This is a genomic window from Microbacterium sp. SD291, assembly GCF_017355365.1.
GTDB lineage: Bacteria > Actinomycetota > Actinomycetes > Actinomycetales > Microbacteriaceae > Microbacterium.
The window spans coordinates 1-54238 of sequence record NZ_JADIJR010000010.1; the positions used below are offsets into that span (position 1 = coordinate 1).

A 54238-nucleotide genomic window follows, 5' to 3' on the forward strand; every position below is an offset into this window, starting at 1 on the left:
CTTCGTATTGTCGGTGTAGTCAGGCGAGACGGTCACGACCTTCTGACCGCGGTAGCGGGCCTCCGCCATGAAGTGCGCGTCAGGTGTGCGGGTCACGGGCACGTTCGAGCCCCACATGATGAGATAGCCCGCGTTCCACCAGTCCGCCGACTCGGGAACGTCGGTCTGGTCGCCGAACACCTGGGGGCTTGCCACCGGAAGGTCGGCGTACCAGTCGTAGAAGGACAGGATTGTGCCGCCGAGGAGATTGAGGAAGCGCGCGCCGGCACCGTGTGAGACCATCGACATCGCCGGGATCGGCGAGAAGCCGGCAACGCGGTCGGGACCGTACTTCTTGACGGTGTGCACGTGCGCGGCGGCGGCGATCTCGACCGCCTCGTCCCAGGTGGTGCGCACCAAGCCGCCCTTGCCGCGCACGCTCTTATAGGCACGCGACTTCTCGGGATCCTCCACGATCGACGCCCAGGCCTCGACGGGGTCGGGGTGCGCGCGCTTGGCCTCGCGGTAGAGCTCGGCGAGCGTGTCGCGGATGTACGGATACCGCACCCGCGTGGGCGAGTAGGTGTACCAGCTGAACGCTGCGCCGCGGGGGCACCCGCGCGGTTCGTACTCGGGTGAGTCTGGGCCGACGGACGGATAGTCGGTCTGCTGGGTCTCCCACGTGATGATGCCGTCCTTGACGTACACCTTCCAGGAGCAGGACCCCGTGCAGTTCACGCCGTGCGTCGAGCGCACGACCTTGTCGTGAGACCAGCGGTCGCGATAGAACACATCGCCTTTGCGGCCGCCCTCCAGGAACAGCGACCGGAGGTCTTGCGAGACTTCACCGCGACGCAGGAACCGGCCCATCCCGAGGAGGGTGTCGGCGAGCGGACCGTCCGTTGCGGATTTCGTTCGGATGTCAGGGGTCATCTGCCGTTCCTCCAGCGTCGCGATTCGCCTTCAGTATGCTCCTCCGCTCGGCGCGGTGGTAGGCGGGGTTCACCGTGTTTATTCGGTAGTGGTGCGCGCCGAATAAACCCGCCCATCGCCCTGTCGCGGGGGCGCCCACGGTGGGTACCTTTGCACCAACGATTGGAGCGACCCGTGACCACGACCGCAGCTCGTCCGGTGACGCCCGATCTGCGTGCCGGACTCGGCCAGGTGATCCTGGCCACGCTCGCCTCCACCGTCGGATTCTGGGCGTGGATGGTCATCGCGCCCTTGCAGAACATCTACGCGACCGAGATGGGCCTGGACCAGGGGCAGATCTCGATCATGCTGGCCACACCCATCCTCGTGGGCGCACTCGGCCGGGTGGTCGTCGGTGCGCTGACAGATCGATTCGGTGGCCGGAAGATGTTCACCGGCGTCCTGCTGACCGCCGTGCCCGCCGTGCTGCTCGTGGCACTCGCCGGCACCATCAAAAGCTATCCGCTGCTCGTGGCGGCCGGCTTCATCCTCGGCGTGGCCGGAACGATCTTCGCGGTCGGCATTCCCTTCTCCAGCCCCTGGTTCCCCGCCACCCGGCGCGGTCTGGCGACAGGCATCTTCGGCATGGGCATGATCGGCACCGCAGTGTCGGCGTTCGTCACCCCGCGGCTGGTCGGCGCCATCGGCTATCTGCCGACCCACCTGCTCTTGGCGGCGGTGATGGTGGCCATGGCAGCGCTCGTATGGTTCACGATGAAGGAGTCCCCGGCCTGGTCATCGAGCAGCCAACCACTCATCCCCAAAGTCAAGGGCGCGCTGAAACTCGCCGTGACATGGGAGATGGCTTTCCTCTACGCGATCGTCTTCGGCGGGTTCGTCGCCTTCTCCACGTACCTTCCGAAGTACCTGACCACGATCTATCCCGATCAGGTGGATCCGGTCGGTGCGGGAACGCGGACGGCCCTGTTCGCCGCCGCCGCCGTCATCGCGCGTCCGATCGGTGGCGTCCTCGCCGACCGCTTCGGACCGAAAGTCATCTCGCTGATCTCCCTGGCGGGCATCGTCGCCGCGGCGTACGTCGTCGGCCAGCAGCCGCCGGAGGGCGTGCTCACCGGAGTCACCTTCCTGCTCATGGCCGCCGCGATGGGTCTGGGCATGGGGGCGGTGTTCGCGTGGATCGGCCCCTCGACGCCGCCCGACAAGGTGGGTGCGGTCAGCGGGGTCGTCGCGGCCGCCGGAGGGCTCGGCGGATTCTTCCCCCCACTCGTCATGGGCGCGACCTACAGCGAAGAGACCAACTCATACGCCCTCGGGCTCTGGCTGCTCGTGCTCGTCGGTGCCGCTGCGCTCGTCGTCGCCGGGATGCTGCGCGACGCGCGCGCACCCCGGTAGTGCATCCGTCGGGCGCAGCGCCTGCTCTACAGATCGACCGATCACCGCACCGTGCTGATCGGTGCCGGCGGGAGTTTCCACGGTCTTCGGCCCATGGTCCGCCGTGAGCGCCGCGTAGCGTGGAATCGTGAATCCCGTCACGCCGCGCACTGTGCTCCTCTCGTTCCTGCGGCGCTTGTGACGCCCCGAACCGGTACGGAGGCGCCGGCGCTCGGAGGGAGGGGGGCGTCCGGTGAGCGGAAAGAGAGGATCGCGCAGAATGTCACGGCGTGACTGGTACCTCGCGACGAATGGGATCGTCCTGGCGTGGATCGTCGCCGCGCTCGTCGCCGTCGGAGTGCACAGATTCGTCGATCAGCCTCTGTGGCTGCTCGTGCACGTCCCGCTCCTCGGCGCGGCGACGGCCGCGATCCTCATCTGGTCGCAGCACTTCGCCGACACGCTCCTGCGTCGCCCGGCCTCGGGAGGTCGGCTGAGCCTCGGCGTGCGGCTCGGGCTGCACACGGCCGGTGCCGCGATGGTCGTCGCGGGTGTGCTCGTCGCGGCGACCCCGCTCGTGGTGGCAGGCGCCTCGGTCGTCGCCGTCGCCATCCTCGCGCACGGCGTGATCATCGTGCTGCAGAGCCGTAAAGCTCTGCCGACCCGCTTCGGGCCGCTCGCCCGCTACTACGTCGCAGCGAGCGCCGTCTTCGTACTCGGCATCGGCGCAGGGGTCGCGCTCGCCGCGTATCCCTCTCTCGCTGACCGCCTCGTCACGGCGCACCTGGTGTTGAACGCGTACGGCTGGATCGGCCTCACGGTGCTGGGCACGCTGGTCCTGCTGTGGCCGACCGTGCTCCACGCGCGCATACCCCCGACGGCGGATGCCGCAGCCCGGCGCGGACTGCCGGTGCTGGTCGTCGGCATCCTCATCGCGGCATCGGGTCCTCTCTTCGACGTGCGGGTGCTGCTCGCGGTGGGTATGGCGGTCTGGCTCGGCGGCGCGGGGCTGCTCGCCGCCGAGGGATGGCGTGAGGCGCGGAAGATGCCACCGGCCACGTTCGCGGGATGGAGTCTCGCGGCGGGGTTCGTGTGGCTGGTCGCCTCCGCCATCGTGCTCGGCGTTCAGGCGGTGCTCGTGTCGGAATGGGCGACACTGCGCAACGGCTACCTCGTGATGCTCGGCCCGCTCGTGGTCGGCTTCGGCGTGCAGGTGCTCACGGGTGCGCTGAGCTACCTTCTCCCCGTCGTTGCCCTCGGCAGTCCCGCCGCGGCGAAAGCCGGCGCCGAAGCGCTCGACACGGCGGCGGCGTTCCGCGTCACGGCCTTCAACGGTGCCCTGCTGCTCTACCTCCTGCCGGTGCCGTCGCTCGTGCGTGTGCTCCTGTCCGTCGTGGCAGTCGGTGTCGTCGTCGCATTCCTCGTCCTCGCCATCCGCGCCGTCGTGGTCGGCCGGCGTGTGCGGCGGTCGGAGGGTGCCGACCCCGATCGGACGGGACGGGTCAGCATCGGCATGCCTCTCGCCGCGCCGCCGCCGGCGCAGCCGCGCCGCGGCCGAGCCGTCATGGCTGCCGTGGGCCTGCTCGCCCTGAGTGTCACCGCGGGTGTCGTGGCCGACCCAGCCGCCGCGGGAATCGCGATCGCTGCCCGCAACGAGAGCGTCGTCGCGACCGGAAACACGACCGAGGTCACCGTCACGGTGCAGGGCATGCGATTCGACAGCCCGGTCATCGAGGTCCCCTACGGCGATCGGCTCGTCGTGATCTTCGAGAATACGGGCACCGACGTACACGACCTCACCTTCGCGAACGGCGTGCGCACGCAGCGGCTCGCCCCTGGCGAGTCCGAGACGATCAACGCGGGGATCATCGGCCGAGACCTCGAGGCGTGGTGCTCGATCGCAGGCCACCGGCAGATGGGAATGGAGCTGATGTTCCACGTACTCGGCGCGCCGGCCGGCGTCGCCGACTCCGACGACCACGCGGACATGGAGATGGGGTCGGATGAGGTGGCCGGTGACGCTGCCGCCGACGTCGATCTGCAGCGGGAGCCTGCCGACGACTTCGAGTCGGCGGCCGCCGCCCTCACGCCCGCGCGACCCGAGGCTGTGCATCGCGTGACGCTGCGCGTCGAAGAGGTCGTGGCCGAGATCGCGCCCGGCGTCTCGCAGGCCCGGTGGACATTCGGCGGCACGGCGCCGGGTCCGGTGCTGCGCGGCCGAGTGGGTGACCGGTTCGAGATCACGCTGGTCAACGACGGCACTATCGGCCACTCGATCGACTTCCACGCGGGTGCTCTGGCCCCCGACGGTCCGATGCGCACCATTGCACCGGGGGAGAGTCTCACCTACGTCTTCACCGCTGCGAAGGCGGGCATCTGGATGTATCACTGCTCGACGATGCCGATGTCGATGCATATCGCGAACGGCATGTTCGGGGCGGTCATCATCGATCCGCCCGATCTCACGCCGGTCGATCGCGAGTACCTGCTGGTGCAGGGGGAGCTCTACCTGGGAGCGCAGGGTGACACGGGCCATGCCCAGAAGATCGCCTCTCAGACGCCTGACCTCGTCGCGTTCAACGGCTCCGCCGACCAGTACGTCCATCGCCCTCTCGAAGCGGGCGCGGGCGACCGGGTGCGCGTGTGGGTGCTCGATGCCGGGCCGAACACCCCGACGTCGTTCCATGTCGTGGGCGGTCAATTCGACACGGTCTACCGCGAGGGGGCGTACGCGCTGCGCGCAGGAGACCCGGGCGGTTCGCAGGCGCTGGCACTCGAGCCCGCACAGGGCGGATTCGTCGAGCTGGTCTTTCCCGAACCCGGTGACTATCCATTCGTGACGCACCGCATGAGCGACGCGGAGAAGGGGGCGCGCGGTGTCTTCCGGATCGAGTGAAGAGGCTTGTCTTCGCGACGACCGCGGGCGACTCGTGGTGGTGGGTCACGCCGAGGTCGTGAGGATCGCGAACAGCCCGGTCACGTTCTCGAATGCCGTCTCACGCCACCTGCAGATCCCGAACGGCCTCGATGGCCAACGCCACGTCGAGGCGCGCCGTCTGCTTGCGCCCTTCTTCCACCCACCCGCACTCGACGCCCTCGAGCCGGCGTTGTCGCGCATCGCAGCCGGCCTGATCGCCGACCTCGGGGAGCGAACCTTCGATGCGGTCGAGGACCTCGGCGTGGTCTACGCCGTCCGCGCGGCCTCGGCGTGGTTGGGCTGGCGGGATGACCTGGAGCCGGAGTTCATCGCATGGGTGGCCGAGCATCGGGCGGCCGGCCGCAGTGGTCAGCCCGAGCGGCTCGCCCACTCCGCGGCGCGCTTCGACACCCTCGTGCGCGGCCTCATCGACGAGCGCCGGCGGCGGCGCGCGTGCGACCTCACCGGGCTGCTGATGACCGTGCGCTGGCGAGGCCGGCTGATCACCGATGCGGAGGTGGTCTCGATCCTGCGCAACTGGACGGGGGGAGACCTGTCTTTCGCTTGCGCTGTGCGCCGGGGTGGTCCTCCACTGGGTCGCCGCGCATCCCGACCACATCCGTCACCTCTCAGCGTCCGACGACGTCGCACTGGACCGGGCGGTCGATGAGATGCTGCGGCTCGATGATCCCTTCGTGTCGAACCGTCGCGTCGCGGTGCGCGACACGGTCGTCGCCGGCTGCCCGGTGCGCGCCGGGGAGGAGATCGTGCTCGACTGGCGAGCAGCCAACCGCGACAGCGACATATTCGGTGATCCCGAATCGTTCGACCCCGACGGTCACGGCACCGCCAATCTCGTCTACGGCGTCGGACCACACGTCTGCCCGGGCACAGGACTCGCCACGCGGCAACTGCGCATCCTGCTGCGCGCGGTCATCTCGGCGGGGCGACCCGAACTGGTCCCCGACCAACCGCCTGTGCGCGAGCACGCGCCGGCAGCGGGCTTCCGCACACTTCCGATCCACCTCGTCCCAGAGGCGCCCGAGCACCGCCGCTGAAGCCTGTGCGGCCTCTGAGGGTCTGGAGTCTGTCCGATCTCAGAACAGAATGCCGAGAAGGTCGAGCTGCACCTGAGCGGCTACCGCGATGACGATGCAGTCGACCACCACGATGAGGACGAGCCACGAGACGATGAGTGCTCCGATCCGGCGCGCCCCGGCGCCCCAGACGCCCGCCTGAAGCGTCCATCCCGCGACGGACCAGAAGAGCGGAATCGTCATCAGCCAGACGATGAGGCACCAGGGGCAGAGCGAACCGAACTCGAAGATGCTGCGATAGGCGAAGACGTGGACGAGCACATAGCCGCCCAGCACGAACACAGCGAAGACGCGCCAGTACCAGGCGCGCATGCCCCCTGGCGACGCCAGAGCGCCGACCGCAGCGAAGATCGGTCCGAGGAACAGGGTCATGCCCAGGATCGCATTGGTGAAGCCCAGCAGGTTGCCCGCGGGCGCCAGCAGGTTCGGGCCGCAAGTGATGAACGGGCTGATGTTGCACGAGAGCATCGGCGGCGCGTCGGAGAGCTGTCCGACGTACTCGCGGTACAGCAGGAACGACACCGTCCACGACACCGCAGCCGTGACGATCCAGAGGATCGCCGTCCCCGTCCCCGGTCGAAAGGTGGGGAGGTCGGGGGCGGCCAGGGTCATGATCGGGCCTCTCTTCGGGTGAGCCGGCGCACGATGTCCGCGATCATCGCCGCCGCGACGAGACTCCACACGCCGAGGCCCAGCCAGAACGAGGTGGCGCCGACCGCCTCCACGACGGGGAGCCCGTCTGCACGACCGAGGTAGATGCTCGCGGTCGCGTACATCCCCATCGGGAAGACGAAGCTCCACAGCGTCGGCAGGTATTTCAGCGGTACTCGACGCACACCGTGGCGCCAGATGCCGGCGGCGACGAGGACGGGGATCAGCCATGTGGCGAAGGCCCAGAAGATCACCGAGAGTCCCGCGATGAGCTCGCGGGTGACGTCGACCATCGGGGCCTCGTCCATCTCGACGATCCGGGCTCCCGCAACCACGGTGATCGCCACGGCTCCCATCGATACCCAATACGGAGGCTCGAGGCTCTCCGGTTCAATCGGGAACAGGACGAGTCTCAGGAGTACCAGCACGGCGCACGCACCGTAGACGACCACGCCGACCGACCAGGTCACGATGGCGAGGATCGCCAAACCCTGCCGCCACTGCGGGAACAGCGGCTCGAGCCCCGCCGCCAGAACGGCGACCGACTGGCTGGCCACCACGCCGATGAACCAGGTGCCGTTCGCGCTGTCGAGGATCGGACGCCGCGGATTGCCCAGCACCGCCGTCCAGGGAACCACGTATCCGAGCGCCAGCCAGGCGGTGGTGGCGACGCCCAGGAGCACGGCTGCGGGCGTGACCAGACCGATCCCCGCCAGCATGGCGCCGATCACGTTGGTCGCCGCGACGAAAGTGAAGAACCCGAACGCCCGGGCCGGGTCATGCAGGTCGGCGGTCATCCGGGGACGGAACGCGATGTACCGCCAGACGTTGAGCGCGAGCAGAACGATGTAGAACACGAGCGCCAGCCAGAACAGCACGGAGGCCAGCACGTGCTGCCCGATCAGCTGGGCGCCGATCGATACGATGCCGCTGGCCATGACGCCGGCGAAGTATCCAGGCGTAAGTGCGGCGGGCCCGATCGCCCTCTCCGAGGCGATCCGAGGCCCGGCCTCGGTGGTGACATCGCTCATGGCGCCTCCTCGGGCACGTCGCTCGTCGAGCCCAGGCTAGGCGCCGGAGTGCCTCCGCGCACGGGGCATGACCGTGCATATTCCGGCGTCACCGCGACATCCACCTGGACGGATGACGGGCGCACCATCTCGGGTCGTCACTCGGCTGCGGGCGGGTGCGACGAGGCGATCTTCAGCGCCAGATGACACTGATGGGCGGTCACGAGCGGCAGGAGCCGGTCGACTTCGAGGGGTCCCCCCGCCTGATGCAGCACGCCACGGATGAGTTCGCCGTGCACATGGCAGAGCATCGTCAACTGACCGTCGACGAGGTCGTGGAATGCGCACGGCGCGAGCTCGACCGTCAGCGTCTTCTCATCCATCTGAGGGTCGAGCCCGACGTCGTCGAGGTGCTCGTACAGCGCATCGAGCTGGTGGGCCACGGTCTCGTCCGTGGCAGTGGTGTGCGTCATTACTTTGCGCAGCAGGTCGCCGTGGTGCTTGGCGTCCTCGACGCGCCGAGCTGCGACGGGACTCGGCGTCTCGGGTCCGGACGGGTCGAAGATGTCGCGGGGACGCCCGCGGGTGCCCCTGTGTTCCGTGCGGCGCACGATGAAGCCTTGGGACTCGAGGACATGGAGGTGATCGCGAAGGGTGTTCTCGTGCAGCCCCGTCACGGCGGCGAGATCGGCGAGCGACTGACCAGGGGTCACCAGCAACTCGTGCATGATGCGCAGTCGGCTGGGCTGGGACAGCCCGCGATAGGCATCGGCGCGACGAGTCATGTGCCCATTATCCCGGCTCCTCCCTCGGCTGCGGTTCTTCGACCACCAGCACCGGTGCATTGTTCCGCAGCTGGTGCTTCCCAAGCCGCGCTGCGGCAGGTCGGGGGCCGAGCACGCCTCGGCGCGCAGGCGGCGGGGCTTTCGTCGAGTCCGACGGCCGGAGCCGATCGAGATGCGCGGCGCGGTCGATCATGCCTCATTCATGCCCGAAGACTCTCACAAAGACTCTCACCTGTGTTATCTCTCAGGACATCTCTGACGGTTGCGCATCAATAGATCTCTGACGCTTCGGGACTGTTTGGTCCTGACACTTCTCCCTCGATGTTGGGGGGATGAGCCGTGTTGACCCCGTTGATCCTCATGTCCGTCTCGCGATCACGCAGTGGCCGCCGGACGCGCCGCGCGGGTCGGTGACGACGTTCTGTCTGGAGCAGGGGATCTCGCGGGAGACGTTCTACGCGATCCGGAGACGCGCCGCGGTCGACGGGCCGGCGGCGGCGTTAGAGCCGCGTTCGCGGCGCCCGAAAAAGAGCCCGACGCGGCTCCCGGACGACATCGCGAGGCAGGCGGTCGCGGTGCGGGCGGCGTTGGAGCAGTCCGGGTTGGACCATGGCCCGATCAGGGTCCACGACAAGATGCGCTCGCTGGGGATGACCCCGGTGCCGTCGACGGCTTCGCTGGCGCGATCTTCCGTGATGCGGGCGTCGCGAGGGTCGAGCCGCGGAAGAAGCCGCGGTCCTCGTATCGACGGTTCGTCTATCCAGCACCCAACGCATGCTGGCAGTTGGATGCCACCGAGTATGTCCTCACCGGCGGTCGCAAGTGTGTGATCTTCCAGTTCATCGACGACCACTCCCGTCTCGCGATCGCCTCACATGTCGCGTGGGGTGAAACGTCCGAAGCGGCGATCACGGTCGTGAAGAAGGGCATCGCTGCCTACGGAGTCCCGCAACGGCTGCTCTCCGACAACGGGGCAGCGCTGAACCCGTCCCGCCGCGGCGTGCTCGGGCAGCTGGTCGCGTATCTGCGTTCTCTCGGCGTCGAGCCGATCACCGGGAAGCCCTACAAACCCACTACGCAGGGGAAGAACGAGAGATTCCATCAGACCCTGTTCCGCTACCTCGACAAGCAGCCCCTCGCGGACACGCTCGAACAGCTGCAGCTCCAAGTCGATGGCTTCGACCTCGTCTACAACACCCAGCGCCCACACCAAGCTCTTCCGGGCCGGGTCACCCCGAGAGCCGCCTGGGACGCCACATCCAGGACCGACCCACCTCGACCCGTTGCTCCGCGCGCACCACTCCCTGGGCCATCGGAGGAGATCCGGGTGAAGCTGGTCGGCAACACCGGCGCGGTCGAGTTCCGCGGCATCCGATTCGGAATCGGCCGCACCTTCGCCGAGCAAAGAGTCTGCGTCATGGACTCCGGGAAGACCGTCATGATCTTCGACCTCCGCGGCACCCTGATCATCGAGCACCCCTGGCCGAAACCCGGCACCAAATACGTCAGCAACGGCCGCCGACGCGGACCCGTCAAGACTCTCTAACGTCAGCGATGTCCTGATACATCAACCGTCAGAGATGTCCTGATACATCACAAAGACTCTCACCTGGCGGCGTCCAAACTTGCCCACACTTTGCCCACACTTTCGCGAAACGACCCCTGATCGACGTGATCGAGGAGCATCGACGAAGCCTCAACTGCCGCGGAATTACGCGGGATTCGAAGCTCTTTGTCGGTGGTCGTTAACGCCCTGCTTCAGTTCGACTCCCGCCGTCGCGTCCACTCTCAGGGATGATGGATCCATGCCTGTTCCGCACCGCCCCGGTCTGCGGGTCTCGTCGGGCCTCACGATCCCCGAGACCGAGCTGTCCTGGCGCTTCTCGAGGTCGTCCGGTCCGGGTGGGCAGGGCGTGAACACTGCGGACTCCCGCGTTGAGCTCGTCTGGGATGTGGCGGGCTCCGCAGTGCTCTCGCCGGCGCAGCGCGCGAGGCTTCTCGAAAGGCTGAGCACTCGTCTGCCGAACGGGGTCCTGACGATCGCGGCATCCGAGCACCGCGCGCAGCTGCGCAATCGCGAGGCGGCGCGCGAGCGGCTGGCAGCCCTCGTGGCCGAAGCGCTGCGACCGCCGGCGCCGCCGCGACGCGCCACCAAGCCGAGCCGAGGCTCTAAGGAGCGGCGGCTGAAGGAGAAGCAGCGGCGCACCGACGTCAAGCAATTGCGCCGGCCGCCGCGCGACGCCTGAGGCGCGACCCTTACGTCTGGACTCGAGCGTCAGTCCCGTGCTCCGCTCGCAGACTCCGTCTTCGGCGGGCGCGCTTCTCCGGCTGCCGGCGGCGTCGGCCGGCGCGGCACGTAGTGCGCCCAGGCCCACCGGTATCCGAAGCCTCCGAACACCACGAAACCCGCGCTGAACAGCACCCCCGCGGTGACGGCGAGTCGCATCGCCCAGTCGAATCCGCCACCGGCGGCGATCGTGGCAGACCCCACCAGCAGCCCGACGACGCACGCGTTGACCACGATCAGCAGCAGCGCCGAACTTCCGAGAAGAACGGAGGCGCCGCGCGGGCGAAGGAACGAGTAGGTCCGCTTCATCCCGGCCATGTCATCGTAGAACGAGGCGAGGAACACATCCGCGACCTGCGGATCGAGATCGACGTACGCCGTGCGGATCCTGTTCATCGCGACGACGTACATCATGTCCTCCTCAGACACGTTCATCACCCGCACCTGGGTCATGAACCCGATCACCGAGAGGAAGCCGAGGATCCCGAGTGACGCTCCGCCGAACCACCCGCCGAACCGGGATGCCTGGCCGAGGAGGCCGATCGTCACCAGCCCGGCCGAGACCAGCGCGAGGAAGATCGTGATCCTCGTGAGGACCTCGCTCTGAGCGGTGCTGCGCGCGGCCAGCAGCCCCCAGTGCTCGGTGGCGAGGATCTGCGCGCGCCGGCCGAGCGCTGCATCCGATTCGGCGCGTGGCGCGCCGCTCTCATCGTCGGATGCCGGTACCGATGACGCATCAGGCGGGAGACCGCTGCGGGATGAGCGCTCGCTCATATCGCCATTGTGCACCCGGGTACGGGGGCGGCGATACGGCTCGGCGCCGAGAGCCCTTCGATGCTGATCTCACCGGCAGGGGAGGCGTATGCTCGCCGCATGTCCGAGGTCGTCGTCGACGGGCTGCGCATCGCCTATCGCAGGAGGGGAAGCGGGCCTCCCCTCCTTCTGCTGCACGGCGCCTTCGAGGACTCCCGGATCTGGACGGCGGACATGGAGCGGCTCGCCGGCGACCTCGACGTGATCGCCTGGGACGCCCCCGGGTGCGGACTCTCCGACGACGTCCCCGATGGTTGGGGTGACTCGGACTGGGCGGCTGCCGCGGCGGGCTTCATCGACGCGCTGGGGCTGACCCGTCCCGCTGTCGCCGGATTCTCGCTCGGTTCCGTGCTCGCGCTGCTGCTCGCCCGAGAGCATCCGGCATCCGTCGGGCGTCTCGTGCTGGTCGGAGCGTACGCGGGCTGGGGCGGCTCGCTGGGTCCTCACGACCTGGCTGAACGAGTGGCCGCGGCGCGTTTCACGATGGAGCACCCGGTGCAGGAATGGGCGGACGGGTTCCTCGATTCGGTGTTCGCGCCGGGCACGGCGCCGGAGCGCCGTGCGCTCGCCCGGGGCCTTCTCGACGACTGGCGGCCTCGCACCACGGATGCGCTGCTGCGGGTGATGGTGCAGGACCTTCGTCCTGGGCTGCCGAGGGTCGAGAGTCCGACTGCGGTCGTCCGCGGGGCCGAGGATGCGCGGAGCCCGCGCAGCGCGTCCCTGGAGCTGCGCGCACTCCTCCCGCACGCCGTCCTTCGCGAGATCGCGGGCGCGGGCCACGACTGCACGGGGCCGGAGCCCGACGCGCTGCTCGTCGCCGTCGCGCGCGACGCCGCCGCTGCCGCGGATGCTCGACCGGTGGGGTGGCACCCGCCGGGAGTGCGAGAGGAGCGACGATGACGGTGCCGAGTGCACGACGTGCGAGGAGGGCGGGTCTCGGGGCCGTGCTCATCGCGGCATCCGTGCTGGCGCTGACGTCCCGCACCTCGGCTCCGGCGTCGAGTCCGGCTCCTGACACCGTCATCGCACAGAACCTCGACGCTCCGTGGTCGATCGTCTTCCACGAGGGTGCCCCGCTCGTCAGCGAACGCGACAGCGCCCGCATCCTCGAACTCGGCGACAGCGGCGAGGCGCGGGAGGTCGCCGTCATCGACGGCGTCGCCCCTGGCGGCGAGGGGGGACTGCTCGGGCTCGCCGTGCGCGACGGCGAGCTGTACACGTACTTCACCGCGCAGGGGGAGAACCGCGTCGAGCGGCGCGAGATCCGAGGCCGCCCCGGCGCGCTCTCCCTGGGCGAACCGGATACGGTGATCGACGGCATCCCCGCGGCGGGCAACCACAACGGCGGGCGCATCGACTTCGGCCCCGACGGGATGCTGTACATCACCACGGGTGACGCAGGAGATCGCGGCAGCGCCCAGGACCCGGATGCCCTCTCCGGAAAGATCCTCCGCCTCGAGCCCGACGGCGGCATCCCCGGCGACAACCCCTTCGGGGACTCGCCGGTCTACAGCTACGGACACCGCAACCCGCAGGGTATCGGCTGGGATGCCGAGGGCACGATGTACGCGAGCGAGTTCGGCCAGGACACCTGGGACGAGCTCAACGTCATCGAGCCGGGCGGGAACTACGGCTGGCCCGAGGCCGAGGGGATCGCCGGGAACCCCGACTTCATCGACCCGGTCCAGCAGTGGGCGCCCGATGCCGCCAGCCCGAGCGGCATCGCGGTCACGGACACGGAGATCCTCGTCGCGAACCTGCGCGGTGAGCGGCTCCGCGTCGTCCCGCTCGACGATCTGTCGACGAGCACCGAGCGGTTCGTCGGCGAACTCGGCCGGCTGCGCGACGTCACCGTCACACCCGAGGGGGAGCTCTGGGTCCTGACGAACAACACCGACGGGCGCGGAGACCCGTCCGAAGGCGATGACCGGATGATCCGGATCAGCCCCGGCTGACGGTGACGGGCGCTCCGTCGTCGGGAACGGGCAGGTCTCCCCATGGCACGGGCGCGCGCCACTCCCTACGATCGGTGAAGACGCAGAGAAGCAGGGGGTGGCGGATGTCGATCAAGCCGGTGATCCGTGAACTGAAGCAGGCCGTCATGCACGGCATGAGGCATGCCGACGACAGGCTGCCCCAGATGGCGGACAATCTCTTCGACCATTTCGACTCCCTCAAGAGGTCCGTCCGTGATCTCGACCACCTGGACGATGCGGTCTCCCGCGGATGGCTGAAGAACCGGCGGCTCCGCAGGGGCGGCAAGACGGATGTCGGCTGGCACTTCCTGCCCGAGAAGGACCGGGCAGCCGCGGGAGATGTCCCGGAGTACCCCGGCGAGTACGTGCTCGACCTGCACGGCTCGCCGAACGCGGTGCAGGGCGGCGACGGGTCGATGCTCAGCGCCGAGGACTTCGCAGACCATGTGCGCAAGCACACCGACTGGGACGGTCAAACGCCGATACGCTTGTTCTCGTGCGACACCGGAGCGGATCCAGACGGATTCGCCCAGCAGCTGTCGAACCACCTGGACGTCGACGTGACAGCGCCGACGAAGCCCGTGTGGTCGACGAAGAGCGGATCGCCGTTCGTCACGGACGTCGACCCGATCACGGGTGCTCCGGTCTGGCCGCCGAACGGCGGCTGGGTGCCGTTCCAGCCGAAGGGATTGTGAGAGCGAATGGTCAAGCAGGTCTCCGTCTTCCAGCCCGGATGGGTGCAGACGGCCGCAGATCAACGGCCGTCTCTGAACGAGGAGCGGCTCTCGGACGACGAGGCGGCCGCGGTGGGGGCGTATCTGGATGCCGGCACCGTGGTGATGCACACCACAGTGCGCGGGATCGACATCCTGGCGGATGACGACCCCGTCATCCCGCTGACGACCAGGACCGACGGCGAGTTCGTGTGGACGGGGCCGGTCACGTACTACGTGCAGACCTATGGCGTCGCCCCGGACCCGGAGTTCCTCGAGTACGTGCGGGCCCGTGATTACCAACCTCGGGTGCCGAACGACGAGGAGATCGAAGCGGCAGCCGCCGTCTTCATGCCGCCGCGCTGACGCGACCGCCTCGGCGCCTCCCGTCAACCCCGGATCCGGCGACCTCCCGCACGCCTAGACTGGCAGTGTGGCGAGACTGTTGATCGTCGGCGGCTTCCTGGCCGCCGTCTTCTGGGTGTTCAGCATCGTCGACTGCTCAGTGCAGCCGGCGACGCGGCACCGTGGCGTGCCGAAAGCCGCATGGATCGCGATCGTCGTGCTGATCCCGGTGATCGGCGGCATCCTCTGGTTCATGATCGGGCGCCGCCGCGCGAACGACCAGGGCGTTCCCCGCGTGGTCGCCCCTGATGACGACCCCGAGTTCCTGCACAGCCTCGGCAAGTACGACCAGGACGCCCGCATCCGCCGTCTCGAAGAGGAGCTCGCGCGCCTCGAGGACGAGACCGACGACGGCCAGGCGCCGGACAAGCGCCCGTGACGGCATCGCCGGCGACGGATGCCGCGGCATCCCTGATCGCCGACCTCGTCACGCACGGCGTCCGCGACCTGGTGCTCTCGCCGGGATCCCGCTCGCAGGCGCTCGCGCTCGCCGCCGTGCGCGCCGCGCGCGAGGGGCTGCTGCGCGTGCACGTGCGCATCGACGAACGGGTCGCCGGGTTCACGGCTCTCGGGCTCTCCCGTGAGACCGGAGCGCCGGCCGCCGTCGTGTGCACGTCAGGCACCGCGGTCGCTGGCCTCCTCCCCGCCGTGATGGAGGCGTTCCACGCCGGCGTTCCGCTGCTCCTGCTCACCGGCGACAGGCCACCCGAGCTCCGGGGAGTCGGCGCGAACCAGGCGACCGTCCAGCCCGGCATCTTCGCCGCGTTCGTGCGAGAGCAGATCGACGCTCCGGTCCCCGGCGACGGCGAGGGCGACGGCGACTGGTCGGGACTCGCTGCGCGCGCGGTGGCTGTCGCGATGGGAGCGGATGCCGCGCACGGGCATGCCGGCGTCGAAGGACCAGTGCACCTGAACCTCCCGTCGCGCGAGCCGCTGTCGGGGGAGATGTCCGCTCTCGTGGCCGAACCAGGCACGGCGGCGCGGCCGGAGCGGGGCGAGCCCGTCGTGCTGGATCGCGGCCGGCGCACCGTGGTGATCGCGGGCGCCGACGCCGGCCCGGCCGCCGAGGAGGTGGCGCACGCAGGCTCCTGGCCGCTCATCGCCGAGATCGTCAGCGGCGCGCGTTTCGGCCGGCAGATCGTGCACGGCTATCGCGGGCTGCTGTCCACCCCCGAGCTCGGCGGCCGCATCGAACGCGCGGTCGTGCTCGGGCATCCGACTCTCAGCCGCGAGGTCACCCGGCTGCTGTCGCGGTCCGATGTCGAGGTGATCGCGGTCCGCGGCGGCGGCGAGGAGCTGGACCTCAACGGGCGCACCCGGGCGGCGGCATCCGTCATCGTCGCCGAGGGCGCGCCGGACAGGGAGTGGCTCGGCGCCTGGCTCGCCGCCTCGGCCGCGGCGGCGGTCGACCTGAGCGAGCGCGCCCCCGACACCGACGGCCTCGCCTCGACGGACTTCGCCGCACGCCGCGACGCCGTGAAGGCAGAGCTCGACGCCGTGCGCCGACCCCTCGACCGGGAGCTGCTCGTCGACGCGGTGTGGCGCGCGACCTGGCCGCATGATCGCCTGATGTTCGGCTCCTCCCGGCTGGTGCGCGTGGCCGATGCGGTGCTCGGCGGCAAGAAGGTGCCTGTCCACGCCAATCGCGGCCTCGCCGGCATCGACGGCACGATCGCGACCGCGACCGGCATCGCGGTCGCGAGTCAGGCCGATGGCTCGCCCGGCGTCACCCGCGTGCTGCTCGGCGACCTCGCCTTCCTGCACGACGTCGGCGCCCTCCTGATCGCACCGGACGAGACGCGGCCCCGGATGCAGGTGATCGTGGGGAACGACGGCGGCGGCACCATCTTCGACGGCCTGGAGGTGGCGGCATCCGCCGACCCCGCCGACCTCGACCGCGCGTTCTACACGCCGCACGACGTGGGTCTCGAGCAGCTCGCGCTCGCCTACGGCTGGGAGTACCACCGCGTCACGACCCGCACCGCTCTCGACCAGGTGCTCACGACTCCATCGGGCGGCCGGCAGCTGATCGAGGTGCCGCTGGCCCGCTGACTGGCAGTATGTGCACATGAACGCGCACACGTGGGCTCGCATCCTCCAGGTCACGCCCGGCTTCCGCCTGGCCGACGTCGATCCTGACAGCACTCCCGGCTACGAAGGCGGCAAGACCGCGGGCAAGGCCGATCTCGCCACCGGGCTCGAAGAGCTGAGCGGGCTGCAGGAGCAGCTGTTCGCCGAGAGTCGCTCAGGCGTCGCGAAGGACGCAGTGCTGCTCGTCCTGCAGGCGATGGACTCGGCGGGCAAGGGCGGCATCGTGCGACACGTCGTCGGCGGCGTCGACCCGCAGGGCGTCGCGCTCACCGCGTTCAAGGCGCCGACCGAGCAGGAGCGCGCCCACGACTTCCTCTGGCGAGTGGAGCGGCGGCTGCCCGAACCCGGCTTCATCGGCGTCTTCGACCGGTCCCATTACGAGGACGTGCTGATCGCACGGGTGCGGGCGCTCGCCCCGGCCGAGGAGATCGAGCGTCGCTACGACGCCATCAACGACTTCGAGGCGCGCGTGGCCGGCTCCGGCATCCGCATCGTCAAGGTCATGCTGCACATCTCGCCGGACGAGCAGAAGGAGCGGCTGATGGAGCGGCTCGACCGCGCCGACAAGCACTGGAAGTACAACCCGGGCGACGTCGACGAGCGGATGCTGTGGCCGGACTACATGGCGGCCTACCAGACCGCGATCGACCGGACCTCGACCGAGACCGCACCGTGGCACGTGATCCCGGCGAATCACAAGTGGTACGCGCGCCTCGCGGTGCAGGAGCTGCTTCTCGCGGCCCTGCTGGACATCGACCCGCAGTGGCCCGCCGCGGACTTCGACGTCGAGGCCGAGAAGGAGCGCCTCGCCGCGAGCTGAGGCTGCGTCAGGCGAGGGCGTCGACCAGCGGGCGGAACTTGACTCGGGTCTCCAGCAGTTCCGACTCGGGGTCGGAGCCCGAGACGATGCCGGCGCCCGCGTACGCGGTGACGGTGATCTCGTCACGCCCGGCGGTGAACTGCGCGCAGCGCAGCGCGATCGCCCACTCGCCGTTGCCGGATGCGTCCACCCAGCCCACGGGCCCCGCGTACCGCCCGCGGTCGAAGGGCTCGAGTTCGCGGATCGCGGCGATCGCGGCCGGTGTCGGAGTGCCCGCGACGGCGGCGGTCGGATGCAGTGCGCCGACCAGGTCGAGCGAGGAGTCGCCGTCGGCGAGTTCGCCCTCGACATCCGTCGCCAGATGGAACAGGTTGGGCAGCTTCAGCAGGAACGGCTGCTCGCTCGCGGCCAGCGCCCGGGTGTGCGGGCGCAGGCAGGCGAGGACGCTCTGCACGGCATACTGATGCTCGTCGAGGTCTTTTGTGCTGGAGGCGAGATGCGCGGACGCGGCGGTGTCGGCATCCGCATCCGCCCCCCGACCGATGGTTCCGGCGAGGACGCGCGCCGTGACGGTGCGACTCTGCACGGTGACCAGCGTCTCCGGGCTCGCGCCGATCAGCCCGTCGACCGCGAACGCCCAGGTGTCGGGGTAGCCGGTCGACAGCGCGCGCACGAGCCGGCGCAGGTCGGAGCCGGCGGGGATGCTGCCGGTGAGGTCGCGCGCGAGCACGACCTTGCTCAGTTCGCCGCCGGCGATCCGCGCCAGGGCCTCGCCGACGGAGGCCTGGTAGCCCTGCGGGCTCTGCGCCCCCGGGCCGACGGTGCCTGCCCAGTGGGGTCCGTACTCCTGCGGCTCTGCGCTCCGCTCGTGCGCGGCGTCTGCGTCGGCGGCGCGGATGCGGGTGAGCCAGGTGCGCCCGCGGTGGCGTCCGATGATCGCCGCGGGCACGATGAGCACGCTGTCCGCAGCGGAGTTCTCGTCGAACGTCAGCGCGCCGAAGGCGACGAGCCCGGTGCCGGGCAGCCGGACGGGGTCGTCGATGACGGCATCCTGCGCCAGCTTCCGCCATGCCGACGCGATGATGTCCGATCGTGCGGACTCGACTCCCGCGGGCACCCGGATCGTCGACACGACGTCGTCGCCGATCGCCACGATCCCGTCGCCGCGCCGCAGCCAGGCCAGGGGGGCTGCCGGATCCGCGTACGCGAGGGGGTCCTCGATCGGGTCGATCTCGCGGGTCTCCACGACCAGGCTCATGCTCACTCCTCCAGCCTAAGACGTGAGCATAGGGTGAGAGCATGAGCGACGCCCGCCCGGCCCCCGGCACCGAGATGATCTTCCAATGGCGCAAGTGGGACGGGTCGCCGCACTGGCGCAACGAGTGCGTGTACCTCGGCGCCGACGAGTGGGGTGATTGGATCGGGCAGCCCGTCGGCTGGCACAGCGCGCGCCCCGGGGCGCAGTTCACCGCGTCGGCGCCCAATGTGACTCTCGTCCCCGCGGTCGATCGCACAGCGCACCGCACCCGCGACGTGTTCGAGCAGGGCGCGACCGACTACGCGCTCACCGTCAACAGGAACCACCCGAAGCGGATGCGCGTCTACATCGATCTCGGATGGGACGTGCGCTGGTCGGATGACCCGCTGGTCGTGACCGGCATCGACATGGACCTCGACGTCATCCGCATCGACGGGGACCGCGGCACCTGGGTCGACGACCGCGACGAGTGGGAGGAGCACAGCGCGCAGTTCGGCTACCCCGCCGACGTGATGGCCCGGCTCGAAGCCCTCGCGCTCGACCTCGAGGAGCGCGTCCGCGCGAAGACCGCCCCGTTCGACGACGCGACCGCCGACGTGTGGCTCGACCGGCTGATCGCGCTGAACCTTCACCGCTGACCGGCGACCGGAGATCAGCGGCCACGAACTCGCACAGGCACCGCGCCTAGACTCGACTCATGACCCCGAACGAGCCCAACCGCGCAGATCTCGGCAAGGACCCCGCCCGCGTCAGCGGCATGTTCGATCAGGTCGCCGCGGGCTACGACCGCACCAACACGGCCATGACGGTCGGCAATGACGCGCTCTGGCGTGCCGCCACGACGCGCGCCGTCGCCCCGAAGCCGGGGGAGAAGATCCTCGACCTCGGAGCAGGCACCGCGTCGTCCTCGGCATCCCTCGCCCGAAGCGGCGCCGAGGTGGTCGCCGCTGACTTCTCCAGGGGGATGCTCGCTGAGGGCAGGCGCCGTCACGGCGGCATGCGCAACCTCTCCTTCGTCGAGGCGGATGCCACGGCGCTGCCGTTCGACGATGACGAGTTCGACGCCGTCACGATGTCATACGCGCTGCGCAACGTGAACGACCCGAAGAAGGCGCTGCGCGAGCTGCACCGGGTGACCAAGCCCGGCGGCCGGCTCGTCATCAACGAGTTCTCCACCCCGCCGGGGAAGCTGTTCCGCGGTGCCTACCGGTTCTACAACTCGCAGGTGCTCCCGCGGGTCGCGCGCGTCGCCGGCACGAACGGCGAGGCGTACGACTACCTGAACGAGTCGATCAGCGCCTGGCCCGACCAGAAGGAGCTCTCCGCCTGGATCCGCGAGGCCGGCTGGACCGATGTCGCGTACCGCAATCTCTCCTTCGGGATCGTCGCCCTGCACCGGGCGCGCAAGCCGTTCGCCCGCCCGCCTCGCGCCGCTGAGACGGCGTGATCGCACGGCGGCACAGCCCGGGTAGGCTGAGAGCGTGACTTCGAGCCCCATCGCCCCGGGTTCGCGACTGGCGAGCCGTCTCGGCTTCAGCGACCGCGTGTTCGTGGGCCCCGCCGCCCGCCGCGTCGCCCGCGCCATCGAGGACGGGCTCGAGCGTGTCGAGAACGGCCTTGCAGAGGACGTGCGGGTCGCGGATCCGCTCGCCGACGCCACCAGCCGCTACCTGTACGAGGCCGGCGGCAAGCGCATCCGCCCCGTGCTCACCCTGCTGGCGGCCCAGCTGGGGGAGGGCAACACGGATGCCGTCATCGACGTCGCCAAGGCGCTGGAGATGACCCACCTCGGCTCGCTGTACCACGACGACGTGATGGACGGCGCCGACCGCCGCCGCGGGGTTCCGGCGGCGCACGCCGTGTGGGGCAACAGCATCGCGATCCTCACCGGGGACATCCTGTTCTCCCGCGCCAGCCAGCTCATGTCGCGCCACGGCGACCGCGCGATCCGCCTGCAGGCCGACACGTTCGAGCGCCTGGTCCTCGGCCAGATGCACGAGACCATCGGCGTGCAGCCCGGCGACGAGCCGATCCAGTTCTACATCCAGGTACTGGCGGACAAGACCGGCTCCCTGATCGCCGCGGCGACGCAGGCCGGGGTCATCTTCTCGAACGCGCCGACGGAGTACGAAGAGCCGATGCGCGTCTACGGCGAGAAGATCGGCGTCGCGTTCCAGCTCCTCGACGACGTCATCGACCTCTCGGCGAAGCCGGAGGACACGGGGAAGGTTCCCGGTACCGACCTCCGTGCCGGCGTGCCGACGATGCCGTATCTGCTTCTGAAGGCCGAGCCCGACGCCGCGTCGCGGGATCTCGCCGCCCGCATCGACGAGGGGGTGGCGCTCATCGCCGACGGCGCGGATCCCGCGATCCTCGATGAGCCGCTTACCGAGCTGCGCGATCACGCCGTCACGCAGAAGACCCTCGAGCTGGCGCTCGCCTGGACGCAGGACGCGATCCACGCTCTCGATCCTCTTCCGCGCGGCACCGTCCGCGACGCGCTGACCCGATTCGCAGAGACCCTCGCCGAGCGCTCCAGTTGATCCAGCGCCGCGCTCGCGCGGCTGATCGAGCGTCCGGAGCGACGAAAGGACCTTCATGACCAAGCTCAGACTCGCCATCGTCGGGGCGGGCCCCGCCGGCATCTACGCCGCGGACATCCTGCTGAAGGCCGAGCGCAAGTTCGACGTCTCGATCGACCTGTTCGAGCAGCTCCCGGCCCCGTACGGCCTGGTCCGCTACGGCGTCGCGCCCGATCATCCCCGCATCAAGGGCATCATCACGGCCCTGCGCGACGTGCTCGACCGTGGCGACATCCGCCTGTTCGGCAACGTGCGCTTCGGCGAGGACATCACCCTCGACGACCTCAAACATCACTACAACGCCGTGATCTTCGCGACCGGCGCGATCCGCGACACCGCGATGGAGATCCCCGGGATCGACGCGGTCGGCTCGTACGGCGCGGCCGACTACGTCAGCTGGTTCGACGGCCACCCCGACGTGCCGCGCGAGTGGCCGCTGGATGCGGCATCCGTCGGCGTCCTCGGCAACGGCAACGTCGCGCTCGACGTCGCGCGGATGCTCGCCAAGCACGCCGAGGACCTGCTGGTCACCGAGGTCCCCGAGAACGTCTACGAGGGGCTGAAGTCGAGCGCCATCACCGACGTGCACGTGTTCGGACGCCGCGGGCCCGCGCAGGTCAAGTTCACACCGCTCGAGCTCCGCGAACTCGGCGAGCTGCGCGATGTCGACATGGTCGTCTACGACGAGGACTTCGATTACGACGAGGCGTCGAAGGACGCCGTGGCCAGCAACAAGCAGGTCATGGTCATCGACCGCGTCCTGCAGTCGTGGCGCAAGCGCCCGTCTGCCAATGGCGCCAGAGGCGACGTCGACAACGCCGGCGGCACGGCATCGCGTCGCCTGCACCTGCACTTCTGGGCGCGTCCCGTCGAGGTCCGCAAGGACGAGGAGGGCCGCGTCGCGGCCCTCGTGTACGAGCGCACCCAGCCGGACGGTCAGGGCGGTGCCGTCGGCACCGGCGAGCTGCGTGAGGTGCCGATGCAGGCGCTGTACCGCGCGATCGGCTACTTCGGCTCGCCGCTGCCCGGCGTCCCGTTCGACAAGAAGCACGGCGTGATCCCGAACCGCGAGGGGCAGGTGCTCGCGAAGGACTCCAACCAGCGCGTGCCCGGCATCTACGCCACCGGCTGGATCAAGCGCGGACCGGTAGGCCTGATCGGCCACACCAAGTCCGACGCCATGGAGACCGTGCGTCACATCATCAACGACCAGGGCTCCTGGTGGCAGCCGGTCGACCCTTCGGAGGCGTCGATCCCCGCGCTCCTGCACGAGCGCGGCGTGAAGTGGACCGACCTGGCGGGCTGGCACCGGCTCGACGAGCACGAGATCGGGCTGGGAGCCCCGCAGGAGCGGGCCCGCGTCAAGGTCGTGCCGCGCGACGAGATGGTGCGCGTCTCCCGCGGGGAGTGACCGACGCCGGATCGTTGTCTGCGCTGCGGCGAGTCACGGTCGGAGCGCTCGTAGTCTGAGCGCATGCGGATGCGTTCTCTCCTCGCACTGGGTGCGGTGGCCGTGCTGGCCCTCTCCGGGTGCGCCCCGGGTCCGGAGCCGAAGCCGAAGCCTTCCGCGTCGCCATCGACCCCGGAGACGCCGCCGCCGACGCCCGAGCCCGTGGAGGCGCCGGAGGCGGCGTTCGACGTGACCTGCGAGGACCTCGCGACCACGATGGCGACCCTGGTCGGCGAGCCGTCGACACCCGTCGAGCCGGTGATGTCGACCGTCTCCACCATGAGCTGGCTCCCGGGTCCGGGGCAGTACATGTTCCAGCGCTCCGGCGGCCTCGCCTGCTCGGCCGGCGAGGAGCCGTCGTACTGGGAGGTCACGATGATCCCGGATGCGCAGGGCGTCATCGACGGCGCGGCGGAGAGGAACGGCTTCTGGGGCGAGCAGGCCGACTGCAACGAGTCAGGGTGCTCCTTCGAGATCGTCGAGGGCGATGTCCTCCTCTCCGCGAGGATCGTCGATGCCGGACTGGGTGCGAGCCTCGACCCCGGGCCTCCCGGTGATGCACTGCGAGGCCTTGCCGCGGCGGCTGCCTCGACGCTTCACGATGTCGTGTCCGTCGACAGCGCGATCGTCGGTGCGGAGTGCGAGAGGTTCCTCACCGCCCAGGAGCTCGCCGACTCGGTCGGCGGCGAGACCCGGATCGTCTCCGAGTTCGGCGGCTGGGGCATCCCGGCCGAGGTCTATCACGTGGTCAACGGATCGAAGATCTGCCTCTACACCGACGGGGGCGACGAGTACTCCGGAGTGCATCACCTCACGATCACGACCCTGCCAGGAGGAGCCTGGGCGTTCGAGCGGACACCGGGCGAGGCCATCGACGTCGAGGGGGCGGACGAGGCCAGGCTCAGCACGGACGCGAGCGGTGCGACCGCTCTGGATCTCCGTGTCGGACCGGACTGGATCCGCCTGACGACGCGCGTGACCGAGGCGGCGACGATGACGGGCGTCGCCGAGAAGATCGTGCGCAACCTCACCAAGGGGCACACTGCTCCGCAGTAGCCGGCATCCGCTCGGCTAGCCTGGCGACATGCCTGACTGGATCCCGGATGTGCTCGGCGACGAGTTCGAGCAGCTCACGCTCGAGCTCGAGCCGGACGATCAGGGGCCAGTCGTCGCGACGCTCGTCCGCGCGCTGCCGGCGCCGCAGAGCTGGTGGGACCGGCTGCGGGGAAGCAGGCTCCTGCTCGAGGACGTCGACGTGCTCTACGTGCACGGCTGGTCGGACTACTTCTTCCAGAAACGCCTCGCGCGGTTCTGGACGGCCCGAGGCGCACGCTTCTTCGCGCTGGATCTGCGCAAGTACGGCCGCAGTCTCCGCGCGGGGCAGACCGCCGGATACATCTCCGACCTCAGCACCTATGACGAGGACATCGCGGCCGCGATGGAGGCCATGGGGCGCGCAGTCGACGGTGCGGCATCCGGTCGTCGTCTCGTCCTCCTGGGGCACTCGACCGGCGGCCTGACGCTGAGCCTGTGGGCGTCCCGGCATCCGGGCGGCGCGGATGCCGTCATCCTGAACAGCCCGTGGCTGGAGTTCCAGCTCCCGGTGCGCGCCGCCATCGTGCCGGTGGTCGAGCTGCAGGCGCGGCTGCGGCCACTGGAGGTCGCACCGCAGGTGGATCTCGGCTTCTACACGCGCGCGCAGGCGGAGGTCGCGGATCCTGACGACCCGGTCGAGGTCAACCCCGACTGGCGGCCGGCGCAGTCCATGGCGGTGCATGCGGGCTGGTTCCGCGCGATCCTCGCCGGGCACACGCAGGTCGCCGCCGGGCTGTCGATCACGGCCCCGGTGTGCGTGCTGCTCTCGGCGAGGTCGGCGACGCCGACGCGGTGGTCGGACGATCTCACCCGGGCCGACTCGGTCCTGGTCGTCGACGACATCGCCAGGACCGCCCTGAAGCTCGGCCCCTCGGTCACCGTCGAGCGCATCGAAGGCGCGCTGCATGACGTGTTCCTGTCGCGGCACGAGGCGCGCGAGGATTCGTACCGTCGGCTCGACCGCTGGGTGCGCGGGTGGAGAGCGTCGAGCTGAGCTCAGACGCCGTAGACGGCGCGTGCGAGGCGCTCGGCCTCGTCGCCGTCGCCCCGACGGACGGCTTCGCCGAGTCGCCGGCCGATGTCCTGCACCCGTTCACCGTCGGATGCCGGCGCCTCCCACGCCCGGAGATTGCGCAGCAGCGCCAGTCTCGCGTCGCCCAGGAGCATTTCGTGCTGTGCGTTGCCGGAGTGATCGCTGAGGTAGGCGAACAGCCTCCAGCGCGCATCGGCCGGATGCGCGTCCTCATCGTCGTGCGCCGCGCTCAGGTCGTCGGCGAGGGCCGCGACGTGCTCGCGCTCCTGCTCGGTGAGCCGTGGCACTGCCATCCTGGCGGCCACGCCGGCCTGGTATCCGGCGAACTCCCGCGCCTGCTCGACCATCTCCGGCGTCACGGCCGTGACCTCGGTGTAGCGGCTCGGGTACATCGTCACCAGCCCGAGTCGCTCCAGCCGCTGCAGCGCTTCCCGCACGGGCGTGCGGGAGACGTGCATCTCCGCGGCGAGATCGACATCCCGGATGCGGTGCCCGGCCGGCAGTGAGCCGTCGACGATCTGCGCGCCGATGTGCTCGAAGACCGCGTCCGCCAGAAGCTTCTTGCTTCCGCCGAGGCTCGACTGATCGCTGTACATGGATTGCCCCCAGATGCATTCCCATTCCGGCGGGATCATCCGAAGACGAGTCCGCCCCGTTCAGTCCCCACGACTGGCCGGTTCCCGGGCGGCCCCATGACATGCCCGGATGGCCAACTACATCACGAACTCGACCAGGATGCCAACATTCCGGCGCGATTCGCCGGAACGACGAAGGGGACGGATGCCATGGCATCCGTCCCCTTCGTGAACACCGTTCAGCGGTAGTTGATGAACTGGAGATCGACGTCGAGGTCGGCGTCCTTCAGCAGCGCGATGACCGCCTGGAGGTCGTCGCGGCTCTTCGACTGGACGCGCAGCTCGTCGCCCTGGATCTGGCTCTTGACGCCCTTCGGTCCCTCGTCGCGGATGACCTTGCTGATCTTCTTCGCGTTCTCCGAGGAGATGCCGTCCTTCAGGGTCGAGACGATGCGGAACTCCTTGCCGCTCGCGAACGGCTCGCCCGACTCGAGGCTCTTCAGGGAGATCCCGCGCTTGATGAGCTTGGACTGGAAGACGTCGAGAACGGCCTTCGCGCGCTCCTCCGTGTTCGCGATGATCAGCACCTGCTCGCCGCTCCAGGCGATCGACGCACCGGTGCCCTTGAAGTCGTAGCGCTGCTCGATCTCCTTGTGTGCCTGGTTCAGCGCGTTCTGCGCTTCCTGGTGATCCACTTTCGAGACGATGTCAAAGGAACTGTCAGCCATGGGGAAATTGTATCGACACCGCTGTTTCAGCGCGGACTTGGAAGCGTTTTCACTGCATCTGGCAGTGAGTGACTCGGTCACAGGTTGATATCGGCACAGGTTTTCATTGCAGATCACCCTGTTCTCGGTGCATACTGTAAGCGCTTGCAGTTCTGCAGGTCATCAGCACTCAGAGAGGCACACACCAATGAAGGTGAACAGGAGAGGCGTCGTCGCCGCAGGCGCCATCGCGATCGTTTCGACTCTGGCGCTCGCCGGTTGCGCAGGCGGGACCGACGGCGCAGACACGTCCGGCGGCGAGGGCGAAGGCTCGAGCAAGCTGACCGTCTGGGTCGACGCCGAGCGCGTGGACGCGCTGAAGGGTGCGGCCGAGTCGTATGAGGACAAGACCGGCGTCAAGGTCGACCTCGTCGGCAAGTCCGTCGACGACATGAAGGACGACTTCATCCAGCAGGTTCCGACCGGCAAGGGCCCCGACGTCGTCATGGGCGCCCACGACTGGCTGGGCGAGCTCTCCACCAACGGCGTGGTCGCACCGCTCGAACTCGGCGACTCCTCGGCCGACTACCTCCCCGTCGCGCTCCAGGCCGCGACCTACGACGGCACCGTCTACATGCTCCCGTACGCGGTCGAGAACATCGCCGTGCTCCGCAACGCCGACCTCGTCCCCGAGGCCGCGTCGAGCTTCGACGACATGGTCTCGAAGGGTGCGTTCGTGGTCGAGCAGGGCGCCGAAGGCAACCCCTACCACCTGTACCCGTTCCAGACCGCGTTCGGCGCACCCGTCTTCGGCACCGACGACACCGGCAGCTACGACTCCACCGACCTGCAGCTCGGCAGCGAGGGCGGGATCGCCTTCGCCGACTGGCTCGCGGCGCAGGGCGCTGCCGGAACGCTGAACACCGACATCGACGGTGAGATCGCGAAGCAGCAGTTCCTCGACGGGACCGCCGCCTTCTGGCTCACCGGCCCGTGGAACGTCGGTGCGGCCGTCGACGCCGGCATCAACGTCGCGATCGACCCCGTCCCCAGCCCCACCGCCGACGCCGCCTCGCCGTTCGCCGGCGTGAAGGGCTTCTTCGTCAGCGCGGAGTCCGAGAACAAGGTCGCCGCGAACGACTTCCTGGTCAACTACATCGGCACCGAGGATGTCCAGCTTGCGCTGTTCGAGGCCGGCAACATCCTGCCCGCGCTGACCGCAGCGGCGGACTCCGCGGCATCCGACCCGATCATCGCCGGCTTCCAGGCCGTGGGCGAAGAGGCCGTCCCGATGCCGGCGATCCCCGCGATGGGCTCGGTCTGGCAGTTCTGGGGTGTCGCAGAGGCTGCGATCATCAACGGCGCCGACCCGGCGGCGACGTGGCAGAAGCTCGTCGAAGACGTGACCGCCGCGACCAAGTAACCTCCAGCACCATCCTGCCGGGGCGGACGTCACCGTCCGCCCCGGCAGATCCACGACGGGGACGAGATGACTTTCACCGCTGAGCCCACGGCTCCTCCCACCAAGCGCCAGCGTCAGGCCGCGAAGATCGCCGAGGCGGCATCCGACCCGATCGGCTGGACGCTTCTGAAGATCCTGCTGCTGGCCGTCGTCGACGCGATCGCGGTGTATGCCGCATTCGTGCTCTTCAGCCAGCAGGAATGGCTGGTGCTCGGCCTCGTGGTCGTCGTCGCCGTCCTGGTCAACTGGGTGTACTTCTCGCGGAAGCTCATCCCCGCGAAGTACCTCACGCCGGGGATCATCTTCCTGGTGATCTTCCAGGTGTTCACGCTGCTGTACACCGGATACATCGGGTTCACGAACTACGGCACCGGCCACAACGGCACGAAGGACCAGGCAGTCTCGGCCCTGCTCGCCTCGGCGCAGGAGCGCGTCGAGGACTCGGCGACGTACCCTGTCACGGTCGTGGAGCAGTCCGGCACGTACGGACTCCTGGTCACCGATCCTGACTCGGGTGAGGCTCTGCTCGGCACGTCCGAGCAGCCGCTCGAGGAGGTCGACGCGGAGTTCGAAGGAGGGCAGGCGGTCGCCGTCGACGGCTGGAGCACCCTCCCGCTCGCGAAGGTGTTCACCCTCTCCGCAGAGCTCGAGAAGCTCTCGGTCCCGTTCAGCGAGGACCCCAACGACGGCAGTCTGCGCGCACCGGACGGCCAGAAGGGCTACCTCTACATCTCGACGCTCGAGTACGACGCGGCCGCCGACACCATCACCGACACCGGCACCGGCACCGTCTACTCCGACTCCGGCGCGGGCGCTTTCACCGCCGAGAACGGCGATGAGCTCCTTCCCGGGTGGCAGACCACTGTGGGCTTCGACAACTTCGTCCGAGCGGTCACCGACGAGTCGATCCGCGGCCCCCTGATCTCGGTGACGATCTGGACGTTCGTCTTCGCCCTGATCTCCGTGGCGACCACGTTCTTCCTCGGCCTGCTGCTCGCCCTGGTCTTCAACAACACCACGATGCGGTTCCGCAACGGCTACCGGATCATCCTGATCCTCCCGTACGCGTTCCCCGCCTTCCTCTCCGCGCTGGTGTGGGCCGGCATGATGAACGAGAGCTTCGGCTTCATCAACCAGGTCATCTTCGGCGGAGCCGAGATCCCCTGGCTCACCGATCCGACCCTCGCGAAGGTCTCGGTGCTCCTGGTGAACCTCTGGCTCGGATTCCCGTACATGTTCCTCGTGTGCATGGGCGCGCTGCAGGGCATCCCGGGCGAGGTCAACGAGGCGGCCGTCATGGACGGTGCGAACCCGTGGCAGATCTTCCGCCGTATCAAGCTCCCGCTGCTGCTGGTGACGGTGGCCCCGCTGCTGATCTCGTCCTTCGCGTTCAACTTCAACAACTTCAACCTGATCTACATGCTCACCAACGGCGGCCCTCGCTTCGGTGACGTGAGCATCCCGGTCGGGCACACCGACATCCTGATCTCGATGGTCTACAAGGTGGCCTTCACCGGCCAGAACCGCGACTACGGGCTGGCCTCCGCCTTCACCATCCTGATCTTCCTCGTGGTCGCGACGATCTCGATCGTCAGCTTCCGCAAGACCAAGGCACTCGAGGAGCTGAACTGACATGAGCACCAGCACCGTCACAGCCACGCAGACCACGGCCTCCCGACCGCAGCGCCTCGCTCCCCGGAAGCGCTCGTTCGGCGCCTGGTTCGCCGACACCGGATGGCGCCATGTCGTCGCGATCGTGGTGAGCGCTTTCGCGCTGTTCCCGCTGCTCTACGTGCTCTCCGCATCGCTGAACCCGAAAGGCACGCTGACCGGCTCCAACCAGCTGTTCTCGGCGTTCGGCATCGACAGCTACGTGCGCATCCTCAGCGACCCGCAGAGTCCGTACGGACTGTGGTTCCTGAACACGCTGGTCATCGCCGTCGTCACGGGAGCCGTGACCGTCTTCATCGGCGCGTGCGCGGCGTACGCGTTCTCGCGCATGCGGTTCACCGGCCGGCGCGTCGGCCTCGTGACGATCGTGGTCGTGCAGATGTTCCCGCAGCTGCTCGCTGTCGTCGCGATCTTCCTGCTGATGTCCTCCATCGGCGACTGGTTCCCGGCGATCGGGCTGAACACGCACACCGGCCTGATCCTGGTGTACCTCGGCGGCGCGCTCGGCGTGAACACCTACCTGATGTACGGGTTCTTCAACACGCTCCCGATGGAGCTCGATGAGGCGGCGCGCATCGACGGCGCCGGCCACGCCAGGATCTTCTTCACCATGATCCTGCCCCTCGTGGCGCCGATCCTCGCGGTCGTGGCGCTGCTGTCGTTCATCGGGACGGTGAACGAGTACGTGATCGCGAGCATCATGCTCGTGGACGTCGACAAGCAGACGCTCGTGGTGGGTCTCACCAAGCTCGTCGCGAACCCGCGCTACGCGGACTGGTCGGCGTTCTCGGCCGGCGCGGTGATGGCGGCCATCCCCGTGATGATCCTGTTCCTGTTCCTGCAGAAGTACATCGTCGGCGGACTCACGGCCGGAGCGACGAAGGGCTGACTCCACGGCCCCGGCGTTGCGACGGGGGAGGAGCTCGCCCCGGCCGTACCGTATAGGCATGGCACGCACCGGGGGGAGGAACCTGGCGATCAGCTGGGTCGCCGGTCTCCTGTGCACCGCCGTCATCGCCGGTCTGATCTGGTTCGCGATCCCGATCATGCCCGCGATGGCATCGTTCGTCGGAGACGGCCTGCGCACCCTTCTTCCGTGATCGTCGCGACGCCCGATACCGCTCCGGATCCGGCTCGGCGACACGTCGGCACGCCTCCGGGCGGGCACGCGCGCACGGCGGTAATCTCGCACTGCACACATCCGATGAGAGGCGCACCCCATGAGTGACCCCGAGGTTCCCCGGCCCGAGCGACCGAAGGACGTCGATGACGTCGTCGACAGTGCGAACGCCGGTCTCGATGCAGCCGCCGCTGCGGGTGCGGACGTCCCGGGTGGCGACGCGCAGCGCGCCGACCAGCAGGACGCCGACGCGCAGGATGCCGACGCGCAGGATGCAGAGACTGCTGACGCGGACAGGCACGTCGATCCGGATCTCGCCGCCTTCGAGGCCGCGGAGAAGGAACACCCCGGCACGTTCGCGACCCCCGAGCTCAACGCCATGGCGGATGCGGATGGCGACGAGACCGCCGTGATCGCCGCTCCCGTGCACGAGGAGTCGGCGATGGCGGATGCCGCGTACGCGGCGCCGGACGACACCGAGACGCGCATCGTGCCCTCCGAGCCGGTGCCCTCGGGGCCGATCATCGCGCCGGTGGTGCAGCAGCAGCCGATCTTCGTCCAGGCGCCCGAGCCTCCCCGTGAGCGCGGGAACCGCGGCACGGCGGGCGGCATCGGCCTGATCGCCGCCGTCGCCTTCGCGATCCTGTATCTCGGCGCCATCCTCGGACTCGGCGCGCTCGCGGGCGACGTCACCGGCGAGAACATCGGCCAAGAGGCGCTCGCGCCGCTGATGACCTGGGGCTTCTGGGTCCCGGTCGTCGTGTTCTTCCTCGGCTTCTGGCTCCTCGGTGCGTTCATCAACCGCGGTCGCTGGGGCCTCTGGGTCGTCTTCGGCATCATCGTCGGCGCCATCGCCTACGGCGGGCACATCCTCGGCCAGCTCTTCGAGGGGCCGTTCTGGCTGCTCACCGCCGCGGAGGGTGCTGAGCTCGTCTCCTCGCAGCTCCTGGCTCCTCTCGCGATCGCCGCGTTCGTCTTCGCCCGCGAGCTGACCATCTGGTTCGGTGCGTGGGTGGCCCGAAGCGGCGCTCGGAAGACCGAGCTCAACGCCGAGGCGCAGCGCGAGTACGAGCGCACTCTCGAAGCCGGTCCCAGCCTGTCGAGGTAGGCCACGAACACCACCATGCCGAACCCCCGCGGGCCCGAGTCCGCGGGGGTTTCCGCTGTGCTGGCACTGGTCCTCGCGGCCGTCTCGTTCTTCGCGCTGGCCGTCTTCGGGCTCGGCGCGCTGAGCGTGGCCACCGACGCCGACATCATCGCCGTGAGAGGCCTCGGTCCGCTGCCGGGGGTTGCGGGGATGCTCGGGGCCGTCGCGGCGTTCGCCGTGATGCTCTTCCTCGCTCTGCGCCGCGGGCATCCGTCGTTCGTCTCGGTGCCGGCGGTCTCGCTCGTGACCGCCCTGGCGCATCTGCTCGCAGTGTGGACGGCCGTGCTCGCCGGCACGGGCGATCTGATCGTCGCGACCGTCGTGGCCGGGGATCTCGTCCGCGGGGGTGCGAGCGTCGTGCTGCTGCTCGCGGCGGCGATCGCCGGCTGGGGCGGTGTCGCCCTCCGCCGCACCAGGGCGCAGCATCCGCGGTGGCCAGGGGAGCGCGACGAGGAGGAATAGGCGCGCCGTGCCCGGCCGGAAATCAGGGCTGACACGCCCGGCCGGCCGTACGCTTGAGGGGTGGAGCGCTCACTGGAGACGCAGGTCGGCCAGGCCGTCGAGGCCTGGCTGCGCTGGGTGCCGCGCTGGGAGCCGGCGACCCACCGAGGGCGCGTCGCGCCCTGCCGTCGCTGCCTCGGCTCCCCGATCCTCTCCGCCGCGGGCATCGGGGCGAACACCCCGCACGGCGTGCAGCACGGACTCTCGACCCGCATCAAGACGATCGTCGACCACGCCGTCGCCGAGTACACGGCGAGGAATCTGCCGATGCTGCAGCGCGAGCTGGACCAGCAGGCGACCCGCAACCGTGCGCGCAGCTACCGTCCGGCGGAGGATCTCGACCCGGAGTTCGACGGGATGCCGCTGGATCCGGACCCGGTGCCGGGCGCGCCGTTCCTGTTCACGATCGCGGGCATGGCGGATGACGCTGCGGCCGCGCTTCCGCCGCTGCCGCCGCTGAGCGATGAGGCGAAGGCCGCGCTGCGCCACGAGGTGGCACTCGCAGACGAGTACGCCAACATGGTGGGCCGGGAGATCTGCGGCATCCTGCTGCGTCACAGGATCCACATCCAGGCGGCGATCTCGCAGCACGTCGAGCCGCAGATCGAGGCCATGCTCGCGGAGCTCACCCAGTCGCTGGACTCGCCGTTCGACCCGGACCCGTCCTGACGCGGCGCGCGCTCATTTGACCGCCCGGTTACGCACCATTACACTTGATCAGGTGTGTGCACGTCTTGACGTGCGCGCTGGGCGTCGGCTCCATAGCCGGTCCGCCCCCACGGCATACCCACCACACAGAAGGCACGTCGATTCCGGCGTGCCGGTGGGTCTGATGTGAATCCATCACGCTGTCACCGTGCAGCACTATGAGGAGAGAACGTGCCAACCATTCAGCAGTTGGTTCGCAAGGGTCGTTCGCCCAAGGTCTCGAAGACCAAGGCGCCCGCACTGAAGTCGAACCCCCAGCAGGCCGGTGTCTGCACCCGTGTGTACACCACCACCCCGAAGAAGCCGAACTCGGCGATGCGCAAGGTCGCACGTGTGAAGCTCCGCAACGGCACCGAGGTCACCGCCTACATCCCCGGTGAGGGCCACAACCTGCAGGAGCACTCCCTCGTGCTCGTGCGCGGTGGTCGTGTCAAGGACCTCCCCGGTGTGCGTTACAAGATCGTCCGCGGCGCCCTGGACACCCAGGCAGTCAAGAACCGTAAGCAGGCTCGCAGCCGCTACGGCGCGAAGAAGGGTTGAGTTAGATGCCTCGTAAGGGTCCCGCACCTAAGCGTCCCGTCGTCAACGACCCGGTATACGGCGCTCCGATCGTCAGCCAGCTGGTCAACAAGATCCTCGTCGACGGCAAGAAGTCCCTCGCCGAGTCGATCGTCTACAACGCCCTCAAGGGCGTCGAGGCGAAGAACGGCCAGGATGCCGTCGCCACTCTGAAGAAGGCGCTCGACAACGTGCGCCCGACGCTCGAGGTCAAGAGCCGCCGCGTCGGCGGCTCGACCTACCAGGTTCCGGTCGAGGTCAAGCCGCACCGCGCGAACACCCTCGCGCTGCGCTGGCTCGTCAGCTACGCGAAGGGTCGTCGTGAGAAGACGATGACCGAGCGTCTGCAGAACGAGATCCTTGACGCGTCGAACGGCCTCGGTGCCGCGGTCAAGCGCCGCGAGGACACCCACAAGATGGCCGAGTCGAACCGCGCGTTCGCTCACTACCGCTGGTAGACAGCTTCGCCCGCCCCCGGCCATCCGCCGGGGGCGGGCACCCCCCTCTTCGCAGTACGACTGCCAAAAAGATAAGGACACTCCTGTGGCACAAGACGTGCTCACCGACCTGAGCAAGGTTCGGAACATCGGCATCATGGCTCACATCGATGCTGGCAAGACCACCACGACCGAGCGCATCCTGTTCTACACGGGCGTCAACCACAAGCTCGGCGAGACGCACGACGGCGCCTCGACCACCGACTGGATGGAACAGGAGAAGGAGCGCGGCATCACGATCACGTCTGCCGCCGTGACCTGCTACTGGAACAACAACCAGATCAACATCATCGACACCCCCGGTCACGTGGACTTCACCGTCGAGGTGGAGCGCTCGCTCCGCGTGCTCGACGGCGCTGTCGCCGTGTTCGACGGCAAGGAGGGCGTCGAGCCCCAGTCCGAGACCGTGTGGCGTCAGGCCGACAAGTACAACGTCCCCCGCATCTGCTTCGTCAACAAGATGGACAAGCTCGGCGCGGACTTCTACTTCACCGTCGACACCATCATCAACCGCCTCGGCGCCAAGCCGCTCGTCATCCAGCTGCCGATCGGCGCGGAGAACGACTTCATCGGTGTCATCGACCTCGTCGAGATGCGCGCGCTCGTCTGGGCCGGCGACTCCAAGGGTGACGTCACCATGGGCGCCTCCTACGAGATCCAGGAGATCCCGGCCGACCTCAAGGACAAGGCCGACGAGTACCGTCAGGCCCTCCTCGAGACCGTCGCCGAGACCGACGACGCGTTGCTCGAGAAGTTCTTCGGCGGCGAGGAGCTCACTGTCGCCGAGATCAAGGGCGCGATCCGCAAGCTCACCGTGGCTTCCGAGATCTACCCGGTGCTGTGCGGCTCCGCGTTCAAGAACCGCGGCGTCCAGCCGATGCTCGACGCGGTCGTGGACTACCTCCCGAACCCGCTCGACGTGGGCTCGATCCAGGCGCACGACCCCAAGGACTACGACACGATCATCGAGCGTCACCCCGACGCGAAGGACCCGTTCGCGGCTCTTGCGTTCAAGGTCGCCGTGCACCCGTTCTTCGGTCGTCTGACCTACGTGCGCGTCTACTCGGGTCAGCTCGACTCCGGTGCTCAGGTCATCAACTCGACCAAGGGCAAGAAGGAGCGCATCGGGAAGATCTTCCAGATGCACGCCAACAAGGAGATCCCTGTCGCCTCGGTCACCGCGGGCAACATCTACGCGGTCATCGGCCTGAAGGACACCACCACCGGTGACACCCTCACCGATCCGGCCTCGCCGGTCGTCCTCGAGTCGATGACGTTCCCCGAGCCCGTCATCGAGGTCGCGATCGAGCCGAAGACCAAGGCCGACCAGGAGAAGCTGGGTGTCGCCATCCAGAAGCTCGCTGAGGAGGACCCGACCTTCCGCACGGAGCTCAACCCCGAGACCGGTCAGACGACCATCAAGGGCATGGGCGAGCTGCACCTCGACATCCTCGTCGACCGCATGAAGCGCGAGTTCAACGTCGAGGCGAACGTCGGCAAGCCCCAGGTCGCGTACCGCGAGACGATCAAGAAGGCCGTCGAGAAGCACGACTACACCCACAAGAAGCAGACGGGTGGATCGGGTCAGTTCGCGAAGATCCAGTTCAACATCGAGCCCCTCGACCTCGACAACGAGAAGACGTACGAGTTCGTGAACGCCGTCACGGGTGGACGCATCCCCCGTGAGTACATCGGCTCGATCGACGCCGGCTTCCAGGACGGCATGAACGTCGGCGTGCTCGCCGGCTACCCGATCGTCGGCGTCAAGGCGACCATCGTCGACGGTGCCGCTCACGACGTCGACTCCTCGGAGATGGCGTTCAAGATCGCGGGTTCCATGGGCTTCAAGGAAGCTCTGCGCCGGGCGAACCCCGTTCTCCTCGAGCCGCTGATGGCGGTCGAGGTCCGTACTCCCGAGGAGTACATGGGCGACGTCATCGGCGACCTGAACTCTCGTCGTGGTCAGATCCAGTCGATGGAGGACGCCGCAGGCGTCAAGGTCGTCCGTGCGCACGTCCCGCTGTCCGAGATGTTCGGCTACATCGGCGACCTGCGCTCGAAGACCTCGGGTCGCGCCGTCTACTCGATGGAGTTCAACAGCTACGCTGAGGTTCCCCGCGCAGTGGCCGACGAGATCATCCAGAAGCACCAGGGCGGCGAGTAACACTTCCTGGGAGCCGGGCTTCGGCGCGGCTCCCAGGTCTCCTACAACTTCACATTCCCTCTCTACTAAACTGAGAAACCTAAACCCGTAGAGATCCGGTCGCAATCCAGTGCCCGGTCACCTCTACACGACGTCCTGAGGAGGACCAAGTGGCTAAGGCCAAGTTCGAGCGGACCAAGCCGCACGTCAACATCGGAACCATCGGTCACGTTGACCACGGCAAGACCACGCTCTCCGCAGCGATCTCGAAGGTGCTTGCTGACAAGTTCCCGTCCACGACCAACGTGCAGCGTGACTTCGCTTCCATCGACTCGGCGCCGGAAGAGCGCCAGCGTGGTATCACCATCAACATCTCGCACATCGAGTACGAGACCCCGAAGCGCCACTACGCGCACGTCGACGCTCCCGGCCACGCCGACTACGTCAAGAACATGATCACCGGTGCGGCTCAGATGGACGGCGCGATCCTCGTGGTCGCCGCCACCGACGGCCCGATGGCTCAGACGCGTGAGCACGTGCTGCTCGCCAAGCAGGTCGGCGTTCCGTACCTGCTCGTCGCGCTGAACAAGAGCGACATGGTCGACGACGAGGAGATCCTGGAGCTCGTCGAGCTCGAGGTTCGCGAGCTGCTCTCGAGCCAGGGCTTCGACGGCGACAACGCTCCCGTCGTGCAGGTCTCGGCGCTCAAGGCGCTCGAGGGCGACGAGAAGTGGACCGAGAAGATCCTCGAGCTCATGCAGGCCGTCGACGACAGCGTTCCGGACCCGGAGCGCGACCGTGACAAGCCGTTCCTCATGCCCGTCGAGGACGTCTTCACGATCACCGGTCGTGGCACCGTCGTCACCGGCCGCGCCGAGCGTGGCACGCTGGCCATCAACTCCGAGGTCGAGATCGTCGGACTCCGTCCGACCGTCAAGACCACGGTCACCGGTATCGAGATGTTCCACAAGCAGCTCGACGAGGCATGGGCCGGCGAGAACTGCGGTCTCCTGCTCCGTGGCACGAAGCGTGAGGACGTCGAGCGCGGTCAGGTCATCGTCAAGCCGGGTTCGGTCACGCCGCACACCGACTTCGAGGGCACCGCGTACATCCTCTCCAAGGACGAGGGTGGGCGTCACAACCCGTTCTTCACGAACTACCGCCCGCAGTTCTACTTCCGCACCACCGACGTCACCGGCGTCATCACGCTGCCCGAGGGCACCGAGATGGTCATGCCCGGCGACACCACTGACATGACGGTCGCGCTGATCCAGCCGATCGCCATGGAGGAGGGCCTCGGCTTCGCCATCCGTGAGGGTGGACGCACCGTCGGCGCCGGTACGGTCGTCAAGATCATCAAGTAAGCATCTGCTTCCTCGCAGAGGGGTCGGGCCTTCGGGTCCGGCCCCTCTGTCGTACCCGGTGCAGTCATCCGAGGGAAACGCCGACGCGCCGGGGTTCCGTTTACCCCCGTCGCCATGCAGAATGAGGGGGTCGGCTTGAACGGCCGGCAGCACACCTCAGAAGGGGAGACGAATGGGTATCGAGGACGCCGTCAACAAGGGCAAGGAACTCTTCGAGCAGAACAAGGACAAGATCGAAGAGGCGGTCAAGAGCGAGCAGGCCGAGGACATCAGCGACAAGGTGCTCGACGGCATCGCGGACTTCGCCAAGAAGGTCGCCCCTGGTGCTGCTGACCAGATCGACGACATCCGTCAGAACGCGGACAACGCTGTCGGCAACGAGTAGAACTCGTCGCACGAACTGAGAGCGGCGGTCCTCCACACAGGAGGGCCGCCGCTTTCGCGCGCCACGAGCGCATCGGGGCCGAGCCGGAATATCACAGCGGGGTGGGCGATGCGCGTAGACTGCTCACGACCGCTGGGGCTTTGTGGTCCGGTTGCCGAAGGGGTTCGGCATCCGAATTCGCGTGATCCGATCACGCGACTATCTGGGGAGAACGATGTCGGGGTTCATCGTGCGGCGCACGCATAAGGTGCACCATCGTTCCTCCGTGCCTGCGTGGAACGCATCGGTCCCGCGCCCTCGATCGAGGATTTCGCTGCCCTCCACGGCGGAATCCTGGCGCTCGGCGTGCCCCCTCGCGCCGTCCGCCGCCCCGGAGCGGGATGAGGCATGGGGATGCCTCATCCCGCTCGCCCCCTGAGCCCGGAATCCCGCGGTTCCTGAGCGCCGATCGTCTCTCGCTCCCTGTCCGGGGACCAGGACACAGCGGATGCTCAGCCGCCGCGACACGCCCGGGTTTGCGGAAGTGAAATCGGGCATGGCAGAATAGACAGGTTCGACATTTCGGCGCCGCTGTGCGCCGGATCACCACCAGGGCAGTGCATAGGCGGCGCAGAAGCGCAGGGACCTAGGCCGCGGGTGGCAGGACACCCCCGACACCTTCTCGCGAGGGCTCTGCCGTGCGCGGCAGAGGTCGGCATCCGCTCGTCGAGAGATGTGCGGGCTGACAGCAGAACAGTGGTGCAGCAGATCGGCTCGCAGGAGCCGCTCGAGTGCCGAGGCGCGAACAGCGCCGACGTGCGTCCAATGCCCCAGGGTCACCCGGCCCAGGACGGTAAGACGCTTAAAGAGAGAGAGCAGACAATGGCGGGACAGAAGATCCGCATTCGCCTGAAGTCGTATGACCATGAGGTCATCGACACGTCCGCACGCAAGATCGTCGACACCGTGACCCGTGCGGGTGCGACCGTCGTCGGACCCGTGCCCCTTCCGACCGAGAAGAACGTCGTGTGCGTCATCCGGTCGCCGCACAAGTACAAGGACAGCCGCGAGCACTTCGAGATGCGCACCCACAAGCGCCTGATCGACATCGTCGACCCGACGCCCAAGGCCGTCGACTCGCTGATGCGCCTCGACCTGCCGGCCGATGTCAACATCGAGATCAAGCTCTGAGGTTCGACATGGCTGACATCAACGCAAAGATTTCCAAGGGCATGCTGGGCACCAAGCTCGGTATGACCCAGGTGTGGAACGAGAACGGCAAGCTCGTTCCCGTCACCGTCATCGAGCTCGCCTCGAACGTGGTCACCCAGATCCGTACCCCCGAGAAGGACGGCTACAACGCCGTGCAGATCGCGTACGGCCAGATCGACCCGCGCAAGGTGAACAAGCCCCTGACCGCTCACTTCGAGGCCGCCGGCGTCACGCCGCGTCGTCACGTCACCGAGATCCGCACCGCGGATGCCGGCGACTACGCGCTCGGCCAGGAGCTCACGGTCGACGGCACCTTCGAAGCCGGCCAGCTCGTCGACGTCGTCGGCACGAGCAAGGGCAAGGGCTTCGCCGGTGTCATGAAGCGTCACAACTTCAAGGGCGTCTCGGCTTCGCACGGTTCGCACCGCAACCACCGCAAGCCCGGCTCCATCGGCGCATCGTCGACCCCGAGCCGCGTCTTCAAGGGCATGCGCATGGCCGGCCGTATGGGTGGCGAGCGCGTGACCGTCCTCAACCTCACGGTGCACGCCATCGACATCGAGAAGGGCCTGCTGCTCGTCAAGGGCGCCGTCCCCGGTGCTCGTGGCCGTATCGTCTACGTCCGCAACGCAGTGAAGGGTGCCTGATCATGGCTGACTCCACTCTCGCGCTTGACGTCCTCAAGGCAGACGGCAAGAAGGCAGGCTCGATCGAGCTTCCCGCCGCGCTGTTCGACGCCAAGACGAACATCCCGCTCATCCACCAGGTCGTCGTCGCGCAGCTCGCGGCGGCTCGCCAGGGCACGCACTCGACCAAGCGTCGTGGCGAGGTCTCCGGTGCCGGCCGCAAGCCCTTCAAGCAGAAGGGCACGGGTAACGCCCGTCAGGGCTCGATCCGCGCGCCGCACATGACCGGTGGTGGCATCGTGCACGGCCCGAAGCCGCGTGACTACTCGCAGCGCACTCCCAAGAAGATGATCGCCGCCGCCCTCCTGGGCGCGCTCAGCGACCGCTTCCGCGGAGACCGCATCCACGCCATCGAGTCCTTCGGGATCGACGGAACGCCTTCGACCAAGACCGCGGTGAGCTTCCTCACCAACGTCGTCTCGTCGAAGAACGTGCTCGTCGTGATCGAGCGCAATGACGACGTGACGCTGAAGAGCATCCGCAACCTGTCGAACCTGCACGTTCTGACGTTCGACCAGCTCAACGCCTACGACGTGCTCGTCTCCGACGACATCGTCTTCACCCAGGCCGCTCTCGAGGCGTTCATCGCCTCCAAGACCGGCGCCAACCAGGAGGTCTCCGCATGAGCGAGCAGGCATCTGTTCTCCAGACGGCCCTGAACAAGGACCCGCGCGACATCATCCTGAAGCCGGTCGTGTCCGAGAAGAGCTACGGGCTCATCGACGAGGGCAAGTACACCTTCCTCGTGGACCCGCGCGCCTCGAAGACCGAGATCAAGCTCGCCATCGAGAAGATCTTCGGCGTCAAGGTCGCAGGGGTCAACACGATCAACCGCGTCGGCAAGGCCCGCCGCACCCGTTTCGGCACCGGCAAGCGCAAGGACACCAAGCGTGCCATCGTGAGCCTGAAGTCGGGCACCATCGACATCTTCACGGCAGTCGGCTGACCCGGGGGATAAGGACTAGATAATGGCTATTCGCAAGTACAAGCCCACGACCCCGGGCCGTCGCGGCTCGTCGGTGGCTGACTTCGCCGAGATCACTCGATCGACGCCTGAGAAGTCGCTGCTGCGCCCGCTCTCCAAGACCGGTGGTCGCAACAACCAGGGCCGCATCACGACCCGTCACATCGGTGGTGGCCACAAGCGCCAGTACCGTGTCATCGACTTCCGTCGCAATGACAAGGACGGCGTCAACGCCAAGGTCGCTCACATCGAGTACGACCCCAACCGCACCGCGCGCATCGCGCTGCTGCACTACTTCGACGGCGAGAAGCGCTACATCCTCGCGCCGAACAAGCTGAAGCAGGGCGACGTCATCGAGTCGGGTGCCGGGGCTGACATCAAGCCGGGCAACAACCTCCCGCTGAAGAACATCCCCACGGGTACCGTGATCCACGCGATCGAGCTCCGCCCCGGCGGCGGCGCGAAGATCGCGCGTTCGGCCGGTGTGTCGGTGCGTCTCGTCGCAAAGGACGGCCCCTACGCCCAGCTGCGTCTGCCCTCGGGCGAGATCCGCAACGTCGATGCGCGCTGCCGCGCGACCATCGGCGAGGTCGGCAACGCCGAGCAGTCGAACATCAACTGGGGCAAGGCCGGCCGTATGCGCTGGAAGGGCGTCCGCCCGACCGTGCGTGGTGTCGCCATGAACCCGGTCGACCACCCGCACGGTGGTGGCGAGGGCAAGACGTCCGGTGGACGTCACCCCGTCTCCCCTTGGGGCCAGGCTGAGGGTCGTACCCGTCACGCCAACAAGGAAAGCGACAAGTACATCGTGCGTCGTCGTAACGCCGGCAAGAAGCGCAAGTAGGAGTAAGAGAAGATGCCTCGCAGTCTTAAGAAGGGCCCCTTCGTCGACGAGCACCTGCTTCGCAAGGTGATCGGCCAGAACGAAGCCGGCACGAAGAACGTCATCAAGACCTGGTCGCGCCGGTCCATGATCATCCCGGCCATGCTGGGGCACACGATCGCGGTCCACGACGGACGCAAGCACATCCCTGTGTTCGTGTCCGAGACCATGGTCGGTCACAAGCTGGGCGAGTTCGCGCCCACCCGCACCTTCCGCGGCCACGAGAAGGACGACAAGAAGGGCCGCCGCCGCTGACGCGGCGGTGTAGGAGGAGAGAGAAATGGTGGAGTCCATCGCACGCGTGCGACACATCCGCGTGACCCCTCAGAAGGCTCGTCGTGTCGTCGCGCTCATCAAGGGCAAGCAGGCCCAGGAAGCTCTCGCGATCTTGAAGTTCGCGCAGCAGAGCGCCAGTGAGCCGATCTACAAGCTTGTCGCGTCGGCCATGGCCAACGCGCAGGTCAAGGCGGATCGTGACGGCGAGTACCTCGACGAGCAGGACCTGTACGTGGCTAACGCCTACGTAGACGAGGGCACGACGCTCAAGCGTTTCCAGCCCCGTGCACAGGGTCGCGCTTTCCAGATCAAGAAGCGCACGAGCCACATCACGGTCGTGCTCTCGACGCCTGAGGCTGCTCCGGCCGCCACGGGCGATAGCAACAAGAAGGCGAGCAAGTAATGGGACAGAAGGTAAACCCGTACGGCTTCCGTCTCGGCATCACCACGGACCACGTGTCGCGCTGGTTCTCGGACTCGACGAAGCCGGGTCAGCGTTACGCCGACTACGTCGCCGAGGACATCAAGATCCGTCATCTGCTGCAGACGCAGCTCGACCGCGCCGGCGTCTCGAACATCGAGATCGAGCGCACCCGTGACCGCGTCCGCGTCGACATCCACACCGCCCGTCCGGGCATCGTGATCGGTCGTCGTGGCGCCGAGGCCGAGCGCATCCGCGGCGACCTCGAGAAGCTCTCGGGCAAGCAGATCCAGCTGAACATCCTCGAGGTCAAGAACCCCGAAGCGGATGCTCAGCTCGTCGCCCAGGGCGTCGCCGAGCAGCTGTCTGCTCGTGTGGCGTTCCGCCGCGCGATGCGCAAGGGCATGCAGGGCGCGCAGCGCGCTGGTGCCAAGGGCATCCGCATCCAGGTCTCCGGCCGCCTCGGCGGCGCCGAGATGAGCCGCTCGGAGTTCTACCGCGAGGGTCGTGTGCCGCTGCACACGCTGCGCGCGAACATCGACTACGGCTTCTACGAGGCGAAGACCACCTTCGGCCGCATCGGCGTGAAGGTCTGGATCTACAAGGGCGACCTCACCGCCAAGGAACTCGCTCGTGAGCAGGCCAACGCGCCCAAGTCCCGTGGTCGTGACGACCGCGGTGGCGACCGTCGCCGTGGCCCGCGCAACGAGGCCCCCGTCGCAGAAGGAGCGTCTGCCTGATGCTTATTCCCCGCAAGGTCAAGTACCGCAAGCAGCACCACCCGAAGCGCGATGGCGCAGCCACCGGCGGCACGAAGGTCTCCTTCGGCGAGTACGGCATCCAGGCGCTCACCCCCGCTTACGTGACCAACCGTCAGATCGAGTCCGCTCGTATCGCGATGACCCGTCACATCAAGCGTGGTGGAAAGGTGTGGATCAACATCTACCCCGACCGTCCGCTCACGAAGAAGCCTGCCGAGACCCGCATGGGTTCCGGTAAGGGTTCCCCCGAGTGGTGGGTCGCCAACGTCAAGCCGGGTCGCGTCCTCTTCGAGGTCGCGGGCGTCAATGAGGAACTCGCTCGCGAGGCCCTCACCCGTGCAATTCACAAGCTGCCGTTGAAGGCACGCATCATCAAGCGCGAGGAGGGCGACGCGTAATGGCGATCGGCACCAAGGAGCTCGCTCCGGCAGAGCTCGACACGTTCGAAGACCAGCGCCTCGTTGAGGAGCTGCGTAAGGCCAAGGAGGAGCTGTTCAACCTCCGTTTCCAGTCGGCCACCGGCCAGCTGGAGAGCCACGGCCGCATCCGCGCCGTCAAGCGCGACATCGCGCGCCTGTACACCGTGATCCGCGAGCGCGAGCTGGGCATTCGTGCGACGCCCGCTCCGGTCGAGGTTCCGGCCAAGAAGGCGACCAAGTCGAAGGCGAAGAAGGCGGATGCCGCTGACGACGCCGTGAAGGAAGAGGCTGAGTGATGGCCACCAAGAAGGAAGCCGCTGTGGACGCGCAGGTCGCGGGCCACGAGTCGGCCGAGCACGACGTCCGTGACGTCGAGGCGCGTGGCTACCGCAAGTCCCGCCGCGGCTACGTCGTCAGCGACAAGATGGACAAGACCATCGTGGTCGAGGTCGAGGACCGCGTGAAGCACCCGCTTTACGGCAAGGTCATCCGCCGCACCTCGAAGGTCAAGGCGCACGATGAGGCGAACTCCGCCGGCATCGGCGACCTCGTCCTGATCAACGAGACCCGCCCGCTGAGCGCCACCAAGCGCTGGCGTCTGGTGGAGATTCTGGAGAAGGCCAAGTGATTCAGCAGGAGTCCCGCCTCAAGGTCGCCGACAACACCGGCGCGAAGGAACTGCTCACCATCCGCGTCCTCGGCGGCTCGCGCCGTCGGTACGCCGGCCTCGGTGACACCATCGTCGCGACCGTCAAGGACGCGATCCCGGGCGGAAACGTCAAGAAGGGCGACGTCGTCAAGGCGGTCATCGTCCGCACCGTGAAGTCCACGCGCCGTCCCGACGGCTCGTACATCAAGTTCGACGAGAACGCTGCCGTCATCCTGAAGAACGACGGGGAGCCCCGCGGCACCCGCATCTTCGGACCGGTCGGTCGTGAGCTTCGTGACAAGAAGTTCATGAAGATCGTCTCGCTGGCACCGGAGGTCATCTGATCATGGCGAAGCTGAAGAAGGGCGACCTGGTTCAGGTCATCACCGGACGCACCCAGGCCAAGGGCGGCGACCGCGGCAAGCAGGGCAAGGTCCTCGAGATCCTGTCCGGGCAGAACCGCGTCATCGTCGAGGGCGTGAACTACGTCACCAAGCACACCCGCGTCGGACAGACGCAGCGTGGCACCAAGACGGGCGGCATCGAGACGATCGAAGCCCCCATCCACATCTCGAACGTCGCAGTCGTCGACCCCTCGACCAAGAAGCCGACCAAGGTCGGCCACCGGGTCGAGGAGCAGACCAAGGACGGCGTCAAGCGCACCGTCCGCGTGCGTTACGCGAAGAAGAGCGGTAAGGACCTCTGATGAGCAACGCCACTGCCGCGCCGGCTGGCAAGATCCAGCCGCGCCTCAAGCAGAAGTACAACGCCGAGATCAAGAAGGCGCTGCAGGAAGAGTTCGGCTACTCGAACGTCATGCAGATCCCCGGTCTGGTCAAGGTCGTCGTGAACACCGGTGTCGGCGAGGCAGCTCGCGACAGCAAGGTGATCGATGGTGCGGTCGACGACCTCACCAAGATCACCGGCCAGAAGCCGATCGTCACGAAGGCTCGCAAGTCGATCGCGCAGTTCAAGCTGCGTGAGGGCCAGGCCATCGGCGCGCACGTCACCCTCCGCGGTGACCGCGCGTGGGAGTTCGTGGACCGTCTCGTCTCTCTCGCACTGCCCCGCATCCGCGACTTCCGCGGTCTGTCGGCCAAGCAGTTCGACGGCAACGGCAACTACACCTTCGGTCTCCAGGAGCAGAGCGTGTTCCACGAGATCGATCAGGACAAGATCGACCGGGTTCGCGGTTTCGACATCACTGTCGTCACCACCGCGAAGACGGATGACGAGGGACGGGCGCTGCTGCGCCACCTCGGCTTCCCGTTCCGCTCGGACGACGCGCAGGCGTGACCTCTCGACAGGCTCAGGGACCATCGGTCACTGAGCCTGTCGGAGTTCCCGTACAATTGAAGATTGCGTGTCATCGCAGGCCGTCTGTCGTGTAACGGCAGCCGGAACCTCATGAACAAAGGAAAACAACAATGACAATGACAGACCCGGTCGCAGATCTGCTGACCCGTCTGCGCAACGCGAACTCGGCGCACCACGACTCTGTGACGCTGCCGTCGAGCAAGCTGAAGACGCACATCGCCGAGATCCTCCAGCAGGAGGGCTACATCGCAGGCTGGGAGACCTCTGACGCTCGCGTCGGCCAGAACCTCACCCTGCAGCTGAAGTATGGCCCGAACCGCGAGCGGTCGATCGCCGGCATCAAGCGCGTCTCGAAGCCCGGCCTTCGCGTGTACGCGAAGTCGACGGAGCTCCCCAAGGTCCTCGGCGGCCTCGGCGTGGCCATCCTGTCCACCTCCTCCGGTCTCCTCACGGACCGTCAGGCAGAGCAGAAGGGCGTGGGCGGAGAAGTTCTCGCCTACGTGTGGTAATCGAAAATGTCGCGTATTGGACGACTTCCCATCGACGTTCCCGCGGGCGTGACCGTTTCGGTCGACGGCCGTGAGGTAGCGGTGAAGGGCCCGAAGGGTGAGCTCACCCTGACGGTCGCAAACCCCATCGAGGTCGCGGTCGAGGAGAACCAGGTTCTGGTCACCCGTCCCGACGACGAGCGCGCGTCCCGGTCGCTTCACGGCCTGACCCGCACGCTCATCAACAACAACATCATCGGCGTGACCCAGGGCTACACCAAGGGTCTCGAGGTCGTCGGCACCGGTTACCGCGTGGCTCAGAAGGGCGGCTCGGTCGAGTTCGCCCTCGGCTTCTCGCACCCGGTCCTGATCGACCCGCCCGCCGGCATCACGCTCACGGTCGAGGGCACCAACAAGCTCACCGTCAGCGGCATCGACAAGCAGGCTGTCGGCGAGGCAGCTGCGAACATCCGCAAGATCCGCAAGCCCGAGCCGTACAAGGGCAAGGGTGTGCGCTACGCCGGCGAGATCGTGCGTCGCAAGGCCGGAAAGAGTGGTAAGTAACCATGGCTCTCAAGTCAAAGTCTGACGCCCGCGCGCGTCGTCACGCCCGCCTTCGCAAGAAGGTCGTCGGCACCGAGTCGCGTCCGCGTCTCGTCGTCAACCGCTCGGCCCGCCACGTCTTCGTGCAGCTGGTCGACGACAGCAAGGGTCACACCGTCGCGTCGGCTTCGACGCTCGAGACCGACCTGCGCTCGCTCGAGGGTGACAAGACCGCCAAGGCACGCAAGGTCGGCGAGCTCCTCGCCGAGCGCGCGAAGGCCGCAGGCGTTTCCGAGGCAGTGTTCGACCGTGGCGGCAACCGCTACGCAGGTCGTGTCGCCGCCATCGCCGACGGCGCCCGCGAAGGGGGTCTCGCACTGTGAGTGACAACAAGGAGAACGAAGTGACCGAGACGGCTGCTGCCGCTCCCGAGACGGCCGCTGCCTCGACCACCGAGGCCGCAGAGCCCGCTCGCGACCAGCGTGAGGGTCGCCGCGGCGGCCGTGGCGACCGCAACCAGGGCGGCCGCGACCGCAACTCGCGCGACCGCGGTGACAACCAGTTCCTCGAGCGCGTCGTCACCATCAACCGCGTCTCCAAGGTCGTGAAGGGTGGTCGTCGCTTCAGCTTCACCGCTCTCGTGGTCGTCGGCGACGGCAACGGTCTGGTCGGCGTCGGCTACGGCAAGGCCCGCGAGGTGCCCCTGGCCATCTCGAAGGGCGTCGAAGAGGCGAAGCGCAACTTCTTCCGCGTTCCGCGCGTCGGCAGCACCATCCCGCACCCCGTGCAGGGTGAGGCGGCCGCCGGTGTCGTGCTGCTGCGTCCGGCCGCTGCCGGTACCGGTGTCATCGCCGGTGGTCCGGTTCGCGCCGTGCTCGAGTGCGCCGGCATCCACGACGTGCTGTCGAAGTCGCTCGGCTCGTCGAACACGATCAACATCGTGCACGCGACGGTGACGGCACTGAAGCAGCTCGAGGAGCCCCGTGCGGTCGCCGCGCGCCGTGGTCTCGAGTTCGACCAGGTCGCGCCTGCGCGTCTTGTCCGCGCCGAGGCCGAGGCCATCGCCGCACAGAAGGTAGGTGCCTGATGGCCGCCCGGCTCAAGGTCACGCAGATCAAGTCCAAGGTGAGCGAGAAGCAGAACCAGCGCGACACGCTGCGCAGCCTCGGTCTGAAGCGGATCGGTGACAGCACCGTCCGCCCCGACGACGCGCAGACGCGCGGTTACGTCAAGACCGTCGCCCACCTCGTCAAGGTTGAGGAGATCGACTAATGGCTGAGAAGAACGAAGCCGTGGAGGCCGAGAAGGCCCCGAAGAAGGCTGCGGCTCCCAAGGCCGCCGCTGAGAAGAAGCCCGCTGCCAAGAAGGCGCCCGCGAAGGCGGCCGCCACCAAGGCAGAGGCGCCGGCCAAGAAGCCTGCCGCCAAGAAGGCGGCGCCCGCGAAGGATGCTCCGGCTTCCCGCCCGGGCGTGCTGAAGGTCCACCACCTGCGTCCGGTCCCCGGATCCAACACCGCGAAGACCCGTGTCGGTCGCGGTGAGGGCTCCAAGGGAAAGACCGCGGGTCGCGGAACCAAGGGCACCAAGGCTCGCAACACCGTGCGCGTCGGCTTCGAGGGTGGGCAGATGCCGCTGCACATGCGCACCCCGAAGCTGCGCGGGTTCAAGAATCCGTTCCGCGTCGAGTACCAGGTCGTGAACCTGGAGAAGCTCGCGGAGCTCTACCCCAAGGGTGGAGACGTCACCGTCAGCGACCTGGTCGCCAAGGGCGCGGTTCGCAAGAACGAGAAGGTCAAGGTTCTCGGAGACGGCGACATCGCCGTGAAGCTCACCGTCTCGGTCGACAAGGTCTCCGGCTCTGCCGAGCAGAAGATCGTGGCGGCCGGCGGATCCGTCAAGTAACCACCTCACAGAAGGGGCCGGAGTCACTCCGGCCCCTTTTGCGATTCCGTCCACCGGCTCCGATGGTCGGCTAGTCTTACCGGGTCCTGGGTTTGAGTTACCCTGGTCTTTCAGCCGTTCTTCTGGATCGGCCACCCTTTCAGGAGGAACGTTCTTGTTTAGCGCCATCGCGCGGATCTTCCGCACCCCCGACCTCCGTCGGAAGATCGGTTTCACCCTCGCCATCGTCGCGATCTACCGGCTGGGGTCGAACGTCCCCGCTCCGTTCGTGCACTTCCCGAACGTCGAGGCCTGTCTCGCCGAGAACGCGGGCACCGATGGACTGCTCGGTCTCGTCAACCTCTTCTCCGGCGGCGCGCTGCTGCAGCTGTCGATCTTCGCCCTCGGCGTCATGCCGTACATCACGGCGACGATCATCACCCAGCTCCTGCGTGTCGTCATCCCGCACTTCGAGGCCCTGCACAAGGAGGGCCAGGCCGGCCAGTCGAAGCTGACGCAGTACACGCGCTACCTGACGATCGCACTCGCACTGCTGCAGTCGACCACCCTCGTCACCGTCGCGCGCAGCGGTCAGCTGTTCGGCACCACCGACGTCGCAGCCTGCCAGAACCTGCTCACCAACGACGTGTGGTGGGCGCAGCTGCTCATCATCATGACGATGACCGCAGGCACGGGCCTGATCATGTGGTTCGCCGAGCTCGTCACCGAGCGGGGCATCGGCAACGGCATGTCCCTGCTGATCTTCACCTCGATCGCGGCAACGTTCCCCGGCGCCATGGGCCTGATCTGGGAGAGCAAGGGCTTCGAGGTGTTCCTCCTCGTGCTCCTCGTCGGCATCCTCGTGATGGCGCTGGTGGTGTTCGTCGAGCAGTCGCAGCGGCGCATCCCTGTGCAGTACGCCAAGCGCATGGTCGGGCGCCGCACCTACGGCGGCACCAACACCTACATCCCGATCAAGGTGAACATGGCGGGTGTGATCCCGGTCATCTTCGCGTCGTCGCTGCTGTACATCCCCGCACTCATCGCGCAGTTCAACACCCCGCAGGACGGCACGGAGCCGGCCGCCTGGGTCACCTGGATCAGCGCGAACTTCACCACGGGCAACCAGCCGATCTACATGGCGGCGTACTTCCTGCTGATCATCGGCTTCACCTACTTCTACGTCGCGATCACGTTCAACCCCGTCGAGGTCGCCGACAACATGAAGAAGTACGGCGGCTTCATCCCCGGCATCCGCGCAGGGCGACCGACTGCCGAGTACCTCGACTACGTGCTCACCCGCATCACGCTGCCGGGTTCGCTCTACCTCGGCCTGATCGCGCTCATCCCGCTGATCGCCCTGGCCACCGTCGGCGCCAACCAGAACTTCCCGTTCGGCGGCGCCTCGATCCTCATCATCGTGGGTGTGGGGCTCGAGACCGTCAAGCAGATCGATGCGCAGCTGCAGCAGCGTCACTACGAAGGGCTTCTCCGATGACAGCATCCGCTCGTCTCCTCATCGTCGGGCCGCAGGGCTCCGGCAAGGGCACGCAGGGTGTCCGCATCGCCGAGTCGTTCGGCATCCCGGTCGTCTCGACCGGCGACATCTTCCGCGCGAACATCAAGGACGGCACCGAGCTCGGCCAGCAGGTGACCGCGATCCTCGAGGCCGGCGATCTCGTGCCCGACGAGCTGACCAGCGAGATCGTGCGCGATCGCCTGTCGCAGGATGACGCCGCGCACGGGTTCCTCCTCGATGGATACCCGCGCAACACGACCCAGGTCGGTCACCTCGACGAGTTCCTCGGCGCACGCGGCGAGGGCCTCGACGCGGTGATCCTGCTCGACGTGCCGCGAGGCGAGAGCCTCAGCCGGCTGAAGCTGCGGGCTGCGGAGCAGGGCCGTGCGGATGACACGGACGAGGCGATCGCGCACCGTCTGGACATCTACGAGCACGAGACGGCTCCGATCCTCGAGGTCTACGGCGCGCGTGGCATCGTCGACACCATCGACGGCGTCGGGTCGCTCGACGAGATCACTGATCGCATCTTCGCGGCGCTGGACGCGCGCGGCCTCCGCGTCGCGGTCTGAGCCGGCCACGATGTTCCGCCGGTCGATCTACAAGACCCCGGCCCAGCTGCGATCCATGGTCGAGCCGGGGCTGATAACGGCTGCGGCGCTGGATGCCGTGCGCCCGCTGATCCGCCCGGGAGCGAGCACTCTCGAGCTGGATGCCGAGGCGAACCGCGCCATCCTCGCGCGAGGTGCCGAGTCGAACTTCCAGCTCGTGCGCGGGTACCACCACACCATCTGCGTGTCGGTGAACGAGGAGGTCGTGCACGGCATTCCCGGCGGCCGCGTCCTGCAGCCCGGCGACATCGTCTCGGTGGACTGCGGAGCCCAGTACGAGGGCTGGAACGGCGACAGCGCCATCACCGTGGTGATCCCGGACGACACCCGCCCGGACGTCGTCGCGCAGCGTGAGGAGCTCTCCAGGGTCACGGAGGGGTCGATGTGGGCAGGCATCGCCGCCATGGCATCCGCCTCCCACCTCGGAGACATCGGCGCGGCGATCCAGGGCTTCATCGAGGCGCAGGGGCCATCGGCCCGGTCGGGGGAGACCTACGGCATCCTCCGGGAGTACGTCGGCCACGGCATCGGGCGCAAGATGCACGAGGCGCCGAGCGTGTTCAACTACCGCACGCCGGATGCCGGTGCCGCGGTGAAGCCCGGACTGGTGCTCGCCATCGAGCCGATGGTCACCTCCGGCGGCGAGGAGACGTTCGTCGAGGACGACGACTGGACGGTCTCGACGGTCGACGGCAGCGACGGGTCGCACTGGGAGCACAGCGTCGCCGTGCACGCGGGCGGCATCTGGGTGCTCACGGCGCCCGACGGGGGAGCAGCAGGCCTCGCGCCGTTCGGCGTGGTCCCGGCGCCCCTGGCGTAGACGCGAAGCCTCAGGGCCCGCGTGAGGGCTCTCAGTCCGCAGGTTCCTCACGCACCCGCGTGCCCTGCGTGTGCCGACACCTTCTGCATGAGCCAGGCGCGATCACAACGGGCGCATAGCTTTCTCAGGGCACAATAGTCGTGGGCGCGCCTGCGCCCGAGAACTTCAGGCGGACCCGCGCGACGCGCGGGCCTCGACAGAACGGAATGCAATGGCAGCCGCGAAGAGCAAGACCAACTGGTTCGCGATCTGGGTCTCGGTCGTCGTCGTCGTGGTGCTGGTCGGGCTCGGCGCCGTCGTCGTGATCCTGAACAACCAGGCCACCGCACCCGGGCCGGCACCGGAGAGCGCGCTCATCAACGAGGAGACCGGCGCGATCTCGTTCGGCGAGGGCAAGGACGAGGTCGACACCTACGTCGACTTCATGTGCCCGATCTGCGGTGACTTCGAGGCGCAGTACGGCGAGTCGCTGCAGACGGCGGCCGCGAACGGCGACATCACCCTCAACGTGCACCCCGTGTCGATCCTCGACCGTCTCTCGCAGAACACGAAGTTCTCCACGCGCGCGGCCGGCTCGATGTACTGCGTCGCCGAGGAGGCGCCGGATGCCGCACTCGACTACTTCAACCTGCTGTTCCAGAACCAGCCGGCGGAGAACTCCGCCGGCCTGTCGGACGACGAGCTCGCCGCCCTCGCCGAGCAGGCGGGTGCCGGTGCCGCTGCGGACTGCATCGCGGACGGCACGTACATGAGCTTCGTGGGCGCGCAGACCCAGGCGCACGAGATCCAGGGCACGCCGACGGTCGAGGTCAACGGCAAGAGGCTGGACCTGACGGCCGGCGAAATCACCGAGATGGAGAAGCTGCTCGGCTGACCCGGCATCACGGCGGCGGGGCCCGGTTTGCCGGATGCCCCGCCGTCGGATACCATAGATCTTTGGTGCCTTGCGCCTTGATTCGGCGTGTCCGAATCGGCGCATCACCGCAATCCAACCACCCACCGCAGATCGACCGGTCTGCAGAAGCGTCAGCGAGGCTATGGCTAAGAAAGACGGTGTCATCGAGATCGAGGGCGTGATCTCCGAGGCTCTGCCCAACGCGATGTTCCGCGTTGAGCTCACCAACGGGCACAAGGTCCTTGCAACGATCTCCGGCAAGATGCGGCAGAACTACATCCGCATCATCCCGGAGGACCGCGTGGTCGTGGAGCTCAGCCCCTACGACCTGACCCGCGGCCGCATCGTCTACCGCTACCGCTGATCGGTCGAGAAGTAACGGCCTGACTCCGCGCGGCGGAGTCGGTACGAAGACAGCGAACAGGAAACATCATGAAGGTCAACCCCAGCGTCAAGGCCATCTGCGATCACTGCAAGGTGATCCGCCGTCACGGCCGCGTCATGGTGATCTGCAAGAGCAACCCGCGCCACAAGCAGCGCCAGGGCTGATCTCTCTTCAGGTCGACACACAACTCAATACACACAACGGCAGGATCAGACGCTTCGACAAGCTCAGCGACCCAGGTGGGAGCTGTGGGGATTGGAGCTGACACCTCGGGGCGGAGGCCCGGGCACCGATCCTGCTCCACACCTCCACAAAACACAGGAGAACCGCATGGCACGTCTTGCCGGCGTTGACATCCCGCGCGACAAGCGCGTGGTGATCGCCCTTACCTACATCTACGGCGTCGGCCGTACCCGCTCGGTCGAGATCCTCAAGGCGACCGAGATCGACGAGAGCATCCGCGTGAAGGATCTCAGCGACGACCAGCTGATCGCCCTCCGCGACCACATCGAAGGCAACTACAAGGTGGAGGGTGACCTCCGCCGCGAGGTGGCCGCAGACATCCGCCGCAAGGTCGAGATCGGCTCCTACGAGGGCATCCGCCACCGTCGTGGTCTCCCGGTCCGTGGTCAGCGCACCAAGACCAACGCCCGTACCCGCAAGGGCCCGAAGCGCACCGTCGCAGGCAAGAAGAAGGCCCGCTAAGCGCGGCCCCAGGGACTAGGAGAACACTTTCATGGCTGCACCCAAGGCCGCCGCGCGCAAGCCGCGCCGCAAGGAAAAGAAGAACATCGCGCTGGGCCAGGCCCACATCAAGTCGACGTTCAACAACACGATCGTCTCGATCACGGACCCGTCCGGCGCTGTCATCAGCTGGGCATCGTCGGGTGGCGTGGGCTTCAAGGGCTCGCGCAAGTCGACCCCTTACGCCGCCGGCATGGCCGCCGAGTCCGCTGCGCGTCAGGCGCAGGAGCACGGCGTCAAGAAGGTCGACGTCTTCGTGAAGGGTCCGGGCTCCGGCCGCGAGACCGCGATCCGCTCGCTCCAGGCCGCAGGCCTCGAGGTCGGCTCGATCTCGGACGTCACCCCGCAGGCGCACAACGGCTGCCGCCCGCCGAAGCGCCGCCGCGTCTGACACGGCTCGGCGAGCCGCTCGGCCCTTCGACAAGCTCAGGGACCGAGCGGCTCGCCGCCCGTGCGGGCACAGCGTCCGCTCCGCGGACCACAGGCATCGTCACAACTCAAGACCTCACCCACCACATGTCATATAGCGGGCATGTGATCGAAAGGAACACAGAGTGCTTATTGCACAGCGTCCCACACTGACCGAGGAAAAGATCGTCGAGAACCGGAGCCGGTTCATCATCGAGCCTCTGGAGCCCGGCTTCGGCTACACGATCGGCAACGCGCTGCGTCGCAGCCTGCT

Annotated in this window: 67 protein-coding genes and 1 pseudogene (1 of these 68 cut by a window edge); 60 read left to right on the top strand and 8 right to left on the bottom strand. The window is 67.9% G+C overall.

Annotated features, from left to right (window positions below; all coding sequences use genetic code 11):
* On the bottom strand, positions 1-912 hold a 912-nt coding region (locus IPV10_RS07420), incomplete at its 3' end, for a molybdopterin-dependent oxidoreductase (protein ID WP_207482285.1).
* Positions 913-1086: 174 nt separating this feature from the next.
* On the opposite strand from IPV10_RS07420, the gene IPV10_RS07425 reads away from it, so the two are divergent.
* The 4 genes from IPV10_RS07425 (at position 1087) to IPV10_RS07440 (ending at position 6258) form a co-directional block, all read left to right on the top strand.
* On the top strand, positions 1087-2304 hold the full coding sequence (locus IPV10_RS07425; RefSeq protein WP_207482287.1) for an MFS transporter: 1218 nt from the start codon (positions 1087-1089) through the stop codon (positions 2302-2304).
* Between the two features lie 259 nt (positions 2305-2563).
* Positions 2564-5179, top strand: coding sequence for a multicopper oxidase domain-containing protein (locus IPV10_RS07430; RefSeq protein ID WP_207482299.1), 2616 nt, complete (start codon positions 2564-2566; stop codon positions 5177-5179).
* Positions 5160-5870, top strand: a complete 711-nt coding sequence (locus IPV10_RS07435; protein WP_207482301.1) for a cytochrome P450 — start codon at positions 5160-5162, stop codon at positions 5868-5870. The genes IPV10_RS07430 and IPV10_RS07435 overlap by 20 nt, the downstream gene beginning before the upstream one ends.
* A 25-nt stretch (positions 5871-5895) precedes the next feature.
* Positions 5896-6258: a cytochrome P450 gene (locus IPV10_RS07440; RefSeq protein WP_307861083.1), complete on the top strand. Its 363-nt coding sequence runs from the start codon at positions 5896-5898 to the stop codon at positions 6256-6258.
* A 39-nt stretch (positions 6259-6297) separates the two neighbouring features.
* On the opposite strand, the gene IPV10_RS07445 is transcribed toward IPV10_RS07440, so the two are convergent.
* The 3 genes from IPV10_RS07445 to IPV10_RS07455 all read right to left on the bottom strand — a co-directional run bounded on the left by IPV10_RS07445 (position 6298) and on the right by IPV10_RS07455 (position 8743).
* On the bottom strand, positions 6298-6909 hold the full coding sequence (locus IPV10_RS07445; RefSeq protein ID WP_207482305.1) for a vitamin K epoxide reductase family protein: 612 nt from the start codon (positions 6907-6909) through the stop codon (positions 6298-6300).
* Complete coding sequence (locus tag IPV10_RS07450; protein ID WP_207482307.1) at positions 6906-7979, bottom strand: tellurite resistance/C4-dicarboxylate transporter family protein; 1074 nt, start codon at positions 7977-7979, stop codon at positions 6906-6908. Before IPV10_RS07450 ends, IPV10_RS07445 begins: the two co-directional genes overlap by 4 nt.
* A gap of 137 nt (positions 7980-8116) precedes the next feature.
* The gene (locus tag IPV10_RS07455; RefSeq protein WP_207482309.1) at positions 8117-8743 is read right to left on the bottom strand and encodes a helix-turn-helix domain-containing protein; all 627 of its coding nucleotides are present in this window, start codon (positions 8741-8743) and stop codon (positions 8117-8119) included.
* 410 nt (positions 8744-9153) lie between these two features.
* Here IPV10_RS07455 and IPV10_RS07460 point away from each other — a divergent pair.
* Positions 9154-10289, top strand: a pseudogene (locus IPV10_RS07460) (DDE-type integrase/transposase/recombinase).
* A 259-nt stretch (positions 10290-10548) separates the two neighbouring features.
* Positions 10549-10989, top strand: a complete 441-nt coding sequence (arfB, locus tag IPV10_RS07465) for an alternative ribosome rescue aminoacyl-tRNA hydrolase ArfB (RefSeq protein ID WP_207482311.1) — start codon at positions 10549-10551, stop codon at positions 10987-10989.
* Between the two features lie 29 nt (positions 10990-11018).
* Here the strand turns inward: arfB and IPV10_RS07470 are convergent, their stop codons facing one another.
* A complete protein-coding gene (locus tag IPV10_RS07470) occupies positions 11019-11804 on the bottom strand; it encodes a hypothetical protein (RefSeq protein ID WP_207482313.1) in 786 nt (261 codons plus the stop codon).
* Between the two features lie 99 nt (positions 11805-11903).
* On the opposite strand from IPV10_RS07470, the gene IPV10_RS07475 reads away from it, so the two are divergent.
* From IPV10_RS07475 to IPV10_RS07505, 7 genes are all read left to right on the top strand, one after another.
* Positions 11904-12743 (top strand): alpha/beta fold hydrolase, encoded by an 840-nt coding sequence (locus tag IPV10_RS07475; RefSeq protein ID WP_207482315.1) that lies wholly within the window; start codon positions 11904-11906, stop codon positions 12741-12743.
* A complete protein-coding gene (locus IPV10_RS07480; protein ID WP_207482317.1) occupies positions 12740-13798 on the top strand; it encodes a sorbosone dehydrogenase family protein in 1059 nt (352 codons plus the stop codon). Before IPV10_RS07475 ends, IPV10_RS07480 begins: the two co-directional genes overlap by 4 nt.
* Before the next feature lie 104 nt (positions 13799-13902).
* Positions 13903-14514, top strand: coding sequence for a hypothetical protein (locus tag IPV10_RS07485; protein ID WP_207482319.1), 612 nt, complete (start codon positions 13903-13905; stop codon positions 14512-14514).
* A gap of 6 nt (positions 14515-14520) precedes the next feature.
* The gene (locus IPV10_RS07490) at positions 14521-14898 is read left to right on the top strand and encodes a hypothetical protein (RefSeq protein ID WP_207482321.1); all 378 of its coding nucleotides are present in this window, start codon (positions 14521-14523) and stop codon (positions 14896-14898) included.
* 67 nt (positions 14899-14965) lie between these two features.
* Positions 14966-15316 carry a PLD nuclease N-terminal domain-containing protein gene (locus IPV10_RS07495; RefSeq protein ID WP_207482323.1) on the top strand — a complete coding sequence of 117 codons (351 nt, stop codon included), beginning with the start codon at positions 14966-14968 and terminating at the stop codon, positions 15314-15316.
* Positions 15313-16989, top strand: coding sequence for a 2-succinyl-5-enolpyruvyl-6-hydroxy-3-cyclohexene-1-carboxylic-acid synthase (gene menD / locus IPV10_RS07500; RefSeq protein WP_207482330.1), 1677 nt, complete (start codon positions 15313-15315; stop codon positions 16987-16989). The genes IPV10_RS07495 and menD overlap by 4 nt, the downstream gene beginning before the upstream one ends.
* Positions 16990-17005: 16 nt before the next feature.
* Positions 17006-17848, top strand: a complete 843-nt coding sequence (locus IPV10_RS07505) for a PPK2 family polyphosphate kinase (protein WP_207482332.1) — start codon at positions 17006-17008, stop codon at positions 17846-17848.
* Positions 17849-17855: 7 nt separating this feature from the next.
* Here the strand turns inward: IPV10_RS07505 and IPV10_RS07510 are convergent, their stop codons facing one another.
* Positions 17856-19106 carry an isochorismate synthase MenF gene (locus IPV10_RS07510; RefSeq protein WP_207482334.1) on the bottom strand — a complete coding sequence of 417 codons (1251 nt, stop codon included), beginning with the start codon at positions 19104-19106 and terminating at the stop codon, positions 17856-17858.
* Positions 19107-19147: 41 nt separating this feature from the next.
* Between IPV10_RS07510 and IPV10_RS07515 the strand changes: the two genes are divergently transcribed.
* The 6 genes from IPV10_RS07515 to IPV10_RS07540 all read left to right on the top strand — a co-directional run bounded on the left by IPV10_RS07515 (position 19148) and on the right by IPV10_RS07540 (position 25227).
* Complete coding sequence (locus IPV10_RS07515; protein WP_207482336.1) at positions 19148-19744, top strand: hypothetical protein; 597 nt, start codon at positions 19148-19150, stop codon at positions 19742-19744.
* A 59-nt stretch (positions 19745-19803) separates the two neighbouring features.
* Positions 19804-20553: a class I SAM-dependent methyltransferase gene (locus IPV10_RS07520; RefSeq protein WP_207482338.1), complete on the top strand. Its 750-nt coding sequence runs from the start codon at positions 19804-19806 to the stop codon at positions 20551-20553.
* Positions 20554-20587: 34 nt separating this feature from the next.
* Positions 20588-21649 carry a polyprenyl synthetase family protein gene (locus IPV10_RS07525; protein ID WP_207482346.1) on the top strand — a complete coding sequence of 354 codons (1062 nt, stop codon included), beginning with the start codon at positions 20588-20590 and terminating at the stop codon, positions 21647-21649.
* A 55-nt stretch (positions 21650-21704) separates the two neighbouring features.
* Complete coding sequence (locus IPV10_RS07530; protein ID WP_207482348.1) at positions 21705-23099, top strand: FAD-dependent oxidoreductase; 1395 nt, start codon at positions 21705-21707, stop codon at positions 23097-23099.
* A 63-nt stretch (positions 23100-23162) separates the two neighbouring features.
* Complete coding sequence (locus IPV10_RS07535) at positions 23163-24194, top strand: hypothetical protein (RefSeq protein WP_207482350.1); 1032 nt, start codon at positions 23163-23165, stop codon at positions 24192-24194.
* A 28-nt stretch (positions 24195-24222) separates the two neighbouring features.
* Positions 24223-25227: an alpha/beta hydrolase gene (locus IPV10_RS07540; protein ID WP_207482352.1), complete on the top strand. Its 1005-nt coding sequence runs from the start codon at positions 24223-24225 to the stop codon at positions 25225-25227.
* 2 nt (positions 25228-25229) lie between these two features.
* Here IPV10_RS07540 and IPV10_RS07545 read toward each other — a convergent pair whose 3' ends face one another.
* A complete protein-coding gene (locus IPV10_RS07545) occupies positions 25230-25862 on the bottom strand; it encodes a GntR family transcriptional regulator (RefSeq protein WP_207482354.1) in 633 nt (210 codons plus the stop codon).
* Between the two features lie 218 nt (positions 25863-26080).
* Positions 26081-26569: a YajQ family cyclic di-GMP-binding protein gene (locus tag IPV10_RS07550; protein WP_207482356.1), complete on the bottom strand. Its 489-nt coding sequence runs from the start codon at positions 26567-26569 to the stop codon at positions 26081-26083.
* 187 nt (positions 26570-26756) lie between these two features.
* Here IPV10_RS07550 and IPV10_RS07555 point away from each other — a divergent pair, with 187 nt between their 5' ends.
* From IPV10_RS07555 to IPV10_RS07755, 41 genes are all read left to right on the top strand, one after another.
* The gene (locus IPV10_RS07555) at positions 26757-27971 is read left to right on the top strand and encodes a maltose ABC transporter substrate-binding protein (RefSeq protein ID WP_207482358.1); all 1215 of its coding nucleotides are present in this window, start codon (positions 26757-26759) and stop codon (positions 27969-27971) included.
* 66 nt (positions 27972-28037) lie between these two features.
* Positions 28038-29642 (top strand): ABC transporter permease subunit, encoded by a 1605-nt coding sequence (locus IPV10_RS07560; protein ID WP_207482360.1) that lies wholly within the window; start codon positions 28038-28040, stop codon positions 29640-29642.
* 1 nt (position 29643) lies between these two features.
* A complete protein-coding gene (locus IPV10_RS07565) occupies positions 29644-30570 on the top strand; it encodes a sugar ABC transporter permease (RefSeq protein WP_207482362.1) in 927 nt (308 codons plus the stop codon).
* 58 nt (positions 30571-30628) lie between these two features.
* A complete protein-coding gene (locus IPV10_RS07570; RefSeq protein WP_207482370.1) occupies positions 30629-30781 on the top strand; it encodes a hypothetical protein in 153 nt (50 codons plus the stop codon).
* A gap of 120 nt (positions 30782-30901) precedes the next feature.
* On the top strand, positions 30902-31909 hold the full coding sequence (locus IPV10_RS07575) for an ABC transporter (protein ID WP_207482372.1): 1008 nt from the start codon (positions 30902-30904) through the stop codon (positions 31907-31909).
* A gap of 57 nt (positions 31910-31966) precedes the next feature.
* Positions 31967-32410 (top strand): hypothetical protein, encoded by a 444-nt coding sequence (locus tag IPV10_RS07580; protein WP_307861084.1) that lies wholly within the window; start codon positions 31967-31969, stop codon positions 32408-32410.
* Between the two features lie 60 nt (positions 32411-32470).
* The gene (locus IPV10_RS07585) at positions 32471-33118 is read left to right on the top strand and encodes a spermidine/putrescine ABC transporter substrate-binding protein (RefSeq protein WP_207482376.1); all 648 of its coding nucleotides are present in this window, start codon (positions 32471-32473) and stop codon (positions 33116-33118) included.
* Positions 33119-33328: 210 nt separating this feature from the next.
* Positions 33329-33697, top strand: a complete 369-nt coding sequence (gene rpsL, locus IPV10_RS07590) for a 30S ribosomal protein S12 (protein WP_013584051.1) — start codon at positions 33329-33331, stop codon at positions 33695-33697.
* Between the two features lie 5 nt (positions 33698-33702).
* Complete coding sequence (rpsG, locus tag IPV10_RS07595) at positions 33703-34173, top strand: 30S ribosomal protein S7 (protein ID WP_042538706.1); 471 nt, start codon at positions 33703-33705, stop codon at positions 34171-34173.
* 85 nt (positions 34174-34258) lie between these two features.
* Positions 34259-36376, top strand: coding sequence for an elongation factor G (gene fusA / locus IPV10_RS07600; RefSeq protein ID WP_207482390.1), 2118 nt, complete (start codon positions 34259-34261; stop codon positions 36374-36376).
* A gap of 149 nt (positions 36377-36525) precedes the next feature.
* On the top strand, positions 36526-37719 hold the full coding sequence (gene tuf, locus IPV10_RS07605) for an elongation factor Tu (RefSeq protein ID WP_207482397.1): 1194 nt from the start codon (positions 36526-36528) through the stop codon (positions 37717-37719).
* Positions 37720-37891: 172 nt separating this feature from the next.
* Positions 37892-38104, top strand: coding sequence for a hypothetical protein (locus IPV10_RS07610; RefSeq protein ID WP_207482406.1), 213 nt, complete (start codon positions 37892-37894; stop codon positions 38102-38104).
* A gap of 861 nt (positions 38105-38965) precedes the next feature.
* The gene (gene rpsJ / locus IPV10_RS07615) at positions 38966-39274 is read left to right on the top strand and encodes a 30S ribosomal protein S10 (RefSeq protein ID WP_017201594.1); all 309 of its coding nucleotides are present in this window, start codon (positions 38966-38968) and stop codon (positions 39272-39274) included.
* 8 nt (positions 39275-39282) lie between these two features.
* Complete coding sequence (rplC, locus tag IPV10_RS07620; protein WP_207482408.1) at positions 39283-39942, top strand: 50S ribosomal protein L3; 660 nt, start codon at positions 39283-39285, stop codon at positions 39940-39942.
* Between the two features lie 2 nt (positions 39943-39944).
* The gene (rplD, locus tag IPV10_RS07625; protein WP_207482410.1) at positions 39945-40607 is read left to right on the top strand and encodes a 50S ribosomal protein L4; all 663 of its coding nucleotides are present in this window, start codon (positions 39945-39947) and stop codon (positions 40605-40607) included.
* Positions 40604-40927 carry a 50S ribosomal protein L23 gene (rplW, locus tag IPV10_RS07630; RefSeq protein WP_207482412.1) on the top strand — a complete coding sequence of 108 codons (324 nt, stop codon included), beginning with the start codon at positions 40604-40606 and terminating at the stop codon, positions 40925-40927. The genes rplD and rplW overlap by 4 nt, the downstream gene beginning before the upstream one ends.
* Before the next feature lie 22 nt (positions 40928-40949).
* Entirely contained in the window at positions 40950-41789 is an 840-nt protein-coding gene (gene rplB / locus IPV10_RS07635; RefSeq protein ID WP_207482414.1) for a 50S ribosomal protein L2, read from the top strand.
* A gap of 12 nt (positions 41790-41801) precedes the next feature.
* Positions 41802-42083 (top strand): 30S ribosomal protein S19, encoded by a 282-nt coding sequence (gene rpsS, locus IPV10_RS07640; RefSeq protein WP_045249922.1) that lies wholly within the window; start codon positions 41802-41804, stop codon positions 42081-42083.
* A gap of 25 nt (positions 42084-42108) precedes the next feature.
* Entirely contained in the window at positions 42109-42507 is a 399-nt protein-coding gene (gene rplV / locus IPV10_RS07645) for a 50S ribosomal protein L22 (RefSeq protein WP_045278749.1), read from the top strand.
* A complete protein-coding gene (gene rpsC, locus IPV10_RS07650; protein ID WP_207482416.1) occupies positions 42507-43265 on the top strand; it encodes a 30S ribosomal protein S3 in 759 nt (252 codons plus the stop codon). Before rplV ends, rpsC begins: the two co-directional genes overlap by 1 nt.
* Entirely contained in the window at positions 43265-43684 is a 420-nt protein-coding gene (gene rplP / locus IPV10_RS07655; RefSeq protein ID WP_207482423.1) for a 50S ribosomal protein L16, read from the top strand. The genes rpsC and rplP overlap by 1 nt, the downstream gene beginning before the upstream one ends.
* Positions 43684-44001: a 50S ribosomal protein L29 gene (gene rpmC, locus IPV10_RS17155; RefSeq protein ID WP_207482425.1), complete on the top strand. Its 318-nt coding sequence runs from the start codon at positions 43684-43686 to the stop codon at positions 43999-44001. Before rplP ends, rpmC begins: the two co-directional genes overlap by 1 nt.
* A complete protein-coding gene (gene rpsQ, locus IPV10_RS17160; protein WP_207482434.1) occupies positions 44001-44333 on the top strand; it encodes a 30S ribosomal protein S17 in 333 nt (110 codons plus the stop codon). Before rpmC ends, rpsQ begins: the two co-directional genes overlap by 1 nt.
* Entirely contained in the window at positions 44330-44698 is a 369-nt protein-coding gene (rplN, locus tag IPV10_RS07670; RefSeq protein ID WP_053097479.1) for a 50S ribosomal protein L14, read from the top strand. The genes rpsQ and rplN overlap by 4 nt, the downstream gene beginning before the upstream one ends.
* 2 nt (positions 44699-44700) lie before the next feature.
* Positions 44701-45060, top strand: a complete 360-nt coding sequence (rplX, locus tag IPV10_RS07675) for a 50S ribosomal protein L24 (protein ID WP_207482436.1) — start codon at positions 44701-44703, stop codon at positions 45058-45060.
* Positions 45060-45650 carry a 50S ribosomal protein L5 gene (gene rplE / locus IPV10_RS07680; protein ID WP_207482438.1) on the top strand — a complete coding sequence of 197 codons (591 nt, stop codon included), beginning with the start codon at positions 45060-45062 and terminating at the stop codon, positions 45648-45650. Before rplX ends, rplE begins: the two co-directional genes overlap by 1 nt.
* Before the next feature lie 131 nt (positions 45651-45781).
* Entirely contained in the window at positions 45782-46180 is a 399-nt protein-coding gene (gene rpsH / locus IPV10_RS07685) for a 30S ribosomal protein S8 (protein ID WP_207482440.1), read from the top strand.
* A 6-nt stretch (positions 46181-46186) separates the two neighbouring features.
* Positions 46187-46723, top strand: a complete 537-nt coding sequence (gene rplF, locus IPV10_RS07690) for a 50S ribosomal protein L6 (protein WP_207482442.1) — start codon at positions 46187-46189, stop codon at positions 46721-46723.
* 2 nt (positions 46724-46725) lie between these two features.
* Positions 46726-47085: a 50S ribosomal protein L18 gene (rplR, locus tag IPV10_RS07695; RefSeq protein ID WP_207482444.1), complete on the top strand. Its 360-nt coding sequence runs from the start codon at positions 46726-46728 to the stop codon at positions 47083-47085.
* Positions 47082-47789 (top strand): 30S ribosomal protein S5, encoded by a 708-nt coding sequence (gene rpsE / locus IPV10_RS07700; RefSeq protein WP_207482449.1) that lies wholly within the window; start codon positions 47082-47084, stop codon positions 47787-47789. Before rplR ends, rpsE begins: the two co-directional genes overlap by 4 nt.
* Positions 47789-47974 carry a 50S ribosomal protein L30 gene (rpmD, locus tag IPV10_RS07705; RefSeq protein WP_067121122.1) on the top strand — a complete coding sequence of 62 codons (186 nt, stop codon included), beginning with the start codon at positions 47789-47791 and terminating at the stop codon, positions 47972-47974. The genes rpsE and rpmD overlap by 1 nt, the downstream gene beginning before the upstream one ends.
* A complete protein-coding gene (gene rplO / locus IPV10_RS07710; RefSeq protein WP_242684757.1) occupies positions 47974-48603 on the top strand; it encodes a 50S ribosomal protein L15 in 630 nt (209 codons plus the stop codon). Before rpmD ends, rplO begins: the two co-directional genes overlap by 1 nt.
* 154 nt (positions 48604-48757) lie before the next feature.
* A complete protein-coding gene (secY, locus tag IPV10_RS07715; RefSeq protein ID WP_207482451.1) occupies positions 48758-50080 on the top strand; it encodes a preprotein translocase subunit SecY in 1323 nt (440 codons plus the stop codon).
* Positions 50077-50673 carry an adenylate kinase gene (locus tag IPV10_RS07720; RefSeq protein ID WP_207482452.1) on the top strand — a complete coding sequence of 199 codons (597 nt, stop codon included), beginning with the start codon at positions 50077-50079 and terminating at the stop codon, positions 50671-50673. Before secY ends, IPV10_RS07720 begins: the two co-directional genes overlap by 4 nt.
* A 10-nt stretch (positions 50674-50683) precedes the next feature.
* Complete coding sequence (gene map, locus IPV10_RS07725; protein WP_207482454.1) at positions 50684-51532, top strand: type I methionyl aminopeptidase; 849 nt, start codon at positions 50684-50686, stop codon at positions 51530-51532.
* Between the two features lie 211 nt (positions 51533-51743).
* A complete protein-coding gene (locus IPV10_RS07730) occupies positions 51744-52406 on the top strand; it encodes a thioredoxin domain-containing protein (protein WP_207482455.1) in 663 nt (220 codons plus the stop codon).
* 163 nt (positions 52407-52569) lie between these two features.
* A complete protein-coding gene (gene infA, locus IPV10_RS07735; protein ID WP_028496510.1) occupies positions 52570-52791 on the top strand; it encodes a translation initiation factor IF-1 in 222 nt (73 codons plus the stop codon).
* A gap of 68 nt (positions 52792-52859) precedes the next feature.
* Positions 52860-52976: a 50S ribosomal protein L36 gene (gene rpmJ, locus IPV10_RS07740; protein WP_207482457.1), complete on the top strand. Its 117-nt coding sequence runs from the start codon at positions 52860-52862 to the stop codon at positions 52974-52976.
* A gap of 166 nt (positions 52977-53142) precedes the next feature.
* Positions 53143-53517, top strand: coding sequence for a 30S ribosomal protein S13 (rpsM, locus tag IPV10_RS07745; RefSeq protein WP_017829190.1), 375 nt, complete (start codon positions 53143-53145; stop codon positions 53515-53517).
* A 31-nt stretch (positions 53518-53548) separates the two neighbouring features.
* Complete coding sequence (rpsK, locus tag IPV10_RS07750; protein WP_207482459.1) at positions 53549-53947, top strand: 30S ribosomal protein S11; 399 nt, start codon at positions 53549-53551, stop codon at positions 53945-53947.
* A gap of 163 nt (positions 53948-54110) precedes the next feature.
* Positions 54111-54238 carry the 5' portion of a DNA-directed RNA polymerase subunit alpha gene (locus IPV10_RS07755; RefSeq protein ID WP_207482461.1) on the top strand. The gene runs 862 nt beyond the window's last position, so only the first 128 of its 990 coding nucleotides appear in the window; it begins with the start codon at positions 54111-54113; its stop codon lies beyond the right edge, outside the window.

Bases quoted from the DNA above. Each gene is read 5' to 3' on its own strand.
- IPV10_RS07510 (WP_207482334.1), bottom strand. From the start codon at position 19,106: ATGAGCCTGGTCGTGGAGACCCGCGAGATCGACCCGATCGAGGACCCC.
- IPV10_RS07480 (WP_207482317.1), top strand. From the start codon at position 12,740: ATGACGGTGCCGAGTGCACGACGTGCGAGGAGGGCGGGTCTCGGGGCC.
- IPV10_RS07575 (WP_207482372.1), top strand. From the start codon at position 30,902: ATGAGTGACCCCGAGGTTCCCCGGCCCGAGCGACCGAAGGACGTCGAT.
- rplX (WP_207482436.1), top strand. From the start codon at position 44,701: ATGGCGAAGCTGAAGAAGGGCGACCTGGTTCAGGTCATCACCGGACGC.
- IPV10_RS07610 (WP_207482406.1), top strand. From the start codon at position 37,892: ATGGGTATCGAGGACGCCGTCAACAAGGGCAAGGAACTCTTCGAGCAG.
- IPV10_RS07475 (WP_207482315.1), top strand. From the start codon at position 11,904: ATGTCCGAGGTCGTCGTCGACGGGCTGCGCATCGCCTATCGCAGGAGG.
- rpmD (WP_067121122.1), top strand. From the start codon at position 47,789: ATGGCCGCCCGGCTCAAGGTCACGCAGATCAAGTCCAAGGTGAGCGAG.
- IPV10_RS07555 (WP_207482358.1), top strand. From the start codon at position 26,757: ATGAAGGTGAACAGGAGAGGCGTCGTCGCCGCAGGCGCCATCGCGATC.
- IPV10_RS07515 (WP_207482336.1), top strand. From the start codon at position 19,148: ATGAGCGACGCCCGCCCGGCCCCCGGCACCGAGATGATCTTCCAATGG.
- IPV10_RS07450 (WP_207482307.1), bottom strand. From the start codon at position 7,979: ATGAGCGATGTCACCACCGAGGCCGGGCCTCGGATCGCCTCGGAGAGG.
- rpsS (WP_045249922.1), top strand. From the start codon at position 41,802: ATGCCTCGCAGTCTTAAGAAGGGCCCCTTCGTCGACGAGCACCTGCTT.
- rpsJ (WP_017201594.1), top strand. From the start codon at position 38,966: ATGGCGGGACAGAAGATCCGCATTCGCCTGAAGTCGTATGACCATGAG.
- rpmC (WP_207482425.1), top strand. From the start codon at position 43,684: ATGGCGATCGGCACCAAGGAGCTCGCTCCGGCAGAGCTCGACACGTTC.
- IPV10_RS07560 (WP_207482360.1), top strand. From the start codon at position 28,038: ATGACTTTCACCGCTGAGCCCACGGCTCCTCCCACCAAGCGCCAGCGT.
- IPV10_RS07520 (WP_207482338.1), top strand. From the start codon at position 19,804: ATGACCCCGAACGAGCCCAACCGCGCAGATCTCGGCAAGGACCCCGCC.
- IPV10_RS07540 (WP_207482352.1), top strand. From the start codon at position 24,223: ATGCCTGACTGGATCCCGGATGTGCTCGGCGACGAGTTCGAGCAGCTC.
- IPV10_RS07485 (WP_207482319.1), top strand. From the start codon at position 13,903: ATGTCGATCAAGCCGGTGATCCGTGAACTGAAGCAGGCCGTCATGCAC.
- rpsQ (WP_207482434.1), top strand. From the start codon at position 44,001: ATGGCCACCAAGAAGGAAGCCGCTGTGGACGCGCAGGTCGCGGGCCAC.
- IPV10_RS07550 (WP_207482356.1), bottom strand. From the start codon at position 26,569: ATGGCTGACAGTTCCTTTGACATCGTCTCGAAAGTGGATCACCAGGAA.
- IPV10_RS07530 (WP_207482348.1), top strand. From the start codon at position 21,705: ATGACCAAGCTCAGACTCGCCATCGTCGGGGCGGGCCCCGCCGGCATC.
- rpsK (WP_207482459.1), top strand. From the start codon at position 53,549: ATGGCTGCACCCAAGGCCGCCGCGCGCAAGCCGCGCCGCAAGGAAAAG.
- IPV10_RS07470 (WP_207482313.1), bottom strand. From the start codon at position 11,804: ATGAGCGAGCGCTCATCCCGCAGCGGTCTCCCGCCTGATGCGTCATCG.
- IPV10_RS07570 (WP_207482370.1), top strand. From the start codon at position 30,629: ATGGCACGCACCGGGGGGAGGAACCTGGCGATCAGCTGGGTCGCCGGT.
- IPV10_RS07430 (WP_207482299.1), top strand. From the start codon at position 2,564: ATGTCACGGCGTGACTGGTACCTCGCGACGAATGGGATCGTCCTGGCG.
- rplO (WP_242684757.1), top strand. From the start codon at position 47,974: ATGGCTGAGAAGAACGAAGCCGTGGAGGCCGAGAAGGCCCCGAAGAAG.
- rplR (WP_207482444.1), top strand. From the start codon at position 46,726: ATGGCTCTCAAGTCAAAGTCTGACGCCCGCGCGCGTCGTCACGCCCGC.
- rplP (WP_207482423.1), top strand. From the start codon at position 43,265: ATGCTTATTCCCCGCAAGGTCAAGTACCGCAAGCAGCACCACCCGAAG.
- IPV10_RS07445 (WP_207482305.1), bottom strand. From the start codon at position 6,909: ATGACCCTGGCCGCCCCCGACCTCCCCACCTTTCGACCGGGGACGGGG.
- rplC (WP_207482408.1), top strand. From the start codon at position 39,283: ATGGCTGACATCAACGCAAAGATTTCCAAGGGCATGCTGGGCACCAAG.
- map (WP_207482454.1), top strand. From the start codon at position 50,684: ATGTTCCGCCGGTCGATCTACAAGACCCCGGCCCAGCTGCGATCCATG.
- IPV10_RS07730 (WP_207482455.1), top strand. From the start codon at position 51,744: ATGGCAGCCGCGAAGAGCAAGACCAACTGGTTCGCGATCTGGGTCTCG.
- rpsC (WP_207482416.1), top strand. From the start codon at position 42,507: ATGGGACAGAAGGTAAACCCGTACGGCTTCCGTCTCGGCATCACCACG.
- rplF (WP_207482442.1), top strand. From the start codon at position 46,187: ATGTCGCGTATTGGACGACTTCCCATCGACGTTCCCGCGGGCGTGACC.
- rpmJ (WP_207482457.1), top strand. From the start codon at position 52,860: ATGAAGGTCAACCCCAGCGTCAAGGCCATCTGCGATCACTGCAAGGTG.
- rpsG (WP_042538706.1), top strand. From the start codon at position 33,703: ATGCCTCGTAAGGGTCCCGCACCTAAGCGTCCCGTCGTCAACGACCCG.
- rplE (WP_207482438.1), top strand. From the start codon at position 45,060: ATGAGCAACGCCACTGCCGCGCCGGCTGGCAAGATCCAGCCGCGCCTC.
- IPV10_RS07455 (WP_207482309.1), bottom strand. From the start codon at position 8,743: ATGACTCGTCGCGCCGATGCCTATCGCGGGCTGTCCCAGCCCAGCCGA.
- IPV10_RS07565 (WP_207482362.1), top strand. From the start codon at position 29,644: ATGAGCACCAGCACCGTCACAGCCACGCAGACCACGGCCTCCCGACCG.
- infA (WP_028496510.1), top strand. From the start codon at position 52,570: ATGGCTAAGAAAGACGGTGTCATCGAGATCGAGGGCGTGATCTCCGAG.
- rplV (WP_045278749.1), top strand. From the start codon at position 42,109: ATGGTGGAGTCCATCGCACGCGTGCGACACATCCGCGTGACCCCTCAG.
- IPV10_RS07505 (WP_207482332.1), top strand. From the start codon at position 17,006: ATGAACGCGCACACGTGGGCTCGCATCCTCCAGGTCACGCCCGGCTTC.
- rplD (WP_207482410.1), top strand. From the start codon at position 39,945: ATGGCTGACTCCACTCTCGCGCTTGACGTCCTCAAGGCAGACGGCAAG.
- rpsM (WP_017829190.1), top strand. From the start codon at position 53,143: ATGGCACGTCTTGCCGGCGTTGACATCCCGCGCGACAAGCGCGTGGTG.
- IPV10_RS07535 (WP_207482350.1), top strand. From the start codon at position 23,163: ATGCGGATGCGTTCTCTCCTCGCACTGGGTGCGGTGGCCGTGCTGGCC.
- rpsH (WP_207482440.1), top strand. From the start codon at position 45,782: ATGACAATGACAGACCCGGTCGCAGATCTGCTGACCCGTCTGCGCAAC.
- IPV10_RS07490 (WP_207482321.1), top strand. From the start codon at position 14,521: ATGGTCAAGCAGGTCTCCGTCTTCCAGCCCGGATGGGTGCAGACGGCC.
- IPV10_RS07720 (WP_207482452.1), top strand. From the start codon at position 50,077: ATGACAGCATCCGCTCGTCTCCTCATCGTCGGGCCGCAGGGCTCCGGC.
- arfB (WP_207482311.1), top strand. From the start codon at position 10,549: ATGCCTGTTCCGCACCGCCCCGGTCTGCGGGTCTCGTCGGGCCTCACG.
- rplW (WP_207482412.1), top strand. From the start codon at position 40,604: ATGAGCGAGCAGGCATCTGTTCTCCAGACGGCCCTGAACAAGGACCCG.
- IPV10_RS07545 (WP_207482354.1), bottom strand. From the start codon at position 25,862: ATGTACAGCGATCAGTCGAGCCTCGGCGGAAGCAAGAAGCTTCTGGCG.
- rplB (WP_207482414.1), top strand. From the start codon at position 40,950: ATGGCTATTCGCAAGTACAAGCCCACGACCCCGGGCCGTCGCGGCTCG.